The organism is Tissierella simiarum (assembly GCF_018917865.1).
Taxonomy (GTDB): Bacteria; Bacillota; Clostridia; order Tissierellales; family Tissierellaceae; genus Tissierella_C; species Tissierella_C simiarum.
In genome coordinates this window covers 1-57,671 of sequence record NZ_JAHLPM010000006.1, presented here as the reverse complement: position 1 = coordinate 57,671, position 57,671 = coordinate 1, and the positions used below count along the sequence as shown (strand labels likewise).

General features: G+C 29.8%; 57 protein-coding genes and 1 rRNA gene (1 of these 58 running past the window's edge). 18 read left to right on the top strand and 40 right to left on the bottom strand.

Annotated elements, in window-relative coordinates; genetic code table 11:
* From KQI42_RS08345 to KQI42_RS08255, 19 genes are all read right to left on the bottom strand, one after another.
* On the bottom strand, positions 1-114 hold the 5' portion of the coding sequence (locus tag KQI42_RS08345) for a hypothetical protein (RefSeq protein ID WP_216518741.1). The gene continues 189 nt to the left of window position 1, outside the view; the window shows 114 of its 303 coding nt (coding positions 1-114); its start codon is at positions 112-114; the stop codon falls past the left edge of the window.
* 119 nt (positions 115-233) lie between these two features.
* Positions 234-818 carry a rubrerythrin gene (rbr, locus tag KQI42_RS08340; RefSeq protein WP_216518739.1) on the bottom strand — a complete coding sequence of 195 codons (585 nt, stop codon included), beginning with the start codon at positions 816-818 and terminating at the stop codon, positions 234-236.
* A gap of 199 nt (positions 819-1,017) precedes the next feature.
* Positions 1,018-1,767 carry a 5'/3'-nucleotidase SurE gene (gene surE / locus KQI42_RS08335; protein WP_216518736.1) on the bottom strand — a complete coding sequence of 250 codons (750 nt, stop codon included), beginning with the start codon at positions 1,765-1,767 and terminating at the stop codon, positions 1,018-1,020.
* Between the two features lie 217 nt (positions 1,768-1,984).
* On the bottom strand, positions 1,985-2,668 hold the full coding sequence (locus KQI42_RS08330; protein ID WP_216518978.1) for an amino acid ABC transporter ATP-binding protein: 684 nt from the start codon (positions 2,666-2,668) through the stop codon (positions 1,985-1,987).
* A gap of 28 nt (positions 2,669-2,696) precedes the next feature.
* Positions 2,697-3,356 carry an amino acid ABC transporter permease gene (locus tag KQI42_RS08325; protein WP_216518734.1) on the bottom strand — a complete coding sequence of 220 codons (660 nt, stop codon included), beginning with the start codon at positions 3,354-3,356 and terminating at the stop codon, positions 2,697-2,699.
* Positions 3,357-3,415: 59 nt separating this feature from the next.
* Positions 3,416-4,213 carry an ABC transporter substrate-binding protein gene (locus KQI42_RS08320; RefSeq protein WP_216518731.1) on the bottom strand — a complete coding sequence of 266 codons (798 nt, stop codon included), beginning with the start codon at positions 4,211-4,213 and terminating at the stop codon, positions 3,416-3,418.
* Between the two features lie 20 nt (positions 4,214-4,233).
* The gene (locus KQI42_RS08315) at positions 4,234-4,791 is read right to left on the bottom strand and encodes a CD3072 family TudS-related putative desulfidase (RefSeq protein ID WP_216518728.1); all 558 of its coding nucleotides are present in this window, start codon (positions 4,789-4,791) and stop codon (positions 4,234-4,236) included.
* 170 nt (positions 4,792-4,961) lie between these two features.
* Complete coding sequence (locus KQI42_RS08310; protein WP_216518726.1) at positions 4,962-5,738, bottom strand: ABC transporter ATP-binding protein; 777 nt, start codon at positions 5,736-5,738, stop codon at positions 4,962-4,964.
* 11 nt (positions 5,739-5,749) lie between these two features.
* Positions 5,750-6,646: an ABC transporter permease gene (locus tag KQI42_RS08305; protein ID WP_216518723.1), complete on the bottom strand. Its 897-nt coding sequence runs from the start codon at positions 6,644-6,646 to the stop codon at positions 5,750-5,752.
* Entirely contained in the window at positions 6,647-7,669 is a 1,023-nt protein-coding gene (locus KQI42_RS08300) for an ABC transporter substrate-binding protein (RefSeq protein WP_216518720.1), read from the bottom strand.
* A gap of 137 nt (positions 7,670-7,806) precedes the next feature.
* Positions 7,807-8,223: a HutP family protein gene (locus tag KQI42_RS08295; RefSeq protein ID WP_216518718.1), complete on the bottom strand. Its 417-nt coding sequence runs from the start codon at positions 8,221-8,223 to the stop codon at positions 7,807-7,809.
* Positions 8,224-8,243: 20 nt separating this feature from the next.
* On the bottom strand, positions 8,244-8,444 hold the full coding sequence (locus KQI42_RS08290; protein ID WP_246566267.1) for a CxxH/CxxC protein: 201 nt from the start codon (positions 8,442-8,444) through the stop codon (positions 8,244-8,246).
* A gap of 44 nt (positions 8,445-8,488) precedes the next feature.
* Positions 8,489-9,658: a serine protease HtrA gene (gene htrA, locus KQI42_RS08285; RefSeq protein WP_216518716.1), complete on the bottom strand. Its 1,170-nt coding sequence runs from the start codon at positions 9,656-9,658 to the stop codon at positions 8,489-8,491.
* Positions 9,659-9,675: 17 nt separating this feature from the next.
* Positions 9,676-10,470 carry an MBL fold metallo-hydrolase gene (locus tag KQI42_RS08280; protein WP_216518714.1) on the bottom strand — a complete coding sequence of 265 codons (795 nt, stop codon included), beginning with the start codon at positions 10,468-10,470 and terminating at the stop codon, positions 9,676-9,678.
* Between the two features lie 88 nt (positions 10,471-10,558).
* On the bottom strand, positions 10,559-11,407 hold the full coding sequence (locus KQI42_RS08275) for a two-component system regulatory protein YycI (protein WP_216518712.1): 849 nt from the start codon (positions 11,405-11,407) through the stop codon (positions 10,559-10,561).
* Between the two features lie 23 nt (positions 11,408-11,430).
* Positions 11,431-12,858, bottom strand: a complete 1,428-nt coding sequence (locus KQI42_RS08270) for a hypothetical protein (RefSeq protein WP_216518710.1) — start codon at positions 12,856-12,858, stop codon at positions 11,431-11,433.
* 31 nt (positions 12,859-12,889) lie between these two features.
* A complete protein-coding gene (locus KQI42_RS08265; RefSeq protein WP_216518707.1) occupies positions 12,890-13,402 on the bottom strand; it encodes a hypothetical protein in 513 nt (170 codons plus the stop codon).
* A gap of 90 nt (positions 13,403-13,492) precedes the next feature.
* Positions 13,493-15,301: a HAMP domain-containing sensor histidine kinase gene (locus tag KQI42_RS08260; RefSeq protein ID WP_216518705.1), complete on the bottom strand. Its 1,809-nt coding sequence runs from the start codon at positions 15,299-15,301 to the stop codon at positions 13,493-13,495.
* A 2-nt stretch (positions 15,302-15,303) separates the two neighbouring features.
* The gene (locus KQI42_RS08255) at positions 15,304-15,993 is read right to left on the bottom strand and encodes a response regulator (protein ID WP_216518703.1); all 690 of its coding nucleotides are present in this window, start codon (positions 15,991-15,993) and stop codon (positions 15,304-15,306) included.
* A 448-nt stretch (positions 15,994-16,441) separates the two neighbouring features.
* Between KQI42_RS08255 and KQI42_RS08250 the strand changes: the two genes are divergently transcribed.
* Positions 16,442-19,129 carry a calcium-transporting P-type ATPase, PMR1-type gene (locus KQI42_RS08250; RefSeq protein ID WP_216518702.1) on the top strand — a complete coding sequence of 896 codons (2,688 nt, stop codon included), beginning with the start codon at positions 16,442-16,444 and terminating at the stop codon, positions 19,127-19,129.
* 179 nt (positions 19,130-19,308) lie between these two features.
* Positions 19,309-20,607: a S8 family serine peptidase gene (locus tag KQI42_RS08245; RefSeq protein WP_246566284.1), complete on the top strand. Its 1,299-nt coding sequence runs from the start codon at positions 19,309-19,311 to the stop codon at positions 20,605-20,607.
* 65 nt (positions 20,608-20,672) lie between these two features.
* Here the strand turns inward: KQI42_RS08245 and KQI42_RS08240 are convergent, their stop codons facing one another.
* Positions 20,673-22,109, bottom strand: a complete 1,437-nt coding sequence (locus KQI42_RS08240) for a M23 family metallopeptidase (protein ID WP_216518700.1) — start codon at positions 22,107-22,109, stop codon at positions 20,673-20,675.
* Between the two features lie 502 nt (positions 22,110-22,611).
* On the opposite strand from KQI42_RS08240, the gene yyaC reads away from it, so the two are divergent.
* Positions 22,612-23,199, top strand: coding sequence for a spore protease YyaC (yyaC, locus tag KQI42_RS08235; protein ID WP_216518699.1), 588 nt, complete (start codon positions 22,612-22,614; stop codon positions 23,197-23,199).
* Positions 23,200-23,251: 52 nt separating this feature from the next.
* Here the strand turns inward: yyaC and KQI42_RS08230 are convergent, their stop codons facing one another.
* From KQI42_RS08230 to KQI42_RS08185, 10 genes are all read right to left on the bottom strand, one after another.
* Positions 23,252-24,136, bottom strand: coding sequence for a diacylglycerol/lipid kinase family protein (locus tag KQI42_RS08230; protein WP_216518698.1), 885 nt, complete (start codon positions 24,134-24,136; stop codon positions 23,252-23,254).
* An 18-nt stretch (positions 24,137-24,154) separates the two neighbouring features.
* A complete protein-coding gene (locus KQI42_RS08225; RefSeq protein ID WP_216518697.1) occupies positions 24,155-24,667 on the bottom strand; it encodes a DUF4446 family protein in 513 nt (170 codons plus the stop codon).
* Positions 24,668-24,681: 14 nt separating this feature from the next.
* The gene (locus KQI42_RS08220) at positions 24,682-25,824 is read right to left on the bottom strand and encodes an aminotransferase class V-fold PLP-dependent enzyme (RefSeq protein ID WP_216518695.1); all 1,143 of its coding nucleotides are present in this window, start codon (positions 25,822-25,824) and stop codon (positions 24,682-24,684) included.
* A gap of 74 nt (positions 25,825-25,898) precedes the next feature.
* Complete coding sequence (ade, locus tag KQI42_RS08215) at positions 25,899-27,623, bottom strand: adenine deaminase (RefSeq protein WP_216518693.1); 1,725 nt, start codon at positions 27,621-27,623, stop codon at positions 25,899-25,901.
* 101 nt (positions 27,624-27,724) lie between these two features.
* The gene (locus KQI42_RS08210) at positions 27,725-28,363 is read right to left on the bottom strand and encodes a cyclodeaminase/cyclohydrolase family protein (protein WP_216518691.1); all 639 of its coding nucleotides are present in this window, start codon (positions 28,361-28,363) and stop codon (positions 27,725-27,727) included.
* A gap of 107 nt (positions 28,364-28,470) precedes the next feature.
* The gene (locus KQI42_RS08205) at positions 28,471-29,817 is read right to left on the bottom strand and encodes an alanine/glycine:cation symporter family protein (protein ID WP_216518689.1); all 1,347 of its coding nucleotides are present in this window, start codon (positions 29,815-29,817) and stop codon (positions 28,471-28,473) included.
* Between the two features lie 279 nt (positions 29,818-30,096).
* Complete coding sequence (locus tag KQI42_RS08200) at positions 30,097-31,047, bottom strand: calcium/sodium antiporter (protein WP_216518687.1); 951 nt, start codon at positions 31,045-31,047, stop codon at positions 30,097-30,099.
* Positions 31,048-31,148: 101 nt separating this feature from the next.
* Positions 31,149-32,045, bottom strand: coding sequence for a PhzF family phenazine biosynthesis protein (locus KQI42_RS08195; RefSeq protein WP_216518686.1), 897 nt, complete (start codon positions 32,043-32,045; stop codon positions 31,149-31,151).
* A 57-nt stretch (positions 32,046-32,102) separates the two neighbouring features.
* On the bottom strand, positions 32,103-32,978 hold the full coding sequence (locus KQI42_RS08190) for a ParB/RepB/Spo0J family partition protein (protein WP_216518684.1): 876 nt from the start codon (positions 32,976-32,978) through the stop codon (positions 32,103-32,105).
* 3 nt (positions 32,979-32,981) lie between these two features.
* Positions 32,982-33,752, bottom strand: coding sequence for a ParA family protein (locus KQI42_RS08185; RefSeq protein WP_216518681.1), 771 nt, complete (start codon positions 33,750-33,752; stop codon positions 32,982-32,984).
* Positions 33,753-33,904: 152 nt separating this feature from the next.
* Between KQI42_RS08185 and KQI42_RS08180 the strand changes: the two genes are divergently transcribed.
* The gene (locus KQI42_RS08180; protein ID WP_216518678.1) at positions 33,905-34,216 is read left to right on the top strand and encodes a MazG nucleotide pyrophosphohydrolase domain-containing protein; all 312 of its coding nucleotides are present in this window, start codon (positions 33,905-33,907) and stop codon (positions 34,214-34,216) included.
* A 399-nt stretch (positions 34,217-34,615) separates the two neighbouring features.
* On the opposite strand, the gene KQI42_RS08175 is transcribed toward KQI42_RS08180, so the two are convergent.
* The 10 genes from KQI42_RS08175 to rpmH form a co-directional block, all read right to left on the bottom strand.
* Complete coding sequence (locus tag KQI42_RS08175) at positions 34,616-35,062, bottom strand: aminoacyl-tRNA deacylase (protein WP_216518676.1); 447 nt, start codon at positions 35,060-35,062, stop codon at positions 34,616-34,618.
* 263 nt (positions 35,063-35,325) lie between these two features.
* Complete coding sequence (noc, locus tag KQI42_RS08170) at positions 35,326-36,120, bottom strand: nucleoid occlusion protein (protein ID WP_216518674.1); 795 nt, start codon at positions 36,118-36,120, stop codon at positions 35,326-35,328.
* Positions 36,121-36,219: 99 nt separating this feature from the next.
* Positions 36,220-36,936 carry a 16S rRNA (guanine(527)-N(7))-methyltransferase RsmG gene (gene rsmG / locus KQI42_RS08165; RefSeq protein WP_216518672.1) on the bottom strand — a complete coding sequence of 239 codons (717 nt, stop codon included), beginning with the start codon at positions 36,934-36,936 and terminating at the stop codon, positions 36,220-36,222.
* The gene (gene mnmG, locus KQI42_RS08160; RefSeq protein ID WP_216518670.1) at positions 36,929-38,842 is read right to left on the bottom strand and encodes a tRNA uridine-5-carboxymethylaminomethyl(34) synthesis enzyme MnmG; all 1,914 of its coding nucleotides are present in this window, start codon (positions 38,840-38,842) and stop codon (positions 36,929-36,931) included. Before mnmG ends, rsmG begins: the two co-directional genes overlap by 8 nt.
* A 17-nt stretch (positions 38,843-38,859) precedes the next feature.
* Entirely contained in the window at positions 38,860-40,239 is a 1,380-nt protein-coding gene (gene mnmE, locus KQI42_RS08155) for a tRNA uridine-5-carboxymethylaminomethyl(34) synthesis GTPase MnmE (protein WP_216518668.1), read from the bottom strand.
* A gap of 132 nt (positions 40,240-40,371) precedes the next feature.
* Positions 40,372-40,998, bottom strand: coding sequence for an RNA-binding cell elongation regulator Jag/EloR (gene jag, locus KQI42_RS08150; protein ID WP_216518666.1), 627 nt, complete (start codon positions 40,996-40,998; stop codon positions 40,372-40,374).
* A gap of 1 nt (position 40,999) precedes the next feature.
* Entirely contained in the window at positions 41,000-41,713 is a 714-nt protein-coding gene (locus tag KQI42_RS08145; protein WP_216518664.1) for a YidC/Oxa1 family membrane protein insertase, read from the bottom strand.
* A 14-nt stretch (positions 41,714-41,727) separates the two neighbouring features.
* A complete protein-coding gene (gene yidD, locus KQI42_RS08140; protein WP_216518662.1) occupies positions 41,728-41,943 on the bottom strand; it encodes a membrane protein insertion efficiency factor YidD in 216 nt (71 codons plus the stop codon).
* A gap of 11 nt (positions 41,944-41,954) precedes the next feature.
* Complete coding sequence (gene rnpA / locus KQI42_RS08135) at positions 41,955-42,293, bottom strand: ribonuclease P protein component (protein ID WP_216518660.1); 339 nt, start codon at positions 42,291-42,293, stop codon at positions 41,955-41,957.
* A gap of 74 nt (positions 42,294-42,367) precedes the next feature.
* Positions 42,368-42,502 (bottom strand): 50S ribosomal protein L34, encoded by a 135-nt coding sequence (gene rpmH, locus KQI42_RS08130; RefSeq protein ID WP_216518657.1) that lies wholly within the window; start codon positions 42,500-42,502, stop codon positions 42,368-42,370.
* Positions 42,503-43,205: 703 nt separating this feature from the next.
* On the opposite strand from rpmH, the gene dnaA reads away from it, so the two are divergent.
* The 14 genes from dnaA to KQI42_RS08060 form a co-directional block, all read left to right on the top strand.
* Complete coding sequence (gene dnaA, locus KQI42_RS08125) at positions 43,206-44,540, top strand: chromosomal replication initiator protein DnaA (RefSeq protein ID WP_216518655.1); 1,335 nt, start codon at positions 43,206-43,208, stop codon at positions 44,538-44,540.
* Positions 44,541-44,782: 242 nt separating this feature from the next.
* On the top strand, positions 44,783-45,889 hold the full coding sequence (dnaN, locus tag KQI42_RS08120; RefSeq protein WP_216518653.1) for a DNA polymerase III subunit beta: 1,107 nt from the start codon (positions 44,783-44,785) through the stop codon (positions 45,887-45,889).
* Positions 45,890-45,896: 7 nt separating this feature from the next.
* Positions 45,897-46,115: a S4 domain-containing protein YaaA gene (gene yaaA / locus KQI42_RS08115; RefSeq protein WP_425519760.1), complete on the top strand. Its 219-nt coding sequence runs from the start codon at positions 45,897-45,899 to the stop codon at positions 46,113-46,115.
* A 34-nt stretch (positions 46,116-46,149) separates the two neighbouring features.
* Positions 46,150-47,253, top strand: coding sequence for a DNA replication/repair protein RecF (gene recF / locus KQI42_RS08110; protein WP_216518651.1), 1,104 nt, complete (start codon positions 46,150-46,152; stop codon positions 47,251-47,253).
* A 16-nt stretch (positions 47,254-47,269) separates the two neighbouring features.
* The gene (locus tag KQI42_RS08105) at positions 47,270-47,554 is read left to right on the top strand and encodes a DUF370 domain-containing protein (protein WP_216518649.1); all 285 of its coding nucleotides are present in this window, start codon (positions 47,270-47,272) and stop codon (positions 47,552-47,554) included.
* Positions 47,555-47,575: 21 nt separating this feature from the next.
* Positions 47,576-49,486, top strand: a complete 1,911-nt coding sequence (gene gyrB, locus KQI42_RS08100) for a DNA topoisomerase (ATP-hydrolyzing) subunit B (RefSeq protein ID WP_216518647.1) — start codon at positions 47,576-47,578, stop codon at positions 49,484-49,486.
* A 155-nt stretch (positions 49,487-49,641) separates the two neighbouring features.
* On the top strand, positions 49,642-51,255 hold the full coding sequence (locus tag KQI42_RS08095; RefSeq protein ID WP_216518645.1) for an ABC transporter substrate-binding protein: 1,614 nt from the start codon (positions 49,642-49,644) through the stop codon (positions 51,253-51,255).
* 65 nt (positions 51,256-51,320) lie between these two features.
* The gene (locus KQI42_RS08090; protein ID WP_216518643.1) at positions 51,321-52,271 is read left to right on the top strand and encodes an ABC transporter permease; all 951 of its coding nucleotides are present in this window, start codon (positions 51,321-51,323) and stop codon (positions 52,269-52,271) included.
* A gap of 5 nt (positions 52,272-52,276) precedes the next feature.
* Positions 52,277-53,131, top strand: a complete 855-nt coding sequence (locus tag KQI42_RS08085) for an ABC transporter permease (RefSeq protein ID WP_216518641.1) — start codon at positions 52,277-52,279, stop codon at positions 53,129-53,131.
* A 107-nt stretch (positions 53,132-53,238) separates the two neighbouring features.
* Positions 53,239-55,668 carry a DNA gyrase subunit A gene (gene gyrA / locus KQI42_RS08080; protein ID WP_216518639.1) on the top strand — a complete coding sequence of 810 codons (2,430 nt, stop codon included), beginning with the start codon at positions 53,239-53,241 and terminating at the stop codon, positions 55,666-55,668.
* A 140-nt stretch (positions 55,669-55,808) separates the two neighbouring features.
* Positions 55,809-56,138, top strand: a complete 330-nt coding sequence (locus KQI42_RS08075; protein ID WP_216518637.1) for an STAS domain-containing protein — start codon at positions 55,809-55,811, stop codon at positions 56,136-56,138.
* The gene (locus tag KQI42_RS08070) at positions 56,131-56,508 is read left to right on the top strand and encodes an ATP-binding protein (RefSeq protein ID WP_216518635.1); all 378 of its coding nucleotides are present in this window, start codon (positions 56,131-56,133) and stop codon (positions 56,506-56,508) included. Before KQI42_RS08075 ends, KQI42_RS08070 begins: the two co-directional genes overlap by 8 nt.
* Positions 56,505-57,296 (top strand): SigB/SigF/SigG family RNA polymerase sigma factor, encoded by a 792-nt coding sequence (locus KQI42_RS08065; RefSeq protein ID WP_216518633.1) that lies wholly within the window; start codon positions 56,505-56,507, stop codon positions 57,294-57,296. The genes KQI42_RS08070 and KQI42_RS08065 overlap by 4 nt, the downstream gene beginning before the upstream one ends.
* 308 nt (positions 57,297-57,604) lie before the next feature.
* Positions 57,605-57,671, top strand: a 16S ribosomal RNA gene (locus tag KQI42_RS08060); the annotation flags it as partial.

Here is a 57,671-nt window from a genome sequence, read left to right as displayed (position 1 = left end):
ATTTTTGTATCTATCATATTCTTTTGATAATTCATCTAAAACAAAATTATCTAACTCAGGATATCGATTTATGTACTCTTTTAATACTTCTTCTTTATTTCTAATCTTTAACATAAAAGCACACTCCATTCCATTTTTATACTATTGTTTAGTAATTACCCAAAATCATAATTCAATATACAACTATTTCTAAAACTAAAGCTATAGATTCTTAAGAATCTATAGCTTTAATTTTAGTACGTTTCTTTAAAAACCTCAAAATAACCCATTGGATGAGCACATGCTGGGCAAGCTTGAGGTGCATTTTTTCCTTTATGTATATATCCACAGTTATTACATTTCCATTCTACTTCTTCATCTTTTTCAAACACTTTATTATTTTCAATATTACTTAATAATTTTCTATACCTAGCTTCATGTCTCTCTTCCACTTCTGCTATTTCTCTAAATACATGAGCTATTTGAGGAAAACCTTCTTCATCTGCTACATCCGCAAAAGCTGGATAAAGATCTGTCCACTCTTCATTTTCTCCTTCTGCTGCAGCTTTCAAATTAACTTTAGTATCTCCTAAAGCAACAGGATATGCAGCATTTATCTCTACTGCCTGTCCACATAAACTTTCATTTAAGAATTTAAAAAATCTCTTTGCATGTTCTTTTTCATTTTCAGCAGTTTCCATAAAAATATTTGAAATTTGCACATAGCCTTCTTTCTTTGCTTGGGAAGCGTAGTAAGTATATCTTGTCCTAGCTTGTGATTCCCCTGCAAAAGCTTTCATTAAATTTTCAGCAGTTCTTGTACCCTTTAAAGATTTCATAATTATACCCTCCAGTATATTAATTAATAATTTATATTCTTTAATATATAAAATATTACCTCTATTTTATATATTAGTAGCTTGTTTACAATCATTAATAGCCTACTTTTTGTTATATACCCATTTAACTTCTCAGGTTAACTCTAAAAAATAGAACAAAATAAAAATTCTTCCCAGTTATCTACTGAGAAGAATTTTTCTATATCCATTCTTTTACTTCTTCTAATAATTTAAAGTTGGTTAAATCATAATGAAGTGGTGTTAACGTTACATAACCTTGACTTAAATAATATCTATCTGTATCTTCTTCTAATTCTCCATTTCTTCTGCCTTTAAGCTTTAATGTTCTCTCTCCTTCTTCGTTATATTCCATAAAGTAATAATCATAAATCACTCCGCCTATTTTACATGTTTTTATTCCTTTTATATTTTCTTCTTTGACATGAGGAGTATTTATGTTCAACACTATATTTGATTCCAGCAACTTATCTTTTGATTTTTCAAGAATCATTTTTGCATATTTAGCTGCCACCTCATAATAAGCTGATCCATCAACCCATTCTGCTGATACAGCTATAGATGGTACTTTATATACATTAGCTTCTATAGCCGCAGAAACAGTACCAGAATATAAGATATCCATACCTGAATTTAATCCCATGTTAATTCCTGATAAAACCACATCAATAGGTCCCTCAGCTAAGGTATCTAATCCTACTCTAACACAGTCTGCTGGAGTTCCCGATATACTATAAGCTTTTGATCTTAATCCTTCTAGGTTAACTTCCTTTACTACTAAAGGAGTGAATAGTGTAATAGCATGACTTTGAGCACTCCTTTGACTTTCTGGTGCTACCAATATTACTTCATGATCCTTCTCTAGTTCTTTAGCTAGTGTATATATTCCTTCTGCTAATATTCCGTCATCATTAGTCAATAATATTCTCATGTTTCTCCTCCTAGAACTTTTATTCTATTATATATTAATTTTACCTATATTAACAGCTTATTTCCCTTCTTACTTCATTATATTAATAGGTTAAGATTTAGTCAAAATTCATTTAAAACTAAATATATTTTAAGAAAACTTATTCTTTATTATACGCTAAGAGAATTTATACTTATCACTGCATTATGAAAAATAAAGACTCTAGTTCTAAGAGTCTTTATAGTATATTAATTCTTTTAAGAAATGCCTTAGTTCTATTGTTCTTTGGTCTAAGAAAAACTTCTTCCGCAGGTCCATCTTCTACTATTCTACCTTCATCCATAAATATAGTTCTATTGGAAACCTCTCTAGCAAAATTCATTTCATGAGTAACTATTACCATAGTCATATCTTCCTTGGATAAATCCTTAATAGTTTGAAGGACCTCTAAAGTTAACTCTGGGTCTAAAGCAGAAGTAGGCTCATCAAATAGCATTATCTTAGGACTCATAGCCAAAGCTCTGGCTATGGCAACTCTTTGTTTCTGCCCTCCTGATAGTTTAGCTGGGTAACTATCTGCTTTATCCTCTAATTTAACCTTTGCAAGTAAGTTTAATGCAATTTCTTTAGCTTCCTTTCTATCCATTTTATTAATTACTGTTAACGGTTTATATATATTTTCTACTACGCTATAGTGGGGAAAGAGATTAAATTGTTGAAACACCATCCCTATACTTCCGTCTATATTAATGTTTCCACTATCTATTTTCTCTAATCCAGAAATACATCTTAGAAGAGTACTTTTCCCTGAACCACTAGGTCCAATTATAGATATGATTTCACCTTTTCTAACTTCTAAATCAATATCTATTAATACCTTAAGGTCACCAAAAGACTTATTTATTTTATGAAGCTTTAATATTGTACTATCCATCATAATTATTACCCCTTTAATTTTGATAAATATTATTGATTTTCTTTTCAATTTTCTTTGAGATTAAAGATACTGAATAAGTCATACAAAAGTATAAAACACCTAAAGTAAGGTATATTTCAAATGCCCTATAAGTTCTTGTATATATTAGCTGTCCACTTCTAGTAAGTTCCGTTATTGCAAGACTAGATACTAAAGAGCTTTCTTTTAATAGAGATGAAAAAGAGTTCATAAGAGATGGAATAGCAATCCTCATAGCTTGAGGATAAATAATATATATTAAACTTTGAATCCTGTTATATCCTAATACATAACTAGCCTCTCTTTGCCCTTTATCTACAGATAGCATAGCGGCTCTAATAATCTCTGACATATATGCTGCACTATTTAAGGCTAGTCCAAATATAGCTGCAACAAAACTAGACATCTTTATTCCAATGGTAGGTAGTCCATAGTAAATGAAAAATAATTGAATCAACAATGGAGTCCCCCTAAATATTTCAATGTAAACATTTAATATTACTTCTAAAAATTTAGGCGGTTTTTCATATCTAATAGTTCCTATTATTACTGCCAATACTAATCCAAGTAAAAAAGAAATAATTGTTATCTTAATAGTAGTTAAAGCAGCTGCTAGAATGAATCCTAGATTATTTGATATAATGTGAAATTTCAAAATCATACCTCCATGTTTAAATATTTAAAAAGGTAAACAGTACGTTTACCTTTTATTGCTTAGTTGACTTTAAGCCATTTATTTAAAATTTCGTCATATTTACCATTTTCTTTGATTTTGGACAAAGATTCATTTAATTTATTTGTCAGTCCATCTTCTCCTTGTCTTAAAACCATAACGATTTCAGCAGATTCTAAAGCTTCATCTACTAACCTAAAACCTTCATTTTCCTTCATATAATTAACTGCATAAGCATAGCCTACAACTACACAGTCTATTCTATCGTTTTCTAAATCTATAAAAGCTTCCGGATTATAGTCATATCTTTTAACTTCTTTAAGTCCGTCTAATTTATCTACAACTTGTTCGCTTCCAGAACCCAATTGAACTCCTACTATCTTATTCTTTAGGTCTTCTATACTATTAATATCATTTCTTCCTTCTTTTACAATGATAACATCATTCAATTCATAATAAACATCACTCATATTTACATTCTCTGCAGCTGCTTCTCTTTTGGACATACAAGTAATCAGTACATCAAAATCACCTTTATTTAAACCTCCTAATAATGCTGGCCATTCTGCATCCTTGATTTCAACTTCTATTCCTAATTCTGATCCTAATAATTTAGCAAGATCAATATCAAATCCTTCTAGTTCTCCAGTCTTATCATTTCTGGATTCAAAAGGCGGATAAGCTGCACAAAGTCCTACAGTTATTTTACCGTTATCTTTTACATTTTCCCAAGAAACGTCATTACTAGTTTCTTCACTTTTCTTGGAACATCCAGTAAAGGTTATTACTATAGATAACGCGAGAACTAATACTGCTACGTTTTTAAATTTTTTAGTCATAGATTTTCCCTCCAATAAGTTTATTTGTTTGCTATGAACTTTCTTATATTGCTTAAAGAATCATATACATTTCTCTCATCTATAGCTATGAATGGAATTTTTATGCCATATTCCATAAAATATTTCTGTAGTTCTTCAATGAACACGCCAGAACCTTCTATATATTTTATATCTTTAATCATTTCTTCTAAGTTATTATTAGTTGAAAGTTCCCCTCTCCAGTCTCCAGAACAAGTTAAATTAACTCCACAGCTTGGACTACCATCTATTCCTAAAACCCCTAGTATTTCATAGCCAGCATCTATATAACTTTTCACTTGATTAACTATTGGTTTAATCATTTCCCTACAACTTTCTCTATAAAACAAGGTATCAAATTGTTCTTTCACATGACCCCATCTTCTAATACCATAGACAATTGTTTCGGGACAAGGGAGCTGAATTATACCAATATCTTCTTCATTGATAATATCTATTACTTCTTTAAACATTCCTTTATATTGGCTCAAACCTTCTACTTTAGAATTTGAATTTAAAATACAATGACAAACCATTAATATTTTTCTATTTCTTTCCAAATTATCACTCCCTATCTTGTTCCTAAGGATATATTAATAAATTGTTAATAATAAGTCTAATAGAGAATATTGATATCATTACATTATTGTATAGAAAATTTTAATATATGATTTTCTATTTAGAATTGGATATAAAAAAGAGTATAGATTCCTCTATACCCTTTTTCATATTAACTAAAAAAGCTTCTATCACTTATATCCTTAAAGAGACCTAAAAGCTGCTCTTTGTTTAAATCCTTTTTCATATTTCCCTCTAAATCTATAACGATATTTCCTCTATGAAGCATAATTATTCTATTTCCATATTTAAGAGCATGATCAATATTATGAGTGACCATTAAAGCTGTAAGATTTTTTTCTTCAACAATACGAGCCGTAATCTCCATTATAATCTCAGAGGTCTTAGGATCTAGTGCTGCCGTATGTTCATCTAACAAAAGGAGTTTAGGATTAGTAAAAGTAGACATTATTAAAGCTAAAGATTGTCTTTGTCCTCCAGATAGCTGAGATACAGCTGTATCTAATTTATTTTCTAACCCTAAGTTTAACCTTTCTAGTCTTTCTTTAAATAGCTTTCTATCCTTTTTATTTGCCAAAAAAGATAGTCCCATTTTTTCTCCTTTATTCTTAGCCATAGACAAGTTCTCGAATATGGTCATACTAGGTACAGTTCCCATAGATGGATTCTGAAATATTCTAGATATATCTTTACATCTTTCATGTTCTTTTTTATTAGTAATGTCTTCTTTATCTAAATAAATCTTGCCTTTATCCGAATATATATTTCCTGTTATCAAATTTAATAAAGTAGACTTTCCAGCACCATTGCTGCCTATTACACAGACAAATTCTCCTTCTTCTACTTTTAGATTAAACTCTTTAAACAACTTCATTTCATTTGCTGTATTTTCATTAAAAGTTTTACTTATATTATCTAATCTTAGCATCTTAATCACCTCTAGACCCTAGTTGAATCATAACTACTTATTGGTTTTGTAAAATTAAAGCTCATCTTCTTATTTAGAAATATTATATTCTTGTTTCCTAAGGCTAGAGCTAATACTACTATTATACAGCTAATAAGTTTTAAATCACTAGGATTAAATCCAGCAATTAAACTCAATGATATACTCATTCTATAAATAATTGTTCCTAAAATTATCAATGTACTTTCCCTTAAAAATTTAACTTTTCTAAACAGAGTTTGACCAATCACAATGGATGCTAATCCTATTATAATGGTCCCTGTACCCATATTTATATCACTAAACCCCTGATACTGAGCCATTAATCCGCCTGCTAAAGCTACTAGTCCATTAGAAAAAGCTAATGCTAGTATCTTTACTTTATCCGTATCTATACCTAGAGAAATTATCATTTTTTCGTTGTCTCCAACACCCTTTATCATATAACCCATCTTAGTTTTAAAAAATATAGTAAATAGTAAAGCTACAATAAATACAAAAACCAATGCAGTAATCAAATTATTTCCTTGAGTAAAAATAGTTCTTTCATTAAGCAAAGGCAAGTTTGCCTTTCCCATAATTCTTAAATTTATGGAATATAGCCCAATCATGACCAATATACCCGATAAAATATCTTTTATTTTTAATTTTACATTTAATAACCCAGTAATACTTCCTGCTAAAAATCCTCCTATAATAGCTATTACTAAGGATACCATAGGTGAGACACCTTTTGAGATAAGTATAGCTGAGATACTAGCTCCTAAAGTAAAGGTACCATCTATAGATAAATCAGGAAAATTCAAAAATCTATTAGTTATATAAACTCCCATTACCATAATAGAGATAATAAAACCTTGCCCTAGTACTCCTACTAAAAAATCTTTCATCTAGTTTTCCCCCTTTACCAGAATGGCTTTATCTAGAAGCTCTTTAGGAATACTTATACCTAATTTCTCTGCTATATCTTCATTTATGGTTAATTGAGTTTCTTCTAAGGAAGTTACAGGTATATCTTTAATCTCTTTTCCTTCTAATATTTCAATAGCCATAAGACCAGTTTCATATCCTAATTTAAAATAATCTATACCCTCACAAGCTAATGCTCCATTTTTAACCATAGGTTCATCAACGCCTATGGTGACCACCTTGTTTTGTAAACATACTTTAGAAACTATTGGCATACTAGAAGCTACTAGATTGTCACTTGGAAGGAATAAAAAATCTATTCCTTTAATCTTACCACCTAATGCCATTTCAATTTCTGATGTATTGGTTACTGGTATTTCTACTAACTCTAATTTAAGATCTTTAGTTATACCTTTTAATTTATCAACTTGAATTTGGGAATTTATTTCACTTGTATTATATAGTACTCCTACTTTTTTAGCCTTTGGTACTATTTTTAATCCTAGTTCTATTTGTTTTTCTAAAGGTGCTAAATCTGTAGTTCCTGTAATATTTCCTTCTGGTGAATTAGGATCTTTAAGTATACCTGCTGTAACAGGATCAGTTATAGATGTAAATAGTATAGGTATATTTTTAGTAGCTTTAAAGGCTGATTGAGCAGATGGAGTAGAAATTGCAAGAATTAAATCTTTCTTTTTAGACACAAAATTATTAGCTATGGTTGTGGTTAAAGATATATCCCCTTGTGCAAGCTGGGTATCTATATCAACCTTATCTTCATAGCCTTTTTCTTTTAATACAGCAATAAATCCTTCTCTAGCACTATCTAAAGCAGGATGCTCTATTATCTGACTTATACCTATTGAAAATTTTGATTTAGAATTTGAAACTTGAGTGGTTGAGTTATCTCCTGTGGAACAACCAACTAATGAAATGATAATTGTGAATAGCAAAATTAAGCCTAAGGACTTGCTTAGACCTGAGATATGTTTTTTCCCTACCATACTACCGTCCTCCTATTTTCTTTTTTATTGATTCTACCATTCTACCTTTAGCCTTAAGGCTATCTACAATACTACCAATACTAATTAATATAAAATTATAAAGGGTATATTATCTCCTGTCAACCTCTTTTTCCTTGTTATAATATGGGAATAGATCTATGACCTATGCCAATAGCTAAATCATTTAAATGGAGAAGTCCTATACTAATGAATAAACATACACAAAGATGTTCCCCTCTTCTTGCTATACCAATTTTACCTCCAAAATTCAAACCCATAGCCTTTGGATTTACAGCCACAATAGCATCCATAACTGCTCCCGATACAGCTCCTTCATGAACATGAATATCCTTAATAATTCCTGTTTTCTTAGAGGCAACTAGAGCTCTTTCTATAATCTTTGGAATAGAATTGATTAAATCCCCTCCAATATCTACAGCTGTACCTTTATATTCATCTTTCCTCATTTGTTCTATTAGTGCTTTTTCTTCTTCCCTACTAGAAATAGCTAAATTTATTGCCCATTTTGCCACTGCTATGCTTTCTGTTCTCATAATATAAATCCCCCTATTTTTTATACAACTAAGTACTTTGGCTGCTTATCACAATAGTTACAGGTTTTAGGACTAGCCCAATCTGTAAAAGAAACTTGTTCTAATTCATAAACATCTGGAGACTGTTCATATGCTTCTACAAAGTCTTCTATTGCATCTTCTAAATGTTCATTACACACTACATACATTTTATCAACTCCATTTTTTATTAGTATGTACATTATTATTTTTTTTAAAAGGCTTGACAGTTGCCAAGCCTTTTAAGTTATCTAAAATCGGAAAATATAATCTCAGTCTTCTCTTCCTTACCATTTCTATAAATGGTTAATACTGCCTTATCTCCTACTTTATACTTATATAATATTTTTCTAAGCTGAATCATACTATCTATAGGCTGATTATCTATTTTAACTATTACATCCATAGCCTTTAAATTAGCCTTTTCTGCAGGAGAATCCGGTAGTACTTCGATTACTACTACTCCACTATCAATATGCAAATCAATTCCAAGCTGTCTTTCATATCTTTCTACTTCTGTACCTTGAAAACCAATGTATACGTTATTAAAATCTCCTTCTTTTATCACCTGTTCTACAATAGGTTTAGCTACATTTATAGGGATAGCAAAACCTAAACCTTCTCCAGTTTTTATCTTTGCTGTATTTACTCCGATTACTTCTCCTTTATTGTTAAGCAATGGTCCTCCACTATTTCCTGGATTTATAGATGCATCTGTCTGGATTAAATCTTCCATTATATTATATTCATCTACTCTAATGGAACGATGAAGCCCGCTTATTACTCCAGAAGTTACTGTTCTCTGAAAATCCAGGCCCAAAGGATTACCTATAGCAACAGCTAATTGCCCAACTTCTAAATTATCTGAATCACCTAAGTCAGCCACTTGTAAATTTCTAGCCTCTACCTTAACTACAGCTAAGTCTAAAGCTGAGTCATTCCATAAAACTCTTCCCTCTGCCTTATCTCCGTTTTCAAAGAGTACGTTTATTTTTTTTGCTTTTCCATCTCCTATTACATGAGAATTAGTTAAAATATAACCATTAGAATCTACTATTACACCAGAACCAACGCCTTGAACTTCTCTCTCCCAAATAAGTTCTCTTTGGACTTGAACTGTAGTGATACCTACTACAGATCCAATAGCTTTTTTAGCCACAGCAGTAACAGCTGAAATATCTTCTGTAGGAGTAATTTTTATTTCATTAGATATAGTAGATCCAGAATTTTTATATATTTCTGGTATAGGCATTAGTCTCCCATAAAGATAAGTAGGTGCAATATAGGCACTAATAACGCCTCCTATTAAAGCTGCTACTAAAGCTACTATAAAATAAGAAAAAAGTCCTCTTTTTTTTGGTGGTTTGTTGTAACTGTAATAGTTATAATCATTATAGGTTGGTCTTCTATCATCCATAGTTATACCTCCTAAATTTATAAAGTATATACTTTTGTTACCTTATCCCTATAGGTTAAATTTAAAGTAATATCCTTATGTACGTTTATCCCACAATTTAAAATATAATTTTTTACCGTTTCATGAGCAAGAGATGGTACATTGTTTTCTTGACTTAAATGTCCTAATAGTACAATTTCTCCTTTTCCTAATAAAACTTCTCCTAAAACTCTTCCCGCATCTTCATTAGATAGATGTCCTTTTGTACTCATAATCCTCTTTTTAAGATGCCAAGGATAACTTCCTTCCTTTAACATGGTTATATCATGATTAGATTCCATTAAATAAAGAGAAGAACCTCTTATTTTATCTTTTATAGTATCATTTACCCAACCTGTATCTGTTACAATGCTAATTTTTATATTTTTATAATATATTAAATATCCTACTGGCTCTATTGCATCATGAAATATATTAAAAGGATGAATAGTTATATCATTTATATCTTGGTCTTTCTCTGTTATAAAAACTTTAGTGTTCTTTTCTTTTACCTCTCCTATAGTACTATTCATAGCTATCCATGTATTTGCATTAGCATAAATAGGAATATCATATCTCCTTGAAAGAATTCCTACTCCCTTAACATGATCTATATGTTCATGAGTTACCAATATACCATCTAAAGTACTAGGAGAAACTCCTATAGAAGAAAGTAAACACTCTATTCTTTTCCCACTAAAACCTCCATCTATTAACATTCTTGTATTGTCCGTTTCTATATATTGACAGTTCCCACTGCTTCCACTAGAAAGGGAACAAAATCTAATTCCCATTGTATTTTCCCCCAATTTTTATTAATTCACTCCTATTTATTATAGTATATTTAAAGAAAAAAAAGAAGGATGTTAAATTCCTTCTTTCTTAAAATTCACCTATAAAAACCTTATAACCATCTTCAAATTGAATTCTCCACGCTGGATCAGTTTTGCCTTGCTTTGCAGCTTTAGGTTCCTCTAGATAATTATGCTTTTCTGGATCAAAATAATAACACAAAGATATATCCTTTATAGTTTTTCCATAGACCTCTTCCATGCTAAGCAGCCCTAATATAGCTTTAGGTGCAGTACTTGTATATATAGGTGTTTCTCCCATATCTTTAACGTTAAGCCATTGTCTCTCAAATTTTTTAACTCCTCTTTTATCAACCTGAATGTTAGTAAAAGCATTTTCTAGATAATTTTCTTTATACAACTTTGAAAACTCAATATAATAGGTATTGTTTTCTTTTTTTATGAAAGAAAGTTTAATATCTGAAGTATCAAATTTCTTATCCTCTATAAACTTTGTAGCTATTTTAATAGCTTCATCTTCATCTAAGTTAGGAAACTTATTTACATAATTTTTATCTTCATATATTAATAATTTTTTCTTATTCAACACCAATAAACTCTCTGACTCGTGGACTATTTCTACTAAATTTTCATTATCACTTTGTATCTCCCCATCTCCATTAAAAAAGGCATTATTTAAAGTAGATGTACTATTTTTCTCATAATCAACAATTAAAGTGTTTAGGTAAGGAATATCTTTTGGTATTTCCGTGGCTAGGATAATGTTTTTCTTATTTAGAAGATTAAGAGCATCTTCTATAAAATCTTGCTGCACTGTAGGCTCTACAATTTTTTCACTAGAAAATAACATATATCCTAACAGAATATCAGTTACAATAAATGCAATTATTAAGATGGTTTTTGCTTTAGACCAATCCATTAAAATTCACCATCCAAAATCCTTCAATTTTTTTCAAATACTAATTTTCCATTGCTAACATCAAAAGCGTATATCCTTCCCCCTGTTTTAATTAACCACACTCCAATAAGTTTGTCTTCTTTGTCTTTTAGACAAGGATCAAAGTAAGCTAGGGTTATATCTTCTATAGATGATAGAACCTCTTCTGTTATTGACTCTTCTGTTATTTCTTTTTTGTCTTTTTCCTTATATTGTATATATCTTTTTTCTAAAAGACCATAATTCATATCTATAACATCAAAGGGTGATAACATTACATTGTTTTTTGAAACACTATCAACCTTTATTTTCATATCCTTTCTGATAAACTGCTTATAATTTCTTATATATTTATTAAAGACATCTATCTGGATAAAATCTTCTATTTCACTACTCCCAAGAACAACTGGAATTCCTCTTATTCTATATTTAAAAGTTAATCTATAACCTAAACTTGCTTCTGACTTTATTTCCTCTATTTTAGCTAAATACATGCCTCTTGGTATTCCAATATTTTTAGATATAAAATCAGCAGCAGAATTTAAACTGACATATAAGTTTCTTTCTCCAACGGGTTCTTCTAAAGGATAAAAATATTCTAAAAGTCCATTTTTATTAATTTTTAAAACCCGCTGATTATAAACATATATAGCAGAACCATTATTTTCAATAATTTCTTTAATATAATCAATATCTTTATTAAAAAATTTTTTTGCTATTTCTCTTGTTCTATGCTCATCTATAGAACTAATTTCATTCTCCACATATACTGTAGGCAATGCATTAGACATCTCATAAGGAATATATATGTCATTTTTTGTGCCTAAAGTTTCTCTCATGGAATAATAATAGGTATAGTCCTTGGATGCTTCAATGGAAATAAGCTGATCTCTTAAATATTTTGTATCAATTGTCAAATCATAAACTGCTAAATGCTTATCCTTTGTGCTAAAAACGAAAAAAGTATCGTCTTTGCCCAAATATAAATATATACTAGTTATGCTAGGCATTATATCAGCAATAGAATTAGGGTCTTTTACGTCTAATGCTTTGGCAAGTATATAAGTATTTATTTTTTCTGGGAAATAAAAAATAATGGACTTTTTCCCATGATAAGTTAAAAATTCTTCATTGGATAGATCAGCGGTCTTAATATTTTTTGAGCTTAAAACATCTACCAGAATTCCACGAGTACTTGTCCATAAGCTATATTTATTATCATCATATAATAGAGTGTGATTTTTTTCATTAAAATTAAGTAGATATTTATTCGGTGTTATCATATCTGATAATAGATAAGATGCACTTACTACCTCTTCTTTTTTAAACATTCCAAATATTTCATTGGGTAGCTGAATCCACAGCTTTTTTGTAAAAATGACACTAATACATACCAATGATAGAAGGAGAAAAGTTTTAAATCTTTCTTTCATAATAAATCATCTCCAATACCTAAGGTAAGTATTATTTTTTAGGAACCAATGCATCTGTAGTACTCTTATCTTTAGTACTTTTTATTTCTTCCTCAGCTTTTCCCTTATCTGATACATAAATTATTTTTTCTATAGGAGAAACATTGTCAACTTTAAAGGTAATTACTACTTTATTTATTCCCATAACTAAATCAATTTGCTTTTTAAAAAATCCCATATTACCAGCCTTAACGGTATCACTAGATATGCTGATATAATCCTCTTCTGAAGGCAGCTTATCTAAATTAAAATTCTTTGTAGTAAGATCTGCAGTTCCAAAAACATCTATTACCACAGAAGTTCCTTCAGGTGCCTTACCACTAATGAGTACCACCTTATCTTCAATAGAATAAGGGTCTTTTTCAGGGCTTATAACTTCATATTTAGATGCTTCTACTTTAGTTTCGGATTTATTCTTAGTATCTAAATTTGCCGCATGTCCTACTGGGCTAAAAGTTAAGATACTTGTTGCAATTAACATACTTGCTAATATTTTCTTCCACATTTATTCCAACCTCCTTTTCTATATATTATAGGACACTATCATTATATACCAAATATGTTACAAAAGTATTACAACCCAATTAAGATTAAATTACACTCTAGTATAAGGCAATATTATACTGACTTCTGTACCTTCTCCAAATTTACTTTTTAAAACAATTTCTCCATTATGGGCCTCAATAATTTGTTTAGCAATAGATAGTCCTAGCCCAGTACCACCTAGTTCCCTGCTTCTACCCTTATCCACTCTATAAAATCTTTCAAATATTCTCTGCTGATCTTCTTCTGGAATACCACTTCCATTATCTTTTACTTTAATTATTACCTTATATTCATCTCTTATTGATTTAATATTAATTTCTCCTTGATTCTGGGTATATTTAATTGCATTAGATACTATATTTAGTATTACCTGTTCTATACCATCTTTATCTACAACAATATTTGGAAGATTCTCTTCTATGTTAATGCTATATTTCTGACCCTTTTCTTTAAAAGCAAAATCTAATTTTAACAACACATCTTTTATTAATCTTTCTACAGATACCTCTGTCTTTTGCCATTTAGTTTTATTATAATCTAAATTTGAAAGCTGAAGCAAATCCCTTACAATCCTAGCCATTCTATCACATTCATTATCTATTACAGATAAAAACTTATGGGTAAGTTTCTCATCAACATCACTTTCCATCAATGTTTCTGCGTAACTCTTTATTGTTGTAATAGGAGTTTTTAATTCATGTGATACATTAGCTACAAATTCTTTCCTCATATTATCTAGTTTATGTTCATCTGTAATATCTTGGAATACAATTATTAGTCCTCCAATATTATTTTTTTCATTTTTAAAAGGTGCATATTTTACCTTGTATACCTCTGAATTAATCTCTATTATTGTATCTCCTTCTAAAGTATCACTTTTCTCATAATCTATTTTTGTAAGATTTATATATTCTTCAGGAAAGTTCTTCTTTTCAATTATATTCGGTGTTATAATATCTTCTCGAGTTAAATCTAAGATATCCATAGCTATAGGATTTGCATGAATAATATGACCTTTAATATCAATAGCAATAACTCCATCTGCCATATAGTTAAAAATAGTATCTAACTTAGATTTTTCTAAATCCATTTCTTGAATAGTATCTTTAAGCTTTAAAGTTAAATAGTTAAACATACTAGCAAGCTGACCAATTTCATCATCTGATTTTACTTCAACAAATTGATCAAAATCTCCTTTAGCCATTTTTTCTGCTTTTTTAGTTACATCTCTAATAGGCTCTGTAATACTACTAGCTATTAGAAATCCTAGAAATACTGTAATTAAAAGAGCTAATATAGTTGCATTGGTCAATATTTTCTTAGTTTCATTTAAAGTATCATATACATCATTTAAAGTAGCAGTCATATATAAAATACCTTTTACTTGGCCTACCTTGTCTAATACTGGATAAGCTAGATGCTGAGTCATTAAACCGTCATTTTTATCCTCTTTAATATTTGCATTTTTTTCTCCATTATAAGCTTCAAATATTAAACTAGAATCTAGCTTTTTATAATGTAAAGCGTTTTGCCCAATATCCCTTTCATAATTCTTTGAAGAAGAAGCTATGATAGTTGGTATATCTTCGTCATATATAACATATAGAGTTTCTTTACCATCTAATCTCCACTCATTTACAGTGTCTTGAATTTCCTCTCTAACCTCGGACCAATCATCTTTAGATATATAACTAGAAGTACCAATTATGGTCTCTATATGTTGTTCCATGGTATTGGTAATATTTGTAATCTGTTGATCTTCAAACTTTTCTATTATAAATACACCTACTATTACCATAGCAATAAATACTAGTAGGAAATAGACTAAAATAAACTTCCATCTTATGTTTGTAAACATGGTTAGCCCCTCCTGAAGTAGTAGCCCACACCTCGTTTTGTCATAATGTACTTGAATTCTCCGCCATTATCTTCAATCTTCTCTCTAAGGCGTCTTACGGTAACATCTACAGTTCTAATATCTCCATAATATTCGTATCCCCAGACTTCTTCTAATAGCTGTTCTCTTGAAAAAACTTGCTCTGCACTAGAAGCTAAGAATTTTAACAGTTCGAATTCTCTTAAAGTAAGTTCTACAACCTGTCCCTTCTTTTTAACCTCATATTTATTTAAATCTATAGATAATTCTTCAGATACAATTACGTCTCCATTAGACTCTATATTTGAAAAGTCTACTCTTCTTAAATTAGCCTTAATTCTCGCAACTAATTCTCTCATACTAAAAGGCTTTGTAATATAATCATCAGCTCCTAATTCTAGTCCTAGTACCTTATCTACTTCTTCTTCTTTAGCTGTTAACATGATTACTGGAACTTTTAAATCTTTCCTAATTTCCTTTAACACTTGGAATCCATCTTTTTTAGGCATCATAATATCTAAAACTACTAAGTCAGGTAATAGTTCATATACTCTCTTTACTCCTTCTTCCCCATCGTAGGCTGTCTCTACAAAGTAACCTTCCTTTTCTAGGTTAAATTTTATAATGTCAGCAATGGATCTTTCGTCATCAACTATCAATATCTTTTTATCCACAAAAAATCACTCCAAACCTATATTTTTTATGTAGATTAAACCTATGCTCTAATGTAAATTCCCTTCTTTAAATTATCTAATAAAGGACTATTATTGTCAAATCCTCCTTAATAAGACTTGCCGCTAATTTTATATAAAATATTATTTTTTTAACCTATTGAATTTAAAATTAGTTTACTATATAATATGATACATCAGAGGGGAGTAGCTTAAAATTAGTTAGTCGTCAATACGGATTTTTCCCGGCTAACTGCCTATCTTCTATTAGGAAGCAAGACCTTTGTTTAAACCTTGTGGTTTAAACAAAGGTCTTTTTGTATCCAAATTTTATTTTAACATTTTTAATTTTCCAGTTCAATGGGTTTCCATAAAGTAACACTTAATGATTTTTTTTAAAATTAAGTGGTATACTAATTAGTAATATATATGAAGAAAGGGAGACGGTAAGATGGAATGGTACAGACAAAGTAAAGAAGAACTTTTATCTAACCTTAACACTACCTTGGATCAAGGTCTTAATGATAATGACGTCCAAGAAAGGTTAGATAAATATGGTACCAATGAATTAAAAGAAGAAGAAAAAAGCAGCTTCTTATCAAAGGTAATAGCTCAATTTTCAGATTTCCTCGTTCTTATTTTAATTGGAGCAGCAGTAATCTCATTTTTCGTTGGTGAAGTTAAAGATGCAATAGTTATTATAGCAATAGTCTTTATAAATGCTTTCTTAGGAATCTATCAGGAAGGTAGGGCTGAAAAGGCCTTAGATGCATTAAGGAAAATGGCTTCACCTAATGCTAAAGTAATTAGAAATGGCCATACTACTGTAGTACCAGCGAACTCTTTGGTTCCTGGTGATATAGTAGTTTTGGAAGCTGGAGATATTATTCCAGCAGATTTAAGACTTATTGAAAGTTCTAATCTAAAAATCGAAGAAGCTTCTTTAACAGGAGAATCTGTTCCTGTAGAGAAACGAAGTGATATAACCTTTGACGAAGAAGTTTCCTTAGGAGACAGAAGTAACATGGCTTATATGAGTACAATAGTTACTTATGGTAGGGGAAAAGGTATAGTTGTAGAAACAGGACATGGAACTGAGATAGGCAAAATTGCAACTATGATTCAAACCTTTGAAAACGAAACTACTCCTTTACAAAAAAAATTAAATGAACTAGGTAAGTATTTAGGAATAGCTTGTATACTAGTTTGTGCTTTAGTTTTTGGCATAGGATTACTCCAAGGCAGAGAAATTCTAGAAATGTTTATGGTTGCTATAAGTTTAGCCGTGGCTGCCATACCTGAAGGACTACCTGCTATAGTTACTATTGTTTTAGCTATTGGCATGAATAAAATGGTTAAACGACATGCTATAGTTAAAAAGCTTTTAGCTGTAGAAACTTTAGGATGTACCACAGTTATATGTTCTGATAAAACTGGTACTTTAACTCAAAACGAAATGACTGTAGTTAAAGTTTATACTGATGGTAAAATATTGGATGTAACAGGAAGAGGCTACGATCCAGAAGGAGAATTTAAATTAGGAGAATATACTATTTCTTCTGGAGAAATTGGAGATCTAGAAACTTTAACATCTATAAGTGCCCTATGTAATGATGCTTTATTAGAAAAAACTTCCGAAGGCTATAGAGTTGTAGGTGATCCTACAGAAGGTGCTTTAATTACTTTAGCAGGTAAAGGTAATATTGATAGAAATGAAATTAATAGTGAATTTCCTAGGATTGAAGAAATTCCATTTGATTCAGATAGAAAAATGATGACTACCTTCCATAAAAATTATGTTCCTGGAAAAATAGTTTCTTTCACTAAGGGAGGACCAGACATAGTAATTAATAGATGTAGTCGTATTAGTATTAATGGTGAAATAGTTCCCTTTGATGATAATCTTAAAAAAGAAGTTTTAGATGTAAACAGTTCTTTTTCTAAAGATGCTTTGAGGGTATTAGCCTTTGCCTATAGAGAATATGAAACTTTACCTGATAATATTTCTTCCGATACAAATGAAAATGATATGACTTTTGTAGGATTAGTAGGCATGATAGATCCTCCAAGAGTTGAAGCAATGGAAGCTATTAGAAGGTGTAAAGAAGCTGGGATTAAGACTGTAATGATTACTGGTGACTATAAAGAAACTGCCTTTGCTATAGCCAAAGAACTAGGAATGGCAGAATCCATTGATGAAGCAATGATGGGAGAAGAATTAAATAAAATTTCTGATGAAGAATTAAGAGAAGTAGTTAAGCATACTAAAGTTTATGCTAGAGTATCACCAGAACATAAAGTAAGAATTGTAAGTGCATTAAAAGCTAATGGAGAAATTACTGCTATGACTGGTGATGGTGTTAACGATGCATTAGCTTTAAAAAGAGCAGATATCGGCGTATCCATGGGAATTACTGGTACTGATGTAGCTAAAAACACAGCAGAACTAATCTTAACAGATGATAACTTTGCTAGTATTGTATCAGCCGTTGAAGAGGGTAGAATTATATATAGTAATATTAAGAAGTTTGTTTTCTTCCTTTTGTCTTGTAATATAGGAGAAATCTTATTGGTCTTCTTAAGTATATTATTTAATTTACCTATACCCTTATTACCAATACAATTATTATGGCTAAATCTAATAACAGATAGTTTTCCTGCTTTAGCTCTAGGTGTAGAAAAAGGTGACCCTGATATAATGAAGAATCCTCCTAGAAATCCTAATGAACCTATTCTTGATAAGGGAATGGTTAGTGCTATAATTTTTCAAAGTGTAGCCATAACTGTAACTTCTTTATTAGCCTATAGATGGGGACTTAGAACCTATGGAATAGATAATCCAGCTATGGCTAGAACTATAGTCTTTACTACATTAATAACTGCTGAATTATTAAGAGCTAACTCTAGTAGATCTGAAAAACACTCTTTATTTACAATTGGGTTTTTCTCCAATAAAACGTTAGTATACGCTATGTTATTTTCATTTGTTTTATTATTAGGAGTGCTATACTTACCTTTCTTACAACCAATATTTGATACCTTTGCCCTTGGTTTAAGAGATTGGGAAATAGTATTGACCTATGCATTTATTCCTCTTGTTGTAGGTGAGCTCTATAAAGTAATAATTAGAAAAAGATAAAAAAGCCCTTTTGGGCTTTTTTTATATCTATAATAAATCATAAGTTTTTTAATATAACTTTATCCTAAATATATTTTTATAAATTCATCATATTTACCATAGAAGTCTTTGTTCTTTTCGGCACATTTTATTTTTTTTAAGCATAGAATAGAACAAGGAAGGTGGTAATAGTGAGAAAAATGAGTAATTCTAAACTATGTCCAATTTTAAGTGCCAAGGTTATGGCTCAATCTAGAGAGGAATTGCCTGTAATAATCCAATTTAATAAAAATAGTTCAAATCTTAAGGAGAATATTTCAAACTTATCTACAAAAATAAAATCAAACCTGCCTCTAATAGAAGGGTTTGCTGGGCACATGACTACTGATATAATCTATAAATTAGCTAATAGCCCAGAAGTAGATTACATTAGTTTTGATTCAAAAGTATATACTTTACTAGATATTGCTACACCTACCATGGAAGCATATTTCCCTCATGAAAAAGGTTATGAAGGTGAAGGAATAACTGTAGCAGTTATAGACACAGGTGTAGCTCCTCATGAGGATTTAACTAGACCTGATAACCGAATTATTGGATTTAAAGACTTTGTAAATGGTAAAGACTCTCCTTATGACGATAATGGTCATGGTACACACGTAGCAGGAATCATCGGGGGAAATGGGTATGCATCTAAAGGAAAATATACAGGAGTAGCCCCTAAGTCTAACATACTAGGTATCAAAGCTTTAGATGAAAATGGAAGTGGAAATACATCTGATATTATAGCAGCTCTATCCTATGCAGTAGAAACTAAAAATAAATATAACACAAGAATAATTAATCTTTCTTTAGGAAGTCCCCCTAATAATTCTTGTCAAAAAGATCCCCTATGTAAAGCTGCACAAGAAGCTGTAAAAAATGGACTAATAGTAATAACCGCTGCAGGAAATAGCGGACCAAATGAAGGAACCATACTATCTCCTGGCATTAGCTCAGAAGTTATAACTGTTGGTGCTGTTGATGATAAAAGAACTATAGATCCATCAGATGATACCATTGCCTCTTTTTCCAGTAGAGGTCCTACTAAAGATGGTCTAATAAAGCCTGATATTGTGGCTCCAGGAGTAAATATAAAATCTCTGTCTAATACAAAACTAGATGGATATCTTGCTCTAAGTGGAACTTCTATGGCTACACCGCTAATATCAGGAAGCGTGGCTCTTCTTTTAAATAAAAATGCTAATCTTTCTCCAAGAGAAGTAAAAAATAAGATTGCTAGATCTTGTATAGATCTTAATGATTCTAAAGAAAATCAAGGCGCAGGTATGCTTAACTTAAAAATATTGTTTGATGATGGTGTTCAACAATCAGGAAGAAGAAAACCTTCTAAGCCTTCGAAACCTCCATCAACAACTCCAGCTTTCTTTGAAGGAGATATTTTTGAAAGTTTTTTAATATTGCTAATAATAATATTTTTATTAGATTCAAAGATATAGAAAAGGTTCCTATTATTGAACTTTAAACTATATTTAAACATAAAAAAGAGGAAGTTGACCTTCCTCTAGTTTACATATTTAATTGGATTTTGATTTGTTCCATTTTTTAATATTTCTAAATGGAGATGAGGTCCTGTAGACCTACCAGTGTTCCCTACATTAGCTATATGTTGACCTTTATAAACCTTATCTCCTACTTTAACTAAAAGTTTGCTACAATGAGCATACCTAGTTTTATAGCCATTGCCATGATCAACCTCTACCATATAGCCAAAATTCCCTTTATAACCAGAAAAAACAACTTTTCCTCCATCAGCAGCTTTAATAGGGGTTCCTACTTTTGCAGCTATGTCTAAACCTTTATGCATCCTGCCATTTCTCATACCATATCTTGAAGATATACTTCCTCTAGTAGGCATTAAAAAGGATCCTGTAGCAACAGTTTTAGGCACTTCTTTAGTTCCTCTAACTACGACCTCATCTATCGGTTTTTCCACTATTTCTTCTTTGATTATTTCCTTTTCAACAAGAACACCATTATGTTTTATAACATTGGCTAGTATTTGATTTTTCCCTTTAGCACCTTCTACCTTAACCTTTTTTTCATTTTTATACATTTTTTCATTATACTCTATTTTTACATCATAATTTATATTTTCAGTGTATTCAACTTCTTCAATAGTAGCCACCGTAAGCATAGATTTTGGCACTACAAGTTTAATTTCATCTCCTGGATATAACTTTTCTGGATTCTTATCTTGATTAGCTGCAATTAAGTCATCTACAGACATATTATATATTTTAGCTATAGTCCATAGACTCTCTCCAACTTCTACCATATGAGTCTTTATTTCTTCTGAGCCAGTTTCTATGTATTTTAATAATTCTTCTGAACTTTTCATTTTATTTAAAAGAACATCTTTCTTAACTATCTGAACATCTTCAAGAATCTTAACTTCTTTTATTTTAGAATTTTCTTCAACCTTAGATATATATGGTTCTTTTATTTTTTCAATAATATTTTTTACTTCCTTTTCTGTTTTTAAGGCACCTATCTCTTGATTGTTGACTAATAAAACGTAACCACTTACTAAAAAACTCATTTTAGATTTCATATTCTCTCTTAACTGAACACTAGAAGTAATTAAGTCATCCTTCACATGAGTTTGTTCAAATTTAATATCTTTGTTGATTACCACATCTACATTATATGTACTAGATAAATCAGCTTTTAAATTATCTAATATATCTAAAGCTTCTTCTTGTTGTCTAATAGTTCCTACTTTATTATTACCAAAGTATACATCAAAAGCTCTTGTTCTAATTTCATTGATTTTATACCCTGTAATTCCTAGTCCTACTATTACTAGTAGCATAAAGCCTATTAAACTATTCTTTAAATTTATGTTTTTAAGTTTATGATTTTTTATGTCATTAATTAAATTTGCTATTCTTTCTTTAGCCACAATAATCTTAAGTTCCAAACGATTTGGTTCATCCATGGATTTAAAGTTCCTCCTAACCTTTAGCTTGCCTTAAAATCATATCTTTAAGACTTTTGTAATCAATTTGTAACAATATGATTAATTATAACACAATACAAAAATTTTTCAACTTGCTAGCCTGTCTAGTATTACATAGTATCTTCTATATACTTTTTATTATTCTTTCCATTTACTTTCAGCTAATTTCAATAGTTCTACCTATATATTTCCATTTACATAAATATTTCATAATTTTTTGTTACAAATATTTAATAATATTTATTTTTATGAAACAAAGTTTTTGAAATAATGTATTATAATCATTAATCATCTTATAAATATTATAATTCTTAACTTTTTACCAATTTATTATACTTTTATTTACTATATTTATTATAAGTATTTATATCTTAATTATTGGAAATACTTCTATTGTCTTCTATTATGTAATAGAAATATACTAAAGGCTTATGCTTTTTTATCGTACTACATTTTTATAAAGATCAATAGGAGGTTTAATATGAATCCTATAGTTAAAAGTAATTACGTAAATTCTGCTTCTCCTTTTGCAGTAAATAATTTTTCAAATTTAATTTTTAATTATTTAATTGATAAAGTTAACGTAGATAGAGAACTATTAATATTATGTATTGGAACTGATAGATCTACTGGAGATGCCTTAGGTCCATTAGTAGGTCATAAACTATCTTCCGTTTTGAGTAATTATAAAAATGTTCACCTGTTAGGAACTTTAGATTCTCCTGTTCATGCTCAAAATCTTGAAAAGATTATTGATAATTTAAACGATGACTACAAAGACCCTTTTATAATAGCTGTAGATGCATCACTTGGTAGGCAAGATAAGGTAGGCTATGTTTGCATAAAAAACTCCTCGTTAAAGCCAGGTGCAGGAGTTAATAAAAACTTACCTGCTGTTGGAGATATTAGCATAACTGGAGTAGTCAACATAGGAGGAATGATGGAGTATATGGTATTGCAAAACACTAGGCTATCTATTGTAATGAGTATGGCAGAAATAATATCTAAAAGTATACATTCTGCTTTATTCAAATTTTATGCAGAGAAAGACAAAGAATGTACATATTAATTTATTTTTTGATACTTATTTAAATTACAAAAAAGTAGCCGAAATGGCTACTTTAATCACAAATTATATTTAATTTATAATCTACTATAGTAAAGAAAGCTTCATTTTTTATAGGAAAAACTTCTCCATCTAAGTTTAAATAAAGCTCCTTCTCTGTTTTTATCTTTATATTTTTAGCTTTATGAACTTCTACATATTTCTTATATTTAGTATGTTTTCCCCTAAAAATAGAGGGAAATAGAAATAAAATTTTAAGTTTCCCTACGTTTTTTATTAGACACATATGGAAATGTCCATCATCTACGGAGGCCATAGGAACTACTTTCATACCTCCTCCATAGTATTTGCCATTTCCTACTGCTATTAACATTATATCTTTCTTACAGGTTTTCCCATCAATTTCTAATATAACCTCTTTATTTCTAAATCTAAAAAGAGTATTAAACAACCCTATTACATAAGCTGTTTTTCCTTTAACCTTCTTTTTTACTTTTTCTGTATTAATTACTACTTCGGCATCTAATCCAACGCTGGCTATATTTAAAAAGTAATGATCGTTTATAAGACCTACATCTATATTTTTTTTATTACCCTTAACCAGTATTTCCAAAGCCTCTTTTGGATTAGAAGGAATATTTAAACTTCTAGATAAATCATTTCCTGTACCACCAGGAATAATTCCTAGGGAAGTGCCCTTATTCTCATTTATTAATCCCTTAGCCACTTCATTTATTGTTCCATCCCCACCTACTGCTACTACTGTTTTAAATTTATGTGCATTGTCTTCTGCAATGTTTATGGCTTCCTTAGGTCTGCTAGTTAACATTATTTGATAATCTTTTTCATGTTTTTCCATAGTTTCCTTAATCAAAGGTATTATCTCTTTTGTTCTTCCTCCACCAGCAACAGGATTTATTATAAAAAGTATATTGTCCATAGCTCCTCCTGGGTTAAACTAATTTTCGCTATATTCTCCTCTAATTGCTCTATCTATAACTTGCATTTCTTCTACTGATAGTGGATATATAGATTTCCCATCTTTTATCGGTTTAGCATAACAAGTAGAATGTTCTCTTCCATATATACTAGTTATTACAAAACCATTAAGGAAGTTATCTAATAAGGCAATAGAAAAGCTAAGTTCGCTTCCCATATCTGCGAAAGCATTATATCTTACAAAACCTATTTTTTGAACAGCAAAAGTTAGTTTAGTTTCCAAATCACTCATATCGTTTTCTAATTTATTTAGATTATGTTGTACTCTTTCAACATTTTCTCCAGTCCTTATTAGTAGTTCTTCTATATTATAACCATCTACTCCTCGGACTAGTTGATTATATTTCTCCTTTATTCTTGAGATTCTTATTTCAGCTATTAGATAAAGTAATATTAATACAAAAAAAGCTGCCATAAGTCCAATTATGATTTCTACATTATAAATTGCAATAATTTCTCTTAGCTGCTCCATAGGTTTTCTCCTTTCTATATTTCTCTAGCTATTTCCCTTAAAGCTTTTACAGCAAATTCAATTTCTTCATGAGTGTTATAAGGACCAAAGCTAAATCTAACTACTCCCTGTTCAAAAGTTCCAATTGTTTTATGAGCAAGGGGAGCACAATGCAATCCCGGTCTTACTGCAATATCATATTCTTCATCTAATACAAAGCTGATCTCCGAAGAGTCCTCTTCTCTTATATTAAGAGACACAACAGCACCTTGTTCTTTAACATTTAGCGGTCCATAAGCTTTTATTCCTTCAATTTTAGTTATCTCTTCAATAAAATGCTGTGTCAATTCTTCTTCATGGCTTCTTATATTGTCTATACCTCTGTCTAAAATATATTTAATTCCAGCACCAAGACCAATAATCCCCGGTGCATTAGGAGTTCCACTTTCATATTTATCTGGTCTAATATCAGGCTGATCCAATGAATAAGAGATACTTCCTGTTCCTCCTTGAAAAACATCTTCAATATCTATACCTTCCCTAACATATAATCCTCCGGTTCCTTGTGGTCCAAAAAGACATTTATGTCCTGGGAAAGCCAACATATCAATATTCATTTTATCTACATCAATATCATATACCCCTGCCGATTGAGCTCCATCTACTAAATAAAAAATTCCATGTTCTTTTGCAATTTTCCCGATAGCATCTATAGGCATAATGGTTCCTGTTAAATTAGATATATGGGTTGTAACTATTAATTTAGTATTAGGTTTTATACTTTTTTGTATATCCAATGGATTTATTCTTCCCATGGAGTCCCCTTTAACTATAGTGGTTTCAATACCTTCTTTCTCTAGGTATTTTAATGGTCTCAAAACAGAGTTATGTTCCATTGATGTTGTTATAACATGATCTCCTCTTTTTAATATACCTTTTATAGCTAAGTTTAAACTTTCCGTACAATTAAAAGTTAATATAACATTCATAGGATTTCTAATGTTGAAAAGTTTAGCAATCAATTCCCTAGTTTCAAATATACCTCTACTAGATTTAAGAGCTAATTTATGTCCAGATCTTCCTGGATTAGCTCCATAGTCTTTCATAGCCTCCATTATTGCATCATAGACCGTATTGGGTTTGGGAAAAGATGTAGCTGCATTATCAAAATATACCAAGTTACTCCACCCCCATCTTTTTTTACCATATAATTATATCATATAATTCTTTTAATAATTGATAAACAATAAATTTAATTATCTAAAGAAACTTGTGCAAATTGAAAACTTTCTACATCAAATAGACCCATATCTGTAATTTTAAGTTTTGGTATAACTGGCAGTGCCATAAATGAAAGGGTCATAAAAGGATCTATATCTTTATTTATCTTTAATTCTTCATATGAAATTTCTATCATTTCCTTTAAAATATTATTGGTTTCTTCTACAGGTCTTGATGTCATTATACCGCCTATTTCTAAAGGTAAACTTTTAATCACCTTTTCATTGGAAACGATAGTAATTCCTCCACCAATTCTTTCTAGCTCTTCTATGGCTAATAAAATATCTCTATCATTATCTCCTATAACTATTATATTATGGGAATCATGAGCTATTGTTGACCCTATAGCACCTTCTTTTAACTTAAAGTTTTCAATTAATCCTACACCTATGTTTCCAGTTTTCTTATGTCTTTCTACTACAACAACTTTTAAAATATCCTCATTAGAATAACTAAAGTATCCGTCTTTCACCTTAACTTCTCTTATAACTTTTTCTGTAACTATGCTATTTTCTCTAAGGCTGATTACATGGGCTTTGTTTGATCTCATTGGAATCTGTATATCTTTAAGTTCAATTTTCCCAATATTTACTGTATTCTTCATATAATCTGGAGTATATATATCAGATTGAAATAATGGCTTATAATGTTCTCCTACTAGTTTACCATTTTTAAATACTTTTTCTATATTGAAAGCCTCTAAGTCGTCTATTACTACTAAATCTCCATCATACCCTGGAGCTATAGCACCTTTATTTCTTAGTCCATAACATTCTGCAGCATTTAATGTAGCAATTCTTATTGCATCTATAGGATTTATTCCTTCCTTTATTGCTAATTTAATATTAAAATCGATAGAGCCTTCCCTAATTAAATCCTCTGGATGTTTATCATCAGTACAGAATAGAAATCTTCTTAAATTATCTTTATTAACCGCCTTTATTAAAGCAGCCAAGTTTCTAGCAGCAGAACCTTCTCTAAGTAGTATATACATGCCAAGTCTTAAACGGCTCTTAACTTCTTCAACAGTGGAACATTCATGTTCTGTCTTTATGCCCGATACTGCATAGGCATTTAAGTCTTTTCCATCTATCATAGGTCCATGACCATCAATAATCTTTTTTCTTCCTAAAATTAGTTTTTCTATTACCTTATCATCACCATTAATAACCCCAGGATAATTCATCATTTCTCCTAGTCCAATAACCTTTTCTTCTTCTATTAATTCTTTTAAATCTTCAGCCTCTAATATAGCTCCTGAATTTTCAAAAGATGTAGCAGGAACACAACTAGGAAGCATTATATATACGTCTAATGGAGAGTTCTTACTATCCTCTATTATATATCTTATTCCTTCTAACCCTTTAACGTTTCCTATTTCATGTGGATCTGCAATTATAGTAGTTACTCCTCTAGGTACTATTATCCTTGCAAATTGTGAAGGTGTTGACATGGAAGACTCAATATGAACATGACTATCTATAAAACCAGGAGCTAAGTATTTCCCCTCTAAATCAATTTCTTTTTTCCCAGTGTATTCTCCTATACCTACTATTTTACCTTTTTCTATAGCCACATCACCTTTTATAATTTCGCTAGTAAATACGTCTATAATATTACAGTTTTTTAAAACTAGTTCACTATCCTCACGACCATTAGATTTTCTTATAAGATTTTTTAAATCTTCCTTTAACATTTTATACCCCCTAAATCCTTCTTCTTATCTTATTAGATATTATAATATTATGATACATTATATGCCCAAATAAAGAAAGAAAAAGAGAAGGTTTCCCTTCTCTATGCCAATCTTTCATATACAACTTCTAATAAATATTCTTTCAATTTTTTACCTTCATTTAATAAAGAATTGACTTTTGAGTCTATGCTGTTTCTATATTCTTCATCTTTTATACTAAGTAAGTTTATTTTTACATTGAAAAGAGCTCCTTCTAGACCTGAATAAGCTAATAATGTACCTACTCCTACATCAGTTATAGCATTAACATTTCCATATCTAGCAAAAACTTTTTGCATCTCTAATACATGAAAACATTCTTCAGCACACCTTAAAGGAACTTCTAGCGCTTTCTTATATCCTTCTTGGATAGCTTTAGATCTAACTTTCTTTTCTTCATCCGTTTCTTTTGGAAGTTTAAAAGCATCCATAACTTCATCAAAAGCTTTAGTATCTTCGTCTACAATATGATTTAGTTTTTCTACACTCTTTCCAACTTCCCCAAAGTTTCTATCCATTTCCTGTTTAATTTCATCAGACAGTTCATCGTATAATTTTCTTCCAATAGTTAGATTACCTACCATAGCAGTTAGTGCTGCTCCTAAGCTACCAGCTAGTGCCGAAACACTCCCCCCTCCTGGAGTAGGTTCATTACTTGAAACATCTCCTATGTATTCCTTTAAACTTTTATCAATAAACATAAAAACACCCCCTATAATTATAGTTTACACTAAATTATATAAAAGGGAACAAAAATATTTTTGCTCCCTTTTTAAAGTCATCTTCTAATTACACTATTGTATTAAAGTTATTTTTGTCTAAGGAAATTGTTTTCATAATCCTTTAGTATAGCTGCTGCTTGTGGTGCTAATATTAATAACCCTATAACGTTAGGCAATACCATAATTCCATTAAACATATCTGCTATATCCCAAACTAATTCTGCATCTAGTGTAGAACCTATTACTAAGAATAATAATACTAATAATCTATAAGGTTTAACTCCTTTTCCACCAAACAGATATTTAATATTGGCTTCTCCAAAGAAATACCATCCAATTATAGTTGTAAAAGCAAAGAAAAATAAACTTACTGCTATAAATATAGTTCCTGCTCTGCCAAGACCTAAAGTAAAGGCTTGTTGAGTCATCTCAGCTCCTGTTATTCCTAATTCATGTGAGCCTGTAACCAAGTTAACTAATGCAGTAAAAGTACAAACTACTAAAGTATCTATAATAACTCCAACCATAGCTACTAAACCTTGCTGTGCTGGATGAGCAACTTTAGCTACTGCATGGGCATGTGGTGTAGAACCCATACCAGCTTCATTGGAAAAAAGTCCTCTAGAAACACCAAATCTTACAGCTTCCTTTACGGAAACTCCTAGAATACCTCCACCAAGAGCTTGTGGAGAAAATGCACTTAAAAATATCATTCTAAAAGCAGGTCCTATTTGTGAAGCATTTTTAATCATTATTACAATAGCACCAATAATATAAAGTGCAGCCATAAAAGGTACTACTAGTTCAGCAAAGGAAGCTATTCTACTCATACCCCCTATTAAGATTAATCCTGCAAATACAGCTATTGCAATACCAACAATTAATCTATTAATTCCAAAAGCACTATTTACCGCTACTGCTATTGAGTTAGATTGAACCATATTACCAACAAATCCTAATGCAAGTATAATAGTGATAGCGAAGAATGTAGCTAAAAATTTACTTTTTGCACCCTTGCTTAAATAATATGCAGGACCACCTGTTACTTCTCCATCTATTCTATCTGCATATTTTTGGGCTAAAACGGCTTCACCAAATATGGTACTCATTCCAAATAAAGCACTTATCCACATCCAAAATATTGCTCCTGGACCTCCTGAAACTATAGCTGTAGCAACACCAGCCAAGTTTCCTGTTCCTACTTGAGCTGCTATAGCTGTTGCTAAAGCTTGGAAAGAAGTCATACCATCTTGATCTGCTTTGTTATCTTTGCTAAACATACCTCCAAAGGCCTGTTTAAATGCTGGACCTATTTGTCTAAATTGTGGAAATCTTAATCTAAGAGTATAATAAATTCCGGTACCTAATAATATAAACATCAAGATAAACCACAAATTATCATTTACAGCATCTACAAATCCTTGAATACCCATAAGTCTACCTCCTCATAATAGTTTAATGGATTACAACTCTAATACACCATATAATATAACATATATCTATAGATTTTGGTAGTCCTATAAGTAATTTTATGTTAAAAAATGTACTATATTACTAAACTTTTTATAGCTTTCCCATGCCAAGTTGTTGCAATATAGCCTTTTCTTCTTTCCATTAGGCAATAATTTAATTAATCGTCATATACATCCTTTTTAAATAAAATTAACCAACCCAATATGGTTGGTTAATTTTGTTTATTTTGATCCACATCATTAAAGTAAAATCATTAAATAAGAAAAGTATAAAATTAGAATAATGGCTCCAGTAATTCTTCCAATCTTTCTTTTATAAGTTCCAGCTAATACAAAAACTGAGCTTATTAAAAATGCTACAGGAACATCTAAAAATAAAGATTGTCTATTAATTATTAGTCCTTGTTGACTTACTATTGCTGAAATTCCCATTACAATAGTTAGATTCAAAATATTTGCTCCTATTATATTTCCTATTGATAGATTTTGTTTATCTTTTACTATGGATGATATAGAAGTTACTAATTCTGGAAAAGAAGTTCCTAATGCAATTAAGGTCAAACTTATGATTTGTTTTGGTATCCTTAGAATATTAGCTATTTCTACCCCTTTATCTACCATAATGTGAGCCCCTACAAGTATTAGTAATGCCCCAAATATAAATTTTAATAAATTAGTTACGAGTTCTCTATTATCTCTATTATTTATATTATTATTTATAATTTTTTTATAATTCTTTTTCTTATGCTCTATTATATTAATAATTATAAACCATATTATTAAAGATAATAAAGCCATTCCTTCTTTAGAAGTTATAACACCATCTAGTGCCAAAACATAGAATACAACTAAATATCCTAGCATCATAATACCTCTAGCTCCAAAATATTTGCTTTCTATCTTCATAGGTTTTATTAAGGCACATACTCCTATTATAAAACCAATATTACATATATAGGAGCCAATAGCATTTCCCACAGATACATCAGAATGGCCTTCTATACTTGCTATAGCAGAAACAAAAAGCTCTGGCAAAGTAGTAGCTAAACTGACAATAGTAGCTCCAATTATTACAGGAGATATTCCAGTTTTTTCAGCTATCCAAACTGCGGCATCTACAAACAGGTCGCCACCTTTTACTGTTATCAATAGTCCAATAAAAAACATAATAAAGACCATACTTATTTCCATTCTATTCACCTCAAATTAATAAAATCTATTATCTATTAATATGGGACATCATCTTTTTTTATTACAAACATAAATAACAAAACCAACCTAACAAGGTTGGCTTATATACTCATTATTCCTTCTAGTACTATTTTGGCTTTACCTCCAACTTTAACATTATAACTATTTTGTTTTTCTTGGATATAGCAATGAATTGTACTAGGTCTATTTAAAGAGCTTCCCTGCATAGAAATTATACTATTATTTTTAATAAATCCATTTTTCTTAAGAAAGTATATTAACCCTCCATTTGAAGTACCTGTAGCTGCTTCCTCATCAATACCTACTAGAGGTGCAAAATTTCTAGTATATACCTTTCTAGAATTGAAATCTGGTAGATGAAAAGCATGCACTCCTGTTACATTAAGATCCTTAGACAACTTAGATATCTTTCCAAAGTCAATCTTTAAACTATCTAAATCTTCTTTATTATTAATAGGTAAAATAATATCTGGCAATCCTGTAGAAATTATTTCAGGGTAGACAAAGGAATTCTTTATACCAATTTGATCTTTAGTTAAATTTATACTTTCCAGTAAAAATTCTAAATTGTCTATTTTAGAAATAGATTTTGGGCTAGCTTGTTCCATTAATACTTGCTCTACCTTACCGTTTTTAAAAGTTATTTCTACACACAATTTTCCAGCCTTTGTTTCTTGATAAACTTTTCTTGTCCCATTATATATAGATGGCAAATATCCTTTTAAGGCTAAAGTATAAAAAGCTCCAATAGTAGCATGACCACATAAATCTACCTCACATTTTGGAGTAAAAAATCTAACTTTATAGTAATTTTTATCTATAGGAATTATAAACGCAGTTTCAGATAAATTCATTTCTCTAGCTATATTTTGCATTTGTTCTTCAGTCAGAAGTCTAGCATCTGGCACTACTCCAGCTGGATTTCCTCCAAAAGGCTTCTCAGCAAAGGCATCTACTTGATAAATATTTATTTCCATAATGTCTTCTCCTTTCTAGAGAACTAAGTGAAAACCAAAATGTTTCACGTGGAACATTTAATTTACCAATGTTTCTATTATTCTTTCTAAGTCTTCATCTCCATAATATTCAATCTCAATTTTACCCTTTTTAGCTCCAGGAATTAAATTAACCTTTGTCCCTAGCGCTCTCATTAAACTTTCTTCTAAATCTATTATATATGCGTCTTTATTGCTCAATATTTCCTTTTTTAAAGGCTTAATATTAGTTTTCTTCGCAATAGATTCTGTTTCTCTTACATTTAGATTATTATTGATAATATTTTCTGCTGCCTTAATTTGTTCTTTTTTATCTTTTATACTTAAAAGTGCCTTTCCATGACCACTAGTAAGTTTCCCTTCAGATATATAATTGATCAATTTTTGATCTAAATTTAATAATCTTATGGTATTCGCAATATAAGATCTACTCTTACCTACTACTTTAGCAACTTCTTCTTGAGTCAATTTATAATCTTCCATTAATTTTCTATAAGCTAAAGCTTCCTCTATAGGATTTAAATTTTCTCTTTGGATATTTTCAATTAAAGCTAGTTTTGTAGACATTTCAGTGTCTATATCTTTAATAATGCAGGGAATATCCTCTAATCCTGCTTTTTTTGAAGCTCTCCATCTTCTTTCCCCCGCAATTATTTCATATTTATCATCAGCCTTTCTAACTACTATAGGTTGAATAATTCCATGAGTCTTTATTGATTGAGATAACTCTTCTAAAGCATCTTTGTCAAATTCTTTTCTAGGTTGTTCTTTATTTGGTATAATTAATTTTATATCTATATTCTCTATACTCTCTCTATAATCTTCCGACTCCTGACTAATTAAAACATCACCTATAGGTTCTTCTGAAATTAATGCTGATAATCCTTTCCCAAGTCCCCTTTTTTTAACAGCCATGTTTTACCACTCCTCCGCTAATTCCAAAAATTCCTCAGCTAGTTCCATATAAGCTTCAGCACCTTTAGATTTTAAATCATAATCTAAGACAGATAGTCCATGACTTGGTGCCTCAGCTAATCTAACATTTCTCGGAATAATACTAGTATATACTTTTCCTTTAAAGAAACTTTTCACTTCATCTACCACTTGTATAGAAAGATTTGTTCTGCCGTCAAACATACTTAAAACTACTCCTTCAATTTCAAGATTAGGATTTAATCCTTTCTTAACTAATCGAATGGTTTCAAATAATTGACTTACCCCTTCTAAAGCATAGTACTCACATTGGATAGGAATAATTACACTGTCAGAAGCTACAAGACCTATAATACTTAGTATACCTAAAGAAGGAGGACAATCTATAAAGACATAATCATAGTCTCCTTTAATCAATTCTAACTTCTCTTTTAAGATTGTTTCCCATCCACTCTCCCTAGCTAGTTCAATTTCTAGACCAGCCAGTTCATTATTAGCAGGTATCAATTCTACATTTTCAGCTGAAGTTTCATGAATAGCCTCTTTAATAGGGGTATCATTAGCCAATACATCATATGCTATAAAATCTACTTGATTCTTTTCAACACCTAGACCACTTGTAGAATTTCCTTGAGGATCTATATCTACAACTAATATTTTTTTACCTATTCGCCCTACTCCAGCACTTAAATTTATAGTTGTAGTAGTTTTACCTACTCCACCTTTTTGATTAAATATGGAAATAACTTTTCCCATAATATACACCTCATACCTATTATATTTAATTATATAATATCAGATAATCAAAATAATACAAAAGGAAATAATATATTTTTTGTTCCATGTGGAACATTTTTATGATAAAATACTGAATTAATTATATACTTTACACATGAGGAGAGAATTTAATGAAAAAATCAATTTCTATTAATCAATTGCAAAACTTTATTAAAAATATAGATTATAATCCCAATTTAAAAGAAAAATATTTTTTAAAGCTAATAGAAGAAGTTGGAGAATTATCCGAAGCCCTTAGAAAAGACACTCGGTTAATGGATAAAAATCATATTAAAGGAACTATAGAAGAAGAATTATATGACGTACTCTACTATATTCTTGCTATAGCTAATATATATGATATAGACATGGAAGAATGTATCTTTTTAAAAGAAGAGTTAAATAGAATAAAATATAATCATCCTGCTGGTATTGATTGTTAACTTAAATATTGAATGTAAACAAAAAAACTACTAAAGAATAATACATCAATAAGATTAGACTTAAGTATATCAGATTTACTTATTATAAGTGAAGGAAAATTTTAGAGAATAATAAACTCACATATAAATATAAAATCCAATGGAAAAGCAGAGTATATCATAAAATAGATAAATATTTTGAGTAACTAAATATGCAGCAATTGTGAATATAAAAATGAAAAAACAAAAGATTTGTCTGTTAGAAAATGGATTTATTCTAATAGTAATAGTAATCCTAAATATAGTAAAGGCAGAAATAATAGTATTAATATATTAAACTAAGGATTGAGAAAATTAGGGCATTCGGAATATCGTGTTGAAATAATCTCATTTATTTTCTTTATTTTCAATAGCAACACTTTAATCAAATAAAGCAATAACCTGATTTAGCTTTTTCAAAGCATTTGGAGTAATTTTAAGTGTCGATGTTGGTTCTCCTGTGCCACCGTAAATAAATGGAAAACTGAAAAGCCCTCTATCTACGATACAAGGCAATGAAAGACCCACTAAAGGAACACTGGCAATGGTATGTCCAGTTATCTTTTGGACTTCTTTTGGGGTTGCCATTTTCAATTGATTGCATCCTAAAATTCTCGACACTTCTTCTAAATTTACTCGCTCACGACTACCAGAAACAATCATCGCAAAATAGCCTTTTTCTGACTTTAGAACTAATGTAGGTGCTGTCTGACCTATTGCAATTCCAAAATAATCCACACCTTCCTGTGCTGTACAAATTTGTTTTTTGTGATGAATGATTTCAAATTGAACTCCACTTTCTTGTAATCTGGCTATTAAATTATCCATGAGAGGGTACTCCTTTTCTAAATTTTTCCGAAAATATATTTTTCCATAATTGGTTTACCAATATCTTGCTTCAACATACTAATCCGATTACTCGAAAATTGAAATTAGCAATATAAATATAGGGTAAAAACTATAGGGATTAACGCCTGTGGAGATAGTAGGTTGCAAGGTCTAAGAAACAAGAAAATTTAAAAGTGATTTTAGAAGTACTTGCCTTTAAATGTTTCACGTGAAACATTTAAAGGCAGGAGATTTTCCTGCCTTTATTTTTTCGGTATTTTAACCGTAACCTCTACATGATCACCTTTATCCTTTTCAACATATTGAGCTTCTACGCCACTTTCCTTTATAGCTGAATAAGCTTTCTTTATAGTATTTAGATAAATCCTTATACTTATTAAACTTTTAATATTTTGTCTAGATTCTTTTTCTTCTGTCTTTGTTAAATCATCTAATATATCTTCAACTAAAGCTTCCGTTCGACTAACATTTAATTCGTTTTTTATTACTTTATCTAAGATATTTCTTTTAAGATCATCATCTGGTAACTTTAATAAAGCTCGTCCATGTCTTTCTGTTAAATTATATTCTAATAAATCCTTCTTTATATCATCAGGTAATTTTAATAGCCTTAACTTATTTGCTATAGTAGATTGGCTTTTCCCCATTTTTTCTGCCAATTCTTGTTGTGTAAAGCTATGGTCTAATATTAAGTTGTTATATCCCTCTGCTTCTTCTATAAAATTTAAGTCTTCTCTTTGTAAATTTTCAATCAAGGCAATCATAGCAGAGTCCTTATCTTTATACTCAACTATTATAGCAGGAATATTTTCTAGTTCTGCTAATTCTGATGCTCTTAATCTTCTTTCACCAGCAATTAGTTCATAAGAATCTCCATAGATCTTTCTTACACTAATAGGTTGGATAAGTCCAAAAGATTTAATTGACTGACTTAATTCTTCTAAGGATTTTTGGTTAAAATCCTTTCTAGGTTGATAAGGATTTGGTTTAATGGATCCTATAGGAATATATTTTATTTCTGGCTGTATGTTCTTCATTACCATCCCTCTTCTCATTAAACTTTAATAATATATTTCTATATACAATAAATATTTCCTTCTTTATTGCCCAAATTTTTTTCAACAAATTATTCTATTTTACAACGGGTTTTTCTTTGGTTTCCCACCGGCTCTTGGATACTTTGTCGGAGTTTCTTTAACTTTTTCGATTATTATCAAACTATGATTAATTTCACTCATTGGAAGAGTAATAATTTTTTTATCTCTAACTTTTCCACCCAAGATTTTAATTGCATTTTCACTTTCCTTTAATTCTCCTTCTACATCAGGTCCCTTCATAGAAATAAAATATCCTCCTTTTTTTACAAAAGGAATACAATATTCGGAAAGAGTATTTAAAGAAGCCACTGCTCTAGAAATACAAATATCATATTGTTCTCTATACTCCTCTTTCCTACTTAATTCTTCTGCTCTTTTATGTATTGCTTCAATTTCTTTTAATCCTAGAGAACTTATGACTTCATTTAAAAATGTAATTCTTTTATTCAAGCTATCTAAAAGTGTAATATCTAGCTCATTCCTTATAATTTTCAAAGGCACCCCTGGAAAACCGCCTCCGGTACCTATATCTATTATTTTCTTTTTTCCATTAAATAATCCTGTTAATAAGGGTGTTAGACTGTCTATAAAATGTTTTATATCTATTTCTATATCATCAGTTATAGATGTAATATTAATTTTTTCGTTCCATTCTTTTAATAGTTTTTTATACTCTATAAACTTATTTATTTCCTCTTCCTTTAATTCGAACCCTAAAGATTTAGAGCCTTCGATTAAAGTTTCTATACTACTCATCTTTTTTCACTCCTACTTCCCTTCTTTTTTGTTCCAGATAAATTAAAAGTACATTTATATCTGATGGAGAAACTCCAGAAATCCTAGAAGCCTGACCTACTGAATCAGGTTTAATAGCGTTCAACTTTTGTTTAGCTTCATTGCTTAACCCTTTTATCTCATTATAATCTTGATCTTCTTCTAATTTCTTATTCTCTAGCTTTTTAAATTGTTCTATTTGGGCCATTTGTTTTTTAATATAACCTTCATATTTAATTTGAGTTTCCACCTGTAATCTAATTTCTCTTGGCAAGTCTTCCCTATCTTTATCTAATTCCTTTAGTATTTCATAATTCAACTCTGGTCTTCTTATTAAGTCATGAAGGCTTGATGGTGTTTTTAAAGGAGTACTGTTAAGTCCTTCTAAAAAATCATTATTTTCTTTAGTTGGTGTTATTTGAACTGTTTTTAATCTTTTAAGCTCTCTTTCAATAGCCTCTTTCTTATTTAAGGTTTTTTCATATCTTTCTTTTTTTACTAATCCTAGTTTATATCCTTTTTCTGTTAACCTTAAGTCTGCATTATCTTGTCTTAAAGTAAGCCTATATTCCGCTCTAGAAGTCATCATTCTATAAGGCTCATTAGTACCCTTTGTTACTAAATCATCGATTAATACTCCTATATACGCTTCGGATCTATCTAATATAAAAGATTCTTCCCCCTTAATATTTAAAGCTGCGTTTATTCCCGCAATAATTCCTTGTGCAGCTGCCTCTTCATATCCTGAAGAGCCATTTACTTGACCTGCAAAAAATAAATTATTTAATTCTTTATGTTCTAATGTTCTTTTTAATATTGTAGGATCTATAGAATCATATTCTATGGCATAGGCAGACCTCATAAATTGAACATTTTCTAACCCTATTATATTTTTATACATTTCTAATTGTATCTCTTCTGGTAAAGTAGAACTGGCACCTTGGACATACATTTCTTTAGTAGTAAGACCTTCTGGTTCAATAAATATTTGGTGTTGTTCTTTATCTGAAAATCTTACAATTTTATCTTCAATAGAAGGACAATACCTTGGTCCTACCCCTTCAATATCTCCTGCATACATAGGGGAACGATGTAAATTTTCTCTAATTATTTCATGCATTTTTGGTGTAGTATAAGTTAAATAACAAGGTACTTGCTTTACATCAAACTTTTTCTCCATGTTTAAAAAAGAAAAAGGAATTACTTCTTCATCGCCAGGTTGTATTTCCATCTTAGAATAATCTATACTATCTTTATGAACCCTAGCTGGAGTCCCTGTTTTAAATCTTCTTAAATTAAACCCCATTTTTTCTAATGAATTAGATAGCAGTATAGAAGGAAACATTCCATCAGGACCACTTTCATAATCAACTTCACCTATATAAACCCTACCTTTTAGATAAGTACCAGTTGCAATAACCACAGCCTTACAATTGTAAATAGCTCCTGTTCTAGTTAGTACCCCTTTTACGCAACCATTATCTAAAAAAATATCTATAACTTCACCTTGCCTTAAGGTTAAGTTAGGTTCATCCTCTAAGACCTTTTTCATCTCAATGTGATACTTTTTTTTATCTGCTTGAACTCTAAGAGAATGAACTGCCGGTCCTTTAGAAGTATTTAACATTCTACTCTGGATGAAGGATTTATCTATATTTAATGCCATTTCTCCCCCTAAAGCATCTATTTCTCTAACTAAATGACCTTTACCTGTACCACCAATATTAGGATTACAGGATAATGCTACTATAGAATCAAGGCTCATAGTTAAAATTAAAGTATTCATTCCCATTCTACTACTAGCTAAGGCAGCTTCACATCCTGCATGGCCTGCTCCTATTACTATCACATCATACTCTCCTGCTAAATAATGTTTAACTTCCTTCATCATTGGTGCCTCCTTACTTATTTACCAATACAAAACTCTGAGAAAATTTTATCTAATATGTCTTCTCCTACAGTATCCCCTGATATTTCACCTAAGTTTTCCCAACAATTTTTTAAATCTACTTCTATACAATCTAAGGGTACATAAGATTTTATAGCTGTTAATCCATCTGCTATATTTTTATAAGCTTTTTCTAATTGATTTTTATGCCTAATATTTGTAACAACAGTGTCAGAAAAAATTTCTACCTCTCCAGAATAAAACATGTTTTTTATACTCTTTTCTAATATATCTATACCTAGACCTGTAGTCATAGATGTAGTTATTATTTCCTTATCCCTTACCAATTCTTTTAAAAACTTTTCATCATATTTATTAGGTAAATCCGTTTTATTCAATAATATTATAGCTTTTTTATCTTGAATAAGTTCTATAATATGATAATCTTCTTCTGACAACTCTCTAGAAACATCAAATACAACTATAACTAAATCTGCTTTTTCTACAGTTTCTTTAGCCCTATCTACACCAATTTTTTCTACTAGGTCTTCTGTATCTCTAATTCCAGCTGTATCTATAATCTTTAAAGGTATGCCATCTATGTTTACATACTCTTCAATTATATCTCTAGTGGTCCCTGGTATATCTGTTACAATAGCCCTATTTTCTCTTAAAATAGCATTTAAAAGAGACGATTTCCCAACATTAGGCTTTCCTAAAATAACTGTATTTAATCCATACCTAAGTATTTTTCCTCTTTCTGCTGTATTTAAAAGAGCCTCAATTTTTTCCATTACTATTCTACCACTATTTTCTAAATCTTCATAGGCTACTTCTTCAATATCTTCATCTGGAAAATCTATGGATACTTCTACATGAGCAATCATCTCTAATAATATATTTCTAATCTCTTTTATACTTTTAGATAGACTTCCTTCTAATTGATCTAAAGAAACTTGAAAACTTTTATCTGTTTTAGACCTTATAATATCTATTACAGCTTCCGCTTGAGATAAATCTAATCTTCCATTTAAAAAAGCTCTTTTAGTAAATTCCCCTGGTTCAGCTAACTTTGCCCCTTCATTCAATAACAATTCTAATACTTTCTTTACTGAAATTATTCCTCCGTGACAATATATCTCTACCATATCTTCTCTTGTATAGGTATAAGGTCCCTTCATGTAAACAATTAGGACTTCATCTATTATTTGATCTTTACTCTTATCTATAATATGGCCATATAAAAGTTCTCGATTTCTTCCATCCTTTAAATTTTCTATTTTATTGCCCTTAAATACCTTACTTCCTATATTTAAAGATTCTTTTCCACTCATTCTTACTATACCAATTCCCGCTTCACCAATAGCTGTAGATATAGCTGCAATAGTATCTGCCATAATATCACCTCTTTTCATTAATTATAAAAAATACTTCAACATTAATGTACTTTAGGTTAACTCACATTAAGAAAAAATATACTTTCTTCTACATTATAAGAGAAACCCAGTAATATACTGGGTTTTAATAAACTATTTTGATTGGATAACTACCCTTCTATAGGGCTCGTCTCCTTCACTATGAGTAGTTATTCCCTCCATATTTTGTAACGCTGAATGAATTATCCTTCTTTCATAAGGATTCATTGGCTCTAATCTAATTGGTCTTTTGCTGTATTTGGCTTTCTCTGCCATCTTATTTGCAAGTCTTATTAAAGTTTCTTCTCTCTTTTTTCTATATCCCTTTATATCTACTACTATTTTTATATAATTTTCTCTATCTTTATTTACTACTAAACTTAAAAGATATTGGATAGAATCAAGAGTACTTCCTCTCTTGCCAATTAAAATTCCCATATCTGAAGAACTTATATTAGTTATATCCACATGTAAAGACATACCTTCTCTTTTTACTACACTCATAGCTTCAATATTCATAGATGGTAATAACCTATTCAAAAAATTATCTGCTATTTCTATAGGATCATTTACTACGGTCACTTTAACTTTTGCATCCTTTACACCAATTAATCCAAACAATCCTTTACTCGGTTCTTCCATCACTTCTACTTTTACATCATCTTGGTCAACATCTAACTCCCTTAAGGCTTCCTTTACAGCTTCATCAACAGTTTTAGATACCTTAACAACGGACCTCATATTATCTTGTCTCCTCCTTAATTTTACCCAAAGACCTGTTGGATATTAATTGCTGTATTACTTGGAATGTATTACTTATTACCCAATACAGTGCTAATCCAGCTGCAAAACCTCTTGCCGCAAAGAAAATCATAAATGGTAAAAATATATTCATAGTTCTTTGAGTTGCTTGGGCTTGAGGATCTGCTGTTGCAGCTGCAGACATTGTTAAGCTTTGTAAATAAGTAGTAGCTGCTGCCAATAGTGGTAATCCCCACATGTAAGGATCTGGATTTTCCAAATTTGCAATCCACAAGAAAGATTTATTCATAGCAGCATAAACTTGAGGATCCTTAAAGGCAAAAGTTACAGGATTTCCCATTACTTTAAAAAAAGCTATAATAATAGGAAATTGAATTAAAAGTATTAGGCATCCTGACATCGGATTATACTTATTCTCTTTATAAACTTCCATCATTTTGGCTTGCTGGGTCTGTGGGTCATTTTTATATTTATTTTGAATTTCCTTTATTTTCGGCTGAAGATCATTCATTTTCTTTGTTGACTTGCTTTGGTGAAGACTTATAGGCAAAAGTATCAATTTAAATATAATCGTAGTTATAATTATTGCCATAGCATAATAAGAAAATTTTTCTGGCTCTGTTCCTATATTTGAAACGATATCATAAACAAACTTTAGTAGTTTTCCTAATAGGTTACCTAGAAAAGCTGTCATTAATTAACCCCCTATCATTTAAGCGGATCATATCCTCCTTCATTAAACGGATGACATCTCAATACTCTACCTATAGTTAAATACGTTCCTTTTAAAAAACCATATTTTTTGTAGGCTTGAATAGAATATTCTGAACAAGTTGGATAAAATCTGCAATTTCTTCCTATTAAAATATATCTCGAAATAAATTTTTGATAAAATCTTATTAGCAAAATAGCTATTTTAGCCATTATTTTTCACCTTAATTCTTTAAAAGACCAGACAATTTTAGTAAATGAAGCATTGCACTTTCTAGCTCTTTATAAGAAATGTCTACTACATTTTTCTTGGGTATAAATATTAAATCATATCCTTCTTTAATATTATGGAAATTTAGTCTATATATCTCCTTCATTCGTCTTCTAACCTTATTTCTAACTACACTATTACCTATCTTTTTAGTAATAGAATACCCTACTCGTGAATTATCTAATCCATTTCTACGAATGTAAAGGATTAGATTTCTATTCCAATAATTTTTTCTTCCATTATAGACTTTTTTAAATTCCATATTGTTTCTCAATCTATACTTCTTATTCATTGCAATGCTCCCTTAGGTTTTCAAAAAATAGACAAAAAAATGACATTTAATAAAAAGGCCACATTTTAGCGGCCTTATGCTGTCAGTTTCTTTCTGCCTCTTTTTCTTCTTCTTTTTATTACTTCTCTACCTGCTCTTGTCTTCATTCTCTTTCTAAAACCATGCTCTTTACTTCTTTGTCTCTTTTTTGGTTGATAAGTTCTTTTCATAAAGCACACCTCCTTCAATGAGTACCTTCTCTATAAAGTAAGACTCTGTTCAAATAAATCTTTATTCATCCGAACACCAGCCGTCTTATCCACCGACTGTACAATTCTTTACTTAGCCTTGTACAGAATAAAGCATTAGAATTGCTAGCCATCGGATAAAAAATATATAAGAATATAGAGTTTTCTCTAATAAGAAAACATAAATACTACTATTGATTATATTTATTCAAGCCGTTTATGTCAAGATTTTTAAGTTCTAGCCTTCCACAGAATTACTTGTTAACAATATGTTCAACTTGTGGATAATTTTATTGAATATAATCTAGAATTTTGATATTATTAAATAAGCATGTGGATACTTTGTTTATTAAAATAAAATTCAATACTTATACACAAATTGTGGATAAAATGTGTATAAGTTTTTTATTCTTCTAATTTATTTTCTCCTAAACCCTCTAAACAACTCATTTATTATCCACATAAAAATAATGTACAGCTTTGTGGATATCCGATGTAATTATAATTATATCTTAAGTAATCACAGCTTGTTAATAGCTTATCCACAAATATTATACCATTTTTATTAAATATTATGACACTATTATTTACATTTTTTTGTTGATAATTTTGTTGATAATTTTTTTAATTGTTATAAACATTTTAAGTTAAGGCAATAATTTTAAATAAAATAGGAGGACTAAGAATGGTTTCAAATTTAGACAGTATTTGGAATGAAGTTCTAAATTTAATCAAAGTAGAATTAACAGAAGTAAGCTTTAATACCTGGCTTAAAACCATTAAACCCATTAGCATTTCTGGAAATAAAATAATATTAGCAGCACCTAATGACTTTACTAAAGGCATATTAGAAGGCAGATATTTAAATCTCATCAAAAATGCTATTACACAAGTTACACAACAAGAATATATTATTCAATTTACCATACCAGGAGAAGAAATATCTTTAAATATGGGACAATCTGCTATACAGGAAAATAATGATAATAATCAAAAATCTCAATTAAACCCAAAATATACCTTCGATACATTTGTAATAGGTAATAGTAACCGTTTTGCCCATGCTGCATCTTTAGCCGTAGCTGAAGCTCCTGCTCAAGCATACAACCCTTTATTTATATACGGGGGTGTAGGTCTAGGAAAAACTCACTTAATGCACGCAATTGGCCATTACATACTAAGCCAAAACCCTAGTTCAAAGGTAGTTTATGTTTCTTCAGAAAAATTTACTAATGAACTTATCAACTCTATTAGAGATGACAGAAATGATGAATTTAGAAATAGATATAGAAATATTGATGTTCTTTTAGTAGACGATATTCAATTTATAGCAGGAAAGGAAAGAACCCAAGAAGAGTTTTTCCATACTTTTAATGCACTACACGAAGCAAATAAACAAATTATAATATCTAGTGATAGACCGCCCAAAGAGATCCCTACATTAGAGGATAGGCTTAGATCTAGATTTGAATGGGGATTAATAGCAGATATTCAGCCACCAGATTTAGAAACTAGAATAGCTATTCTTAAAAAGAAAGCAAAAGTAGAAAATATCAGTGTTTCTGATAATGTTATGCTGTATATTGCAACAAAGATACAGTCTAATATTAGAGAATTAGAAGGTGCCTTAATAAGAATAGTCGCCTATTCTTCTTTAACTAACAGAGACGTTACTGAGGAATTAGCAGAAGAAGCTTTAAAGGACATTATATCTAGTAATAAACCTAGAGAAATAACAGTTGAGTTGATTAAAGAAATAATATCCCAAAATTTCAATGTTAAAATAGATGATTTCAACTCTAAAAAAAGGACAAGAGCTATTGCTTATCCTAGACAAGTTGCTATGTATTTAACTAGAGAATTAACAGATCTTTCTCTTCCAAAAATAGGTGATGAATTTGGAGGAAGAGATCATACTACTGTAATTCATGCTTGCGATAAAATAGGATCAGATATAAATGAAAGCTTAGATTTTAAAAAAAGAATTGAAGAAATAATTAAAGAAATCAAAGGAGAATAGTCAACAATAATTGTTAATTACTCTGTTAACTCTTTGTTGATAAGTAAAGTTATGTTTTTTGCTTTTAATCATGTGGATAACTAGAGTTTTAAAAATCATATTATTAACATGTTATTAAACTCTATAAATGTTCGTAATTTAGTTTTACACATACTTATCCACATATTAACAGCCCCTACTACTATTACTACTAATCTTTATATATTCTTTCTATATCTAAAATCGAAAAGGAGGTTTTAAAAATGAAAATAAGAATAGATCAAAAAAATCTATCTAAACACATCAATATGGCTCAAAAAGGTATTTCATCACGAACAACACTTCAAATATTAGATGGTATACTATTAGAAACAGTAAACGGAAGATTAAAACTAACAGGTACGGATTTAGAGATCAGCATAGAAACTTATGTGGATTGTGAAATAATAGAAGAAGGATCTATAGTAGTAAATTCAAGAATATTTGGGGATATTATTAAAAAATTACCTGAATCCACAATTAACATAGACGTGAAAAACAATAATATTAACATAACCTGTGAAAATTCAGAATTTAATATATTAGGAAATTCACCAACAGAATATCCGGATTTACCTGCAATTATAGATCAGAAATCTTTTACTATGCCAAAGGATCTTTTTAAGGGAGCAATAAGACAAACTGTATTCGCAACGACTCAAGATGAGACTAGACCCATTCTTACAGGAGTTTTATTAGAATTAGTAGATAAAAAGATTTCTTTTGTTGCTTTAGACGGATATAGATTAGCTCTAAGAAGAATACCAATTGATTCTTCCTTGGATATAAAAATTGTAATACCTGGGAGAGCTTTAAATGAGCTTAATAAAATAATAGAGGATAGTGAAGAGGATATAACCATTACAGCAGCTCCAGGCCATGTTATTTTTAATATAGGAGATACATTAGTATATTCAAGACTTTTAGAAGGCCAATTTTTAAATTATAGAGATATAATAAGAAAAGACCATAAAACTAATATTATAGTAAATAAAAAATTATTTCAGAACAGTTTGGAAAGAGCTTCGTTACTTGCAAAAGAAGAAAAGGCTAATTTAGTGAAGTTAAATTTATTAGATGGTCAAGTTATAATTAAATCCAACTCAGAAATTGGAAATGTAAATGAAAAAATTATTGCTAATCAAAATGGAGAAAATATAAATATTGCTTTTAATTCCAGATATATTTTAGAAGGTACAAAAGTGATTGAAGCAGAAGAAATAGAACTTAGTTTTATGGGAAGTTTAAATCCTTGTATTATAAAACCTGTTGGAGATGAAAATTATACTTATTTAGTATTACCAGTACGTCTTGCTCAAGATGATTATTAAAAAAGAGGTGGTTATTTTGCAAGAAATTTCTATAGATACGGAATTTATAAAACTTGACCAATTTTTGAAATATGCTAGTGTAGTTCAAACAGGAGGTCAGGCTAAAATGATGATTAGTGAAGGGATTATAAAGGTTAATGGTGAAGTTGTTTTAGAAAGAGGTAGGAAGATAAAGAAAAATGATGTAGTAGAAATTGAAGATTTTGATAGCTTTGTTGTGATATAATATATTATATTAGTTGCATTAAGGGGTGTATTTCTTGAATGTAGAAAGTATTAGGCTTATAAATTTTAGAAATTATAATAGCCTAAATATCAATCTTAATAAAAGAATTAACATTTTTATAGGAAAAAATGCCCAGGGAAAAACTAACTTACTTGAATCTATATATATGTGTGCTACTGGTAGGTCTTTTAGAACCAATAGGGATAAGGAAATAATAAATTTCAATAAAAATGAAGCTTATATTGGGGCTATGATAAATATAGACAATTATGAGAAATTTATAGAAATAAAGATGGAAAGAGATAAAAATAAAAGAATAAGAGTTAATAAAACTGAACTTAAAAATTATAAAGAATTATATAGTGGATTAAATGTAGTTATCTTTTCACCAGAAGATTTAAAATTAGTAAAAGGAGGTCCCCAAGAAAGAAGAAGTTTTTTAGATATGGGGATTTCTCAAATTAAGCCTGTTTATAAGTACAATATTAACAGATATAGTAAAATATTATTCCAAAGAAATAATCTTTTAAAGTCCAATAAATCGAAAAGTGAAATATTTAGTTTATTGGACATATTTGACGTGCAAATGGCAAAGATAGGAACAGATATAATTATAGAGAGAGCTAAATTTATAGAAGGGCTGTCTGACATATGTAAAAATATCCATAATATAACTACTTTAAATAATGAAGATTTAACGTTAGAATATATATCTAATGTTCAATTATTAAAAAACAAAACAAACATGGAAAAAGAATATTTAAATAAATTAAAAATGAATTTTTCAAAGGATCTGGAAATAGGCACTACTGAAATAGGTCCTCATAGAGATGATATTATTATGTATATAAACAATAGAGATGTTAAAACATATGGATCTCAAGGACAACAAAGAACAGTAGTTTTATCTATAAAATTATCTGAAGTAGAACTTATTAAAAAAGAAAGAGGAGTATACCCGGTTTTACTTTTAGATGATGTTTTTTCTGAGCTAGATGAGGAAAGAAGAAAGTATTTAACTAGGTCTTTTAATGAAATGCAAACAATAATTACTGCAACAGATGTAATTGATTTAGAGGAATTGCAAAATGTTGAAAGATCTATATTTTATATAGAAGAAGGTAAATTAATAATATAGAAAGAGGTTTCAAAACATGATTCTTCATATAGGTGAAAATATTTCTATACTTGAAAGGGATATTATATCCATTTTAGATAAAAAAGCTGTAGATAGTTCAAGGACTACAAGACGCTTTATTAATAAATTAATAGAAGAAGGATGCTTATATAATACTATAGATAAAGGTGTTAAAACATATATTATTACTTGTAAAAAAGAAATTCACAGTAATAATAGACGCCGCAAGAGTAGTTATGTACTTTATACATCGAATATATCGTCTACTACTCTAGCAAAGAGAAATACTATTAATGGATAAACTAAGATTGGAGGGAAATAAATGGCCAATGAAAATAATGGAAGACATTATACAGCTAATGAAATTCAAGTATTAACAGGACTGGAACCAGTAAGAAAAAGGCCAGGAATGTATATAGGAAGTACAGGTCCTAAAGGACTTCATCATTTGGTATATGAAGTAGTAGATAATAGTATAGATGAAGCTTTAGCTGGAATATGCGATACTATTAAGGTGACAGTTTTTGAGGATAACTCTATAGCAGTAGAGGATAATGGTAGTGGAATACCAGTAGAAGTTCATCCTCAAACAGGAAAATCTACTGTTGAAACAGTACTAACCATACTTCATGCAGGAGGAAAATTTAATAATAGTGCTTATAAAGTATCTGGTGGATTACATGGAGTAGGGGTTTCTGTTGTAAATGCCTTATCTGAATGGCTAGTAGCAAAGGTAAGAAGAGATGGAAAAGAGTATATGCAAAAATTTGAAAGAGGAGTACCTGTAACGGAGCTAGAAATAATAGGTGAATCCAATACTACAGGAACGACTATTTCTTTTAAACCAGACGGTGAAATATTTGAAGTATTAGAATACAATCTTGAAACTTTAGAATATAGATTTAGGGAAATGGCATTTTTAAATAAAGGTATAAAGATTTTATTAGAAGATAAGAGAAAGAATGTTAGCAAGAAGTTTCACTATGAAGGTGGAATAAAATCTTTTGTTGAGTATGTAAATAAAAATAAAACCTCTATACAAAAACAAGTTATGTATTTTGAAGCAGAAAAAGACGGTACAACAGTAGAGTTAGCTATGCAGTATACTGATGGCTATTCTGAAAATATTTTTACTTTTGCCAACAATATAAATACACAGGAAGGCGGTACTCATTTAAGTGGTTTAAAAACTGCCTTAACTAGAACTATCAATGAATATGGAAGAAAATATAATTATTTAAAAGAAAAAGATGAGAATCTTCAGGGAGACGACGTAAGAGAAGGTTTAACAGCTATATTATCAGTAAAATTAAAGGAACCTCAATTTGAAGGTCAGACTAAAGGTAAGTTAGGAAATAGTGAAACTAGAAGCATCGTAGAATCCTTAACTTATGATTTTTTAAGTAATTTTTTAGAGGAGAATCCAAAGGATGGTAAGATAATTCTAGAGAAAGCTATAAATTCTCAAAGAGCTAGAAATGCTGCTAGAAAAGCTAGAGAGTTAACAAGAAGAAAGAGTATTTTAGATAATACTACTTTACCCGGGAAATTAGCTGACTGCCAAGAAAGTGACTTAAGTATAACAGAAATCTTTATAGTCGAAGGGGATTCAGCGGGAGGTAGTGCAAAACAAGGAAGGGATAAGAAATTCCAAGCAATACTGCCTTTAAAAGGAAAAATAATGAATGTAGAAAAAGCTAGAATAGATAGGATCTTAGGCTATGAAGAGATAAAGGCTATGATTACTGCCTTTGGAACTGGGATTGGTGAAGAGTTTAATATTGAAAAACTAAGATATGGAAAAATAATAATAATGACGGATGCTGACGTTGATGGTGCTCACATAAGAACTTTATTATTAACATTCTTCTATAGGTATATGAAAGATTTAATAGATAATGGTCATATTTATATAGCTCAGCCCCCTCTTTATAAGGTGGGAAAAGGTAGAGCTTCTTATTATGCTTATAGTGATAAACAATTAGACGATATTTTGAAAGAGATAGGAAGAACCAATTATACAATCCAAAGATATAAGGGTCTTGGAGAAATGAACCCAGAACAATTATGGGAAACAACTATGGAACCAGAGAATAGAATACTCTTAAAGGTTAGTATAGAAGATGCTGTAGCAGCAGATGAAATATTTACAACTTTAATGGGGGATAAAGTAGGACCAAGGAGAAGTTTTATTCAAACAAATGCTAAATTTGTAAAGAATCTAGATATTTAGAGGTATAGAGAAATCTATGCTTCTTTTTTTTATCTAGTCATAGATAAAAATTATATCAATTTAGATACTTATAAATAAAAACAATTGTTAAAAAAGCTACATTTCAATTAATATATTTATTGGAGAATATTTACAACACTAAGGAGGCATAACTAATGAAATTTAAAAAAATATTAGTATTGTTTTTATCTTTAATATTAGTATTAAGTGTTGGCTGTGGCGAGAAAGAAGAGGTTTCTACAGAGCCAGAAAACGAAGAAAATGGTACTAATGTAGTAGAAGGATCAGAGGAAAAAATAAAAGATGGCGGAATGATGGTATTTGGTATAGGAGATGACCCTAAAATATTACATCCATTCTATGCTACAGATAGAGTTACTATGACTATTGATAATGCTTTATTTGATCCTTTATTTGTTAGGGATGGAAATGAGACTAGATATTATTTAGCTGAAAACGTTTCTGTATCTGAAGATAACTTAACTTATACAGTGAAGCTTAAAGAAGGGGTAAAATGGCATGATGGTGAAAATTTAACTGCAGATGATTTAATTTTTACATTGGAAAAGTTAATTGATGAAAAACAAAATGCAAATGCATATCAAAACTTTATTATAGGTGGAAAACCTATAAGTTTTGAAAAAGTAGATGACTTAACAGTAAAGATAATTTTGCCTGAAGTTTCAGTACCATTTATTGAAACCCTTGCAGGAGTTACTCCTATTGCAAAGCATATATTTGAAGGAGAAGAAGATTTTACAAAAAGCGAAAAAAATGAAAATCCTATAGGTACTGGTCCATTTAAAATGAAAGAATGGAACAAAGGAGAAAGTATAATTTTAGAAAGATTTGATGATTATCATAATGGGAAACCTCATTTAGATCAAGTGGTATACAGAGTTGTAGCAGATTCTAATGCTGCAAATGTAGCTTTTGAAAATGGTGAAATATCAGTAAGATATATAGATGTTAATGAATATGAAAAATATCAAAATAGCAATGACTTCAAAGTATATGGTTTTGATGAAGGTATGTTAAATTACATGGCTTTTAAATTAAATAATGATGATTTAAAAGACAAAAAAGTAAGACAAGCTATAGCTTATGCTTTAGACAAGGAAGAAATAATAAAAGGAGCTTATGATTCTTTAGAATATGCAGTTCCAGCTTATACAGTACTTACTCCTCAAACATTATATTATACAGAAGATGTAAATAAATATGAACATAATGTAGAACTAGCAAAAGATTTATTAAAAGAATCAGGAAAAGAAAATATTAAGCTTACTCTTGGATACATAAGTACATCTAAAGAACAAGAAAAAGAAGCTTTAATAATTCAACAAAAACTAAAAGAGATAGGAATAGAATTAGAGCTTATGCCATTAGATAGAGGAGCTTTTTATCAAAAATTATTTGAACCAGACAATCGTGATTTTGATTTAGTATTTAATGGATATATTATGGGACAAGAACCGGATAGTTATAAATTAATATTTACAAAAGGTGGTCCTTATAACTTTGTTGGATATGAAAATGAAGAAATGGATAAAATGTGGGTTCAAGGACCGATGGAAATAGATAAAGCTAAGAGACAAGAATTATATGAAAACATTCAAAAACAAATCATGGATGAAATGATACAATATCCAATATGTTATCCAAAAGCTCTTATAGCAGTAAGTGGAAATATTGGAGGAGTAGAAGAATCTAAATTAATGCCAATATTTATATTTGAAGATTTATCAAAACTTTATATTATTGAATAAAAGCAAAGTAAACTAGGAAATTTCCTAGTTTACTTTAGTTAATATAAATATTAAGGAGTATAATAATGACAAGATTTGTAATAAAGAGAATTATTCAATCTATACCAATTCTTATAATTATCTCTATTATATCTTTTTCTATAATAAGAATGGCACCAGGAGATCCAGTAAAGGTGTTTATTACCCCACAAATGACTTATGAACAAATAGAAAGAACTAGAACAAGACTTGGCTTAGATAAACCTATATATATACAATATTTTTACTGGATAAAAAACCTTTTAAAAGGTGATTTAGGATATTCTTTTATAAATTATCAACCAGTTATAAAACTCATCAAAGAAAGAATAGGTCCAACCATTGGGTTAATGGGCATATCTATGATTATTTCTGTTATTTTATCAATAGCATTGGGAACAATTTCTGCTGTCTATAAAGATAAATTCTTAGATAAATTCATTTCAAAAGTCTGCTATATAGGAATATCCATTCCTAGTTTTTGGTTTGCTATGATGTTGATATATACATTTTCTTTAAAGTTTAAGATACTTCCAAGTTTAGGAATGAGATCGATAGGAGTAAAGTCAACTTTAGATTTAATAAAACATGGAATAATGCCTGTTATAGTTCTTAGTTTTCCTAATACATCAATTCTGACCAGATATATAAGAAGTAATGTCATAGATGAGATGGATGAAAATTATGTAGATATGTTAAGGTCTAAAGGTTTAAATTACAAAAGAATACTTTACGTTCATATTTTAAAGAATTCTTTGCTACCTGTAATCACAATACTTGGAATGAATCTACCATCTCTAGTGTCAGGAGCTTTTATAACAGAAAGTATTTTTGGATGGCCAGGTATGGGAAGATTAGGGGTAGGATCTATATTCAACTTTGATTATCCCGTTATTATGGCTATAACAATGTTATCTTCGGTAATGTTGATTGTAGGAAATTTAGTATCTGATATCTGTTATTCTATTGTAGATCCAAGAATAAAGCTAATAAGGTGATTTAGATGAATGAGGTTACAATAAAAAAAACAAAAGAATATGTTAAGAAAAATAAGAGTATAAAAATATATGTTTGTATAATATCTATATTAATTTTATCCTCTATTTTTGCATTTTTATCTCCATATGATCCTACAAAAATAGATATAAACAATAAACTAGTAAGCCCAAACAAAAAACATATATTTGGAACAGACGATTTAGGAAGAGATTATTTTACGAGAGCACTTTATGGAGGAAGGGTATCTCTAACAGTAGGATTTGTTTCTATGATAATTTCAATGACTATTGGTACTTTAATAGGAGCTATAAGCGGATATTTTGGTGGAAGAATAGATAGTTTCCTTATGAGAACTGTAGATATAATTATGTCTATACCAAGTTTCTTTATAATATTAATTATAAATGCTTATTTTAAGCCGGGCATAGCTAGTATTATTCTAATTATCGGACTGTTTGGCTGGACAAGTGTAGCTAGAATAGTTAGGTCAGAAACTCTAACTTTAAAAGAAAGGGAGTATGTACTGTGTTCTAAAACTTTAGGAGGAAATAATTTTTGGATTATATTTAGACATATTATTCCGAACATATTATCTACTATAATAGTTTCTTCTACCTTAAATGTTGCTTCAGCAATATTAACTGAATCTTCTCTAAGTTTCTTAGGTTTTGGTGTAGTGGAACCTTTTTCATCTTGGGGAAGTATGCTTAGAAATGCTCAAAAATATATGCAGGATGCCCCTTACTTAGCAGCTTTTCCTGGAATATTAATATTGTTAACCGTTTTAAGTTTTAATGTATTGGGGGATATGTTAAGAGATGTTCTCGATCCTAGAAACATACAAAGTCAAAAATTTTAGGTTAAAAATAAAAGAAATGGACAATAATTTTTAATAAAGAGAAAATATGATATAATATTCCTAATATAGCAAATTATAATTTGCATACTGTTGTTAAGGAGGAAGTTATGGACAGGGAAACAGATAATATAATAGAAATCAACATTGAAGAAGAAATGAAGAAGTCCTACTTAGACTATGCCATGAGTGTAATAGCAAGTAGGGCTCTCCCAGATGTTAGAGATGGATTAAAGCCGGTTCACAGAAGAATACTTTATGCAATGAATGAATTAGGAATGACCCCTGATAAACAATATAGAAAATCTGCTAGAGTTGTAGGGGATGTATTAGGTAAGTATCATCCTCATTCTGATACCTCAGTATATGATGCTATGGTTAGACTTGCCCAAGACTTTAATACTAGATATCTTTTAGTAGATGGTCATGGTAACTTTGGTTCCATAGACGGAGATAGTGCAGCAGCCATGCGTTATACAGAAGTAAAAATGACAAAACTAACAATGGAAATGTTAAGGGATATAAACAAAGATACTATAGATTATAGACCTAATTTTGATGAAACTTTAAAAGAACCTATTGTTTTACCAAGTAGATTTCCTAACCTATTAGTTAATGGATCATCTGGTATAGCTGTAGGTATGGCTACAAATATACCCCCTCATAACTTAAAAGAAGTAATAGATGGAATAGTTATGTTAATAGATGAACCAGAAACAGATATAGAAGATTTAATGAAAGTAATTAAGGGTCCAGATTTTCCTACAGGTGCAATGATAATGGGGAAAGAAGGAATAAAATCTGCATTTAGGACTGGAAGAGGGAAAATTGCACTTCGTGCTGTAACCGAATTTGAAGAAACAAACAAAGGAAGAATGAGAATAATTGTAACAGAGCTACCTTATCAAGTTAATAAAGCAAATTTAATTGAGAAAATAGCTGAATATGTACGAGATAAAAAACTTGAAGGAATATCTGATTTAAGAGATGAATCTGATAGAGAAGGTATGCGTATTGTTATTGAATTAAAAAGGGATGCTAATCCAAATGTAGTGTTAAATAATTTATATAAACAAACTCAACTTCATACAACCTTTGGAGTTATAATGCTAGCCTTAGTCAATGGTGAGCCTAAAGTATTAAACTTAAAACAAGTATTAAAACATTATATAGATTATCAAAAAGAAGTTATTATAAGAAGAACCCAGTTTGATTTAAATAAAGCAGAGGAAAGAGCTCATATAGTTGAAGGATTAAAAATTGCTTTAGATAATATAGATGAAGTAATCAATATAATTAGAAGTTCTAAAGATGATTCTGTAGCTAAAGAAAGATTGATGAGTAGTTTTGGCTTGTCAGATAGACAATCTCAAGCAATTTTAGATATGAGACTTAAACGTCTTACTGGATTAGAAAGAGAAAAGTTAGAAGAAGAATATGAAGCACTTATAAAAGAAATAAATAGACTAAGAGAAATTTTAGCAAATGAAAGGCTTATATATCAAATAATAAAAGATGAATTATTAGAAATAAAAGAAAAATATGGTGATAGAAGAAGAACAAGAATAATGCCTTCTGCAGATGAAATAGATATAGAAGATATGATTGAAGAAGAAGATGTGGTAATTACACTAACTCACTTTGGATATATAAAGAGAATGCCTGAAGATACCTATAAGACTCAAAGAAGAGGTGGAAAAGGTATAATTGCTTTAACTACTAGAGAAGAAGACTTTGTAGAAGACTTATTTATTACTTCTACCCATGATACTATATTATTCTTTACAAATAAGGGTAAAGTCTTTTCTTTGAAAGCTTATGAAATTCCTGAAGGTGGAAGACAAGCAAAAGGAACGGCAATTATAAATTTACTAAACCTAACAGGAGATGAAAAAGTAACGGCTATCATACCTATAGAAAAATATGATCCAGAAAGTAATTTAGTTCTTGCTACAAAAGAAGGTATTATAAAGAAGACTAAATTAAACAAATTTGAAAATATAAGGAAGAATGGCATAATAGGTATAAGCTTAAAAGAAGATGATGAGTTAATAGCTGTTAGAAAGACCAATGGAAAAAGGGAATTAATAGTGGTTACTCTTAATGGAATGGCTATTAGATTTGATGAAAATGATGTTAGAGAAATGGGAAGAGGTGCTATGGGAGTCAAAGCTATTACTTTAGGTAAAAATGATAAAGTAGTAGCTATGGATTTAGTTGAAGAAGATAAACATCTTTTAGTAATAAGTGAATATGGATTTGGAAAAAGAACCTCTTTAGATGAATATAGAGTTCAAAACAGAGGAGGAAGAGGGCTAAAAACTTATAATATAAAAGATAAGACTGGAAAAATAGTGTCTGCAAAAGTAGTTGATGAAAATGATGAGATAATGATGATTTCTCTTGGAGGTACTATAATTAGACTTAAGGCTAAAGATATATCGATTATGGGAAGAAGCACTCAAGGGGTTACTCTAATGAAAATGAAAGATGATCGAGTTGTAGCTGTAGCTAAATATGTAGAAGTGACAGAAGAATAATATTAGGGCATCTCAGATTAATGAGATGCCCTTTGATGATTAAGGTAAAAAACTGTTATATCCTAGTATTTTACTTTACATTAGTTATTATTTATTATAAAATTAATATAAATTGTTATGGAAATAAAGGAGGTTTTCCTATGTCTTTAAATATATCTATAAACTTCAATGAAGAAGAAAATTTATGGGTTTTTTCACCAGAAGGTGAAGTAGATATTTATACTTCTTCTAAGTTTAAGGAAGAAATTTTAAGAGCTTTTGATACAAAAAAAACAGACTTATTGATAAATGGTAAAAAGTTAGATTATGTAGATAGCACTGGTTTAGGTTCTTTAATAAGTATACTTAAAACAGTTAAAGCAAATAATAATAAAATATATTTAGAAGATATTAAACCTAATATTAGAAAGTTATTCGATATAACAGACCTAGATAAGTTATTTATAATTAGAGGTGAAGGTAATGAGTAAAGATGTTGTAAGCCTTATCATTCCAAGTAAACCAGATTATATTAGTGTAGTTAGATTAACTACTTCAGCCATAGCACATAAGATAGGACTAAATATTGACGAAATAGAAGATGTTAAAGTATCTATAGCAGAAGCGTGTATTAATGCTTTAAATCTAAATGGTAAGGAAGAAATATCAATTGAATTTGAAGTAGAAGAGGACAAGCTGGTTATTAGGGTGAAGAATGTAAAAGAAAACATACCTTATGAATTAAGTGAAGGAAAGGAAAGAGAGCTTGGATTGCTTATAATTAAATCTCTAATGGATGAAGTTAAGTTTAATGAATATGGAATAGAAATGATAAAATATATAGAGGATGGTAGTAAATGATAAAAAGTAACTACTATGAAAGTGGAGATATACAAAATATTGAAAAGTCAGATACTAAAAGTCTATTTAAAAGATTAAAAGATACTAATGATCAACAGATTAGAGAAGTTTTAATTGAAAGACATCTATATATAGCAGAAATTCTATCTAAAAAATATGCTAATAGGGGTATCGACTATGATGATATATACCAAGTTGCTTGTATAGGACTTATCTATGCTATAGATAGGTATGATGTCAATAAAGGTTTTGAGTTTTCAAGTTTTGCTACACCTACTATCATTGGAGAAATAAAAAAGTACTTTAGAGATAAAGGTTGGACCATTAGAGTACCTAGAAGAATCCAAGAATTATCTAAGAAGATAAATAATGCAAAAGTATTATTAAGTCAGCAATTGCAAAGATCACCTACAGTAGAAGATATAGCACAGTATTTAAACTGTTCAGAAGAAGAAGTTTTAGAAGCTATGGAGGCTAGTAAAGTTTATACTCCTCAATCTCTAGATGTAACTTATGATTCAAACAATGATGATAAGGATGTAAATTTAGCAGAACTTATAGGAGAAGAGGATGTATACTTTAGTAAAATAGAAAATAATGATTTCTTAATGAGAACTATGGAGAAGCTAAATGAAGTAGAAAAACAGATATTAATAGAAAGATATTTTAATAAGAAAACTCAAGTAGCCATAGCAAAAGGGTTAGATATATCTCAGATGACTGTTTCAAGAATAGAAAAGAGAATCTTAGAAAAGTTCCGAAAGGAAATAGAAAGAACATTGTTATAAGCCAGAAATAGTGTTATGATCAGTAATATAGATATAATCTATAAAAAAATGAAAAATTTTATCAGAAACTGTTGACAAAAAGTTAAAAACCCTGTATGATAATAAAAGTCGGCTGGAACACAGCAACAAATCAACTAGAAAAAAGATTTTAAAAAAGTTGAAAAAAACAGTTGACAAGAAGTTAAAGAAATGTTATAGTAATAAAGTCGCCTCAACAAGAGGAGACGAAGAACCTAGAAAACTAAACAGTGTGAAATACTTTGAGTTAGAAATTTATTCAAAGAGAAATAAAAGAGCTAATCAAACTTTTAAATGAGAGTTTGATCCTGGCTCAGGACGAACGCTGGCGGCGTGCCTAACACATGCAAGTCGAGC

What these genes read in the sequence shown, in the direction of transcription:
- rbr (WP_216518739.1), bottom strand. Translation starts at nt 818, where the DNA reads ATGAAATCTTTAAAGGGTACAAGAACTGCTGAAAATTTAATGAAAGCT.
- surE (WP_216518736.1), bottom strand. Translation starts at nt 1,767, where the DNA reads ATGAGAATATTATTGACTAATGATGACGGAATATTAGCAGAAGGAATA.
- KQI42_RS08320 (WP_216518731.1), bottom strand. Translation starts at nt 4,213, where the DNA reads ATGACTAAAAAATTTAAAAACGTAGCAGTATTAGTTCTCGCGTTATCT.
- KQI42_RS08310 (WP_216518726.1), bottom strand. Translation starts at nt 5,738, where the DNA reads ATGCTAAGATTAGATAATATAAGTAAAACTTTTAATGAAAATACAGCA.
- KQI42_RS08305 (WP_216518723.1), bottom strand. Translation starts at nt 6,646, where the DNA reads ATGAAAGATTTTTTAGTAGGAGTACTAGGGCAAGGTTTTATTATCTCT.
- KQI42_RS08300 (WP_216518720.1), bottom strand. Translation starts at nt 7,669, where the DNA reads ATGGTAGGGAAAAAACATATCTCAGGTCTAAGCAAGTCCTTAGGCTTA.
- KQI42_RS08295 (WP_216518718.1), bottom strand. Translation starts at nt 8,223, where the DNA reads ATGAGAACAGAAAGCATAGCAGTGGCAAAATGGGCAATAAATTTAGCT.
- KQI42_RS08290 (WP_246566267.1), bottom strand. Translation starts at nt 8,444, where the DNA reads ATGTACATACTAATAAAAAATGGAGTTGATAAAATGTATGTAGTGTGT.
- htrA (WP_216518716.1), bottom strand. Translation starts at nt 9,658, where the DNA reads ATGGATGATAGAAGACCAACCTATAATGATTATAACTATTACAGTTAC.
- KQI42_RS08280 (WP_216518714.1), bottom strand. Translation starts at nt 10,470, where the DNA reads ATGGGAATTAGATTTTGTTCCCTTTCTAGTGGAAGCAGTGGGAACTGT.
- KQI42_RS08275 (WP_216518712.1), bottom strand. Translation starts at nt 11,407, where the DNA reads ATGGATTGGTCTAAAGCAAAAACCATCTTAATAATTGCATTTATTGTA.
- KQI42_RS08270 (WP_216518710.1), bottom strand. Translation starts at nt 12,858, where the DNA reads ATGAAAGAAAGATTTAAAACTTTTCTCCTTCTATCATTGGTATGTATT.
- KQI42_RS08265 (WP_216518707.1), bottom strand. Translation starts at nt 13,402, where the DNA reads ATGTGGAAGAAAATATTAGCAAGTATGTTAATTGCAACAAGTATCTTA.
- KQI42_RS08260 (WP_216518705.1), bottom strand. Translation starts at nt 15,301, where the DNA reads ATGTTTACAAACATAAGATGGAAGTTTATTTTAGTCTATTTCCTACTA.
- KQI42_RS08250 (WP_216518702.1), top strand. Translation starts at nt 16,442, where the DNA reads ATGGAATGGTACAGACAAAGTAAAGAAGAACTTTTATCTAACCTTAAC.
- KQI42_RS08245 (WP_246566284.1), top strand. Translation starts at nt 19,309, where the DNA reads ATGAGTAATTCTAAACTATGTCCAATTTTAAGTGCCAAGGTTATGGCT.
- KQI42_RS08240 (WP_216518700.1), bottom strand. Translation starts at nt 22,109, where the DNA reads ATGGATGAACCAAATCGTTTGGAACTTAAGATTATTGTGGCTAAAGAA.
- yyaC (WP_216518699.1), top strand. Translation starts at nt 22,612, where the DNA reads ATGAATCCTATAGTTAAAAGTAATTACGTAAATTCTGCTTCTCCTTTT.
- KQI42_RS08230 (WP_216518698.1), bottom strand. Translation starts at nt 24,136, where the DNA reads ATGGACAATATACTTTTTATAATAAATCCTGTTGCTGGTGGAGGAAGA.
- KQI42_RS08225 (WP_216518697.1), bottom strand. Translation starts at nt 24,667, where the DNA reads ATGGAGCAGCTAAGAGAAATTATTGCAATTTATAATGTAGAAATCATA.
- ade (WP_216518693.1), bottom strand. Translation starts at nt 27,623, where the DNA reads ATGTTAAAGGAAGATTTAAAAAATCTTATAAGAAAATCTAATGGTCGT.
- KQI42_RS08210 (WP_216518691.1), bottom strand. Translation starts at nt 28,363, where the DNA reads ATGTTTATTGATAAAAGTTTAAAGGAATACATAGGAGATGTTTCAAGT.
- KQI42_RS08205 (WP_216518689.1), bottom strand. Translation starts at nt 29,817, where the DNA reads ATGGGTATTCAAGGATTTGTAGATGCTGTAAATGATAATTTGTGGTTT.
- KQI42_RS08200 (WP_216518687.1), bottom strand. Translation starts at nt 31,047, where the DNA reads ATGGAAATAAGTATGGTCTTTATTATGTTTTTTATTGGACTATTGATA.
- KQI42_RS08195 (WP_216518686.1), bottom strand. Translation starts at nt 32,045, where the DNA reads ATGGAAATAAATATTTATCAAGTAGATGCCTTTGCTGAGAAGCCTTTT.
- KQI42_RS08190 (WP_216518684.1), bottom strand. Translation starts at nt 32,978, where the DNA reads ATGGCTGTTAAAAAAAGGGGACTTGGGAAAGGATTATCAGCATTAATT.
- KQI42_RS08185 (WP_216518681.1), bottom strand. Translation starts at nt 33,752, where the DNA reads ATGGGAAAAGTTATTTCCATATTTAATCAAAAAGGTGGAGTAGGTAAA.
- KQI42_RS08180 (WP_216518678.1), top strand. Translation starts at nt 33,905, where the DNA reads ATGAAAAAATCAATTTCTATTAATCAATTGCAAAACTTTATTAAAAAT.
- KQI42_RS08175 (WP_216518676.1), bottom strand. Translation starts at nt 35,062, where the DNA reads ATGGATAATTTAATAGCCAGATTACAAGAAAGTGGAGTTCAATTTGAA.
- noc (WP_216518674.1), bottom strand. Translation starts at nt 36,120, where the DNA reads ATGAAGAACATACAGCCAGAAATAAAATATATTCCTATAGGATCCATT.
- rsmG (WP_216518672.1), bottom strand. Translation starts at nt 36,936, where the DNA reads ATGAGTAGTATAGAAACTTTAATCGAAGGCTCTAAATCTTTAGGGTTC.
- mnmG (WP_216518670.1), bottom strand. Translation starts at nt 38,842, where the DNA reads ATGAAGGAAGTTAAACATTATTTAGCAGGAGAGTATGATGTGATAGTA.
- mnmE (WP_216518668.1), bottom strand. Translation starts at nt 40,239, where the DNA reads ATGGCAGATACTATTGCAGCTATATCTACAGCTATTGGTGAAGCGGGA.
- jag (WP_216518666.1), bottom strand. Translation starts at nt 40,998, where the DNA reads ATGAGGTCCGTTGTTAAGGTATCTAAAACTGTTGATGAAGCTGTAAAG.
- KQI42_RS08145 (WP_216518664.1), bottom strand. Translation starts at nt 41,713, where the DNA reads ATGACAGCTTTTCTAGGTAACCTATTAGGAAAACTACTAAAGTTTGTT.
- yidD (WP_216518662.1), bottom strand. Translation starts at nt 41,943, where the DNA reads ATGGCTAAAATAGCTATTTTGCTAATAAGATTTTATCAAAAATTTATT.
- rnpA (WP_216518660.1), bottom strand. Translation starts at nt 42,293, where the DNA reads ATGAATAAGAAGTATAGATTGAGAAACAATATGGAATTTAAAAAAGTC.
- rpmH (WP_216518657.1), bottom strand. Translation starts at nt 42,502, where the DNA reads ATGAAAAGAACTTATCAACCAAAAAAGAGACAAAGAAGTAAAGAGCAT.
- dnaA (WP_216518655.1), top strand. Translation starts at nt 43,206, where the DNA reads ATGGTTTCAAATTTAGACAGTATTTGGAATGAAGTTCTAAATTTAATC.
- dnaN (WP_216518653.1), top strand. Translation starts at nt 44,783, where the DNA reads ATGAAAATAAGAATAGATCAAAAAAATCTATCTAAACACATCAATATG.
- KQI42_RS08105 (WP_216518649.1), top strand. Translation starts at nt 47,270, where the DNA reads ATGATTCTTCATATAGGTGAAAATATTTCTATACTTGAAAGGGATATT.
- gyrB (WP_216518647.1), top strand. Translation starts at nt 47,576, where the DNA reads ATGGCCAATGAAAATAATGGAAGACATTATACAGCTAATGAAATTCAA.
- KQI42_RS08095 (WP_216518645.1), top strand. Translation starts at nt 49,642, where the DNA reads ATGAAATTTAAAAAAATATTAGTATTGTTTTTATCTTTAATATTAGTA.
- KQI42_RS08090 (WP_216518643.1), top strand. Translation starts at nt 51,321, where the DNA reads ATGACAAGATTTGTAATAAAGAGAATTATTCAATCTATACCAATTCTT.
- KQI42_RS08085 (WP_216518641.1), top strand. Translation starts at nt 52,277, where the DNA reads ATGAATGAGGTTACAATAAAAAAAACAAAAGAATATGTTAAGAAAAAT.
- gyrA (WP_216518639.1), top strand. Translation starts at nt 53,239, where the DNA reads ATGGACAGGGAAACAGATAATATAATAGAAATCAACATTGAAGAAGAA.
- KQI42_RS08075 (WP_216518637.1), top strand. Translation starts at nt 55,809, where the DNA reads ATGTCTTTAAATATATCTATAAACTTCAATGAAGAAGAAAATTTATGG.
- KQI42_RS08070 (WP_216518635.1), top strand. Translation starts at nt 56,131, where the DNA reads ATGAGTAAAGATGTTGTAAGCCTTATCATTCCAAGTAAACCAGATTAT.
- KQI42_RS08065 (WP_216518633.1), top strand. Translation starts at nt 56,505, where the DNA reads ATGATAAAAAGTAACTACTATGAAAGTGGAGATATACAAAATATTGAA.